This is a genomic window from Hyphomonas atlantica corrig., assembly GCF_017795365.1.
GTDB lineage: Bacteria > Pseudomonadota > Alphaproteobacteria > Caulobacterales > Hyphomonadaceae > Hyphomonas > Hyphomonas atlantica.
The window spans coordinates 2045705-2103375 of record NZ_CP051254.1 but is presented as its reverse complement, the minus strand read 5'-3'; the positions used below and the strand labels follow the sequence as shown (position 1 = coordinate 2103375).

Here is a 57671-nt window from a genome sequence, read left to right as displayed (position 1 = left end):
GATCAAAGTTGATGGCGCGGATCACGGGCTGTCCGATCAGCAGCGTCTCGCGCGCCGCTGCATCCACCGCCTTCCCGTCCAGCGTGGCCATGCTCTTGTCCATTGTGTCGATTGCGTGCGCATAGGAGCGCGACAGCGCATCCGGCGACCACAGGCTCGCCCAATCCTGCGGCCCGGCCATCGCCATGTCGGACGCGCGCATGAGGATAATGTCCTCGTCCGCGCCGATCTCTGTCAGGCCCGCCCGGTGACTTTCCAGATCGCCTGCCAGATTTGCGGGCCGCACCCAGAAGCCTTCCTCCGTCTGCTGATAGCCGAACAGGGCCAATGCCCGCTCCCGCGCACGCAGCTGCTTGCGATCGCTGCGGCCGAGATGCCTGGTCAGCGCGACGAGCCAGTCACCATTCCAGTCGACCATGCGCCCGGCCACATGCTCCCACTGTTTAACCCGCCGCATCAACGCCTGCGCCTTCGGGCCGGGGGAATAGATGCCCCGCTCAGGGCTTTCCAGCAATTCATCCTTGATCAGCCGCGTAACGGCCACGCGCAAGGTCGACGCCTCGATCCCGAACAGGGCCGCGGCGTGGATCAACCGCCCGATCGCCTGCGGCGACGCATCCGTGCTGCTCATCAGGGACAGGACCAGCGCGCGGGCCGAAACGTCTTCGGGGGTCAGGGGCTCATAATAATACACAAATTGACTCATACTGCCTTTTTATGTAATAAACGATTAAAGCACAGGATGGGAGGCCTGCCATGTCCGCCAAGATGAAGCTGTCGGAAGCCGTTACCAAGGAAGAATTGCGCGAGCTGCGCAAGAAATCCGATATTCGTGCGCTGGCCACGCTTAGCTGGAACTGGAGCCTGATCATTGCGGCATTCGCGGTGGCGATCATCTGGCCGAACCCTCTGACCATTCTGGGCGGCGTGCTGATCCTTGGCGGGCGGCAGCTCGGCCTTGGTATTATCAATCATGACTGCGCGCATCACGCCTTCTTCAAGAGCCCGAAAATGGATGAGTTCGTCGGGCACTGGATTGCTGGCGCACCGATGAACATCTCCCTGCCCGCCTATCGCGCCTACCATTTGAAGCACCACAAATATGCCGGCACGCCAGACGATCCGGACATCATCTTCGTGAAGAATTATCCGGTTCCGAAAGAGAGCCTGCGCCGCAAATTCGTGCGCGACCTGACCGGGCAGACCGGGTTTCGCGACACAATGCGCAAGATCCGGAGTTTCAAACTGTCTCGCCACTGGCCCTGGCTGACTTTCCATGTCGGCCTGCTTGGCGTGCTGACAGCGGTCGGCGCCCCATGGGCCTATTTGATGTGGTGGGCGGCTGAATTGTTCGTCTACCCCGCAATCGTCCGCCTGCGCCAGATTGGTGAACATGGCACGGCACTGGATCGCACCAGCCTGGACCCACGCCTGAACACCGGCACGACAGTGGCGCCCTTCTGGCAACGTGTCCTGATCGCGCCGAATGATGTGAACTATCACCTTGAGCATCACATGTTCGCGTCGATCCCGCCCTACCGGCTGAAGCGGCTGCACACGCTATTGTCCTCACGCGGATACTATGATGAGTTCGATTGCATCTCGCACGGCTATGGCGATGTCATCCGCCGCGCCATCCGCCGCGACGCGCCCGACATGGTGCCGGCCGAATAAGTCGCCTCAGTCGATCTGCATCCAGAACGGGCCTGCCGGCAGGCCATTGCCGTCAAACAGATTGCACAGCGGCGAGTCGCCTTGGCAGTAGCGGATTTCCGAAACCTGTGCGCCATCGGTTTCAATGATCATGACATCCCCGTCCAGCGTCGCCGGGGCAAACCGGCAAGCCGCGCCATCGCAAAGCTCGACGCCGGTCACATTGCTGGAGCTGATCGTGACCAGCCCCTGATCAATTCCCTGAAATGAGACGCGAATCTCGTCCGCCAGAATTTCGGCGTCTGTCGCGACCGGCCCGCTCGGCCCGTCAATCGCCTCGCCGTAGATCAGTGCCTTCGCGACACGGATGACCCGATTGGAGGCTGAAATCTTGTCGGCGGGGTGAATGTCATACGGGTCACCAAGGTCTATGGTGACGGCCAGCCCGACCCGGTCATCCTGCGCAGCGACCCGGCGCATGGATTCCCGAACCATGCCCCAGCCAGGCTCCCCGGCCACTGTCGGCAACGCGCCAAAGCGCGGCAGCTGAACCACCACCACAGGCAGGTCCGCGCCGAACTTTGCGCGCCAGTCCTGAACAAGCAGAGTCAGCAATTCCTCATAAGCCGCACCGGCCCCGGCATTGGACTCGCCCTGATACCAAATCGCGCCTTTCAGCCCGACGCCTTCCAATGGCGCGATCATCGCATTGTGCAGCATCGAATATCCCTGAATGGTTTGCCAGGGAGCAGGCTTGGGCCGCGTCACATCCGTCGGCACCTTGCGATAGGTCCAGCCCTCCGCGAGCGAAACCGAACTGCCATCGGCAAGCTCAAGCCGTAGCTCCGCATCCGGACCATTCATGCCGCCTTCGCCATAATCATTATGCGCATTGACGAGCAGGACATTGCGCCCAGCCCTCAACAGGTCCGCCGGCACGTCATAGACCCGCAATCCGCCCCAATCGAACGTGGTGCCAATCGCCACACCATTCATCCAGGTTACGTCCGTATCGTCGATTGACCCGATGTGCACACTGGCCGTCTGGCTGGCCTGCGCCTCTGTCAGATCGAAGCTCACCTTGTGCCACACCATCCCCTTGTGATCGGCCAGTTCAGGGTCTCCCCATGTGCGCCAGTCGCGCAGCTGGCCGGGCACCGCTACCCAGTCGCCTTCGTCCGGCGCGTCCCAAACGGCGTCTCCACCCGTTGCCGGATCGGCCAGCCAGCTCGCCTGCCAACTTTCCGAATAATCCTTTGCCGCCCTGACCGGATCATCAACATGAGTGCGCAGCAACTCAACCTGTTCGGCATGCTCCGCCGCCGCGCCCGCAACCTCGGCATCAATCCAGGATTCGATACGAGAGCCGCCCCAGGCTGACTGGATCAAGCCGACCGGCACATCATAAGTCTCGGCAATGTCTCGCCCGGTGAAATAGCACATCGCAGAGAACCACTCCGCGGCTTCCGGCGTCGCCTTGCTCCATGCGGTCGGCTCGGGCAGTTTTGACTGCGGCTCCAGCGCTGCCTTTTGATAAATATTCAGCAGGCGTATATTTTCCTCGCTCGCCTCCTCAAGGATCTGCGGCGCGTAGGGCATGTTCCTCAGCGGATATTTCATGTTCGACTGGCCGGAGCACAGGAACACATCACCTGACAGAACATCGCCGACATGATCCAGCTTGCGACCGCCTTCATGGAGAGAGATTTCGTGAATGCCGCCCGCGGGCAGAGCGGCAAACTCCACCTGCCACGCGCCACTTTCGGCGACGGTCACCGTGCGTACGGCCGCATCGAGTTTCACCGACAGCTCGGTTCCGGGCTCGCCGGTGCCGAACACGCGCACCGGCTGGTCTCTCTGGATGACCATGTGGTCGCCAAACACATCCGCCAGTTCGGCGCTGTTCGGTTCAGCACATCCCGCCAGCATGGCAATCGCCAATGCGCTTAGCCCAAGCTTCTGAATCACGAATCCGCCTCCGCCCTCTTTGTTTGAAGGGACATTCCCCAAACCCGACAGCCTTGTCCAGTGTTAGCGGTAACTTTTCAGTCTTCGATTTCTGATCCGACGTTGTTCCCAGTCGGCGTCAGGACTCCTCATCCGAGCCGGACGAGGTGTCCTTGTCGTGAGAGACTTGTTGAGGTGTGTTCGACTTCATGCCCAGCACGTTTGGTGTTTCCGCCCCATGCTGCACGGCCTTGGCGTATTGGGTGTTGATCGATACGACATCCTGTACGGCGGCGGCATCCCGACGTTGTAGCTGAGGCATGAACTTCAAATCGTCCAGTGACTTCACCGCCGTGGCGACAATTTCCTTCAACTCGTCCGTGTCGCTGCCAAACTCCAGAATGGATCGCGGGCCCATCAGTCCATTCTTGTTTGGCCGGGCAAAGGCGCAAGAGTGCACCAATACTGCGCTCCCTTCGACCACGCCATTCGTGAAGGGGATATCGATTTCGGTCTTCATCGTGTCGAATGAGGCATTGCCGATGGCCTGCGTCACGCTTGTTTCTGTTCCGGTCATCTCTGCCCGGAAGAACAAGCTTCTGAAATTGGTTTCGCCAAGGAACACTTCGGAGAGTCCGATGAACCATTTCCCGAACCCGCCGAAAATGAGGAACACCAATATCCAGGGTCCTATGGCCCCCAGATCGCGCCATCCATTCACGATGGCTTCGTCGCTGGGTTCGTTCCCGGCCTGAAGAACGGCGGAAAGGCTTTCCAGACCCTCCACTTCCGGAATTCGAAACGCCAGCGCCAATGCAGCCACCAGCAAAAGAATGTTGCCGCACCCTTCCGCCAGAAATGGCACATATTTCGCGATTGGGGCTTTCTGAAGCTGAGGCTGCGTCTCAGCATACACGCGCGGCCCCGTATTGTAGATCCGGATGGCCTGATTTGGGTACAGGTCCTGGGTTGCCGTGATCATGGCTTCGGCAAACTGGCGAGAATTGCCCACGCCATCCCGTTGGAAGCGGATTTGCGTAACGCCCTCATCCAGTTCACCTGACAGCGACCTCAATCGCGCCATCCTGACGAACCAGAAGAAAACAGCTACGCCCGACAACGCCGCGGCCAACACCAGGATCAGCATGACCAGCCCCTGTGGTACGCTTGCATCCGACGTTCTCATCAATGCGTTGGCACTGGCCGGGTCAACTCCCAGCGCCGCATAGTCGAGGCTGGACACCAGCACGCCCCCGATTGCAAGCAGCGCCAGGAAGAAGATCAGCCCCCTGAGGGTGCCGGGCGACGCATTTCTCATCTGCGCCAATTGCATGGTCAGCGTGGAGGAGCGGACAAACATGCGCCACCGCGCCAGCAAGACGGTCGCAAGCACCCACCAGAACATGCTCTTCGTATTTCCCGTCATTTCCAGGCCGACTGTATTCGAGGCCGCCACGAAGAACAGCGCCAAACCCAGCACAATCAATGTGCCGATCAGGCAGGCAAAAATGTACTCAATCAGAAGGCGAATCTCGGGGGGCGAAAATCGAAGTCCGGGCAAGAACAGTTCTGCCAACCGGCCCAGTAAGCCAGCCTGTATACTTCCCTCTGGCGGTGAGCCCACATCCAGCAATTCCGACAATTCCCCGGGGGAATAACGTTGCGCCTTTCCGATGGATGCGACAGCTTTGCCACCTTGCGAGCGCACAGCAAGGTCGGCTGGAGAGCGTGGATCAGGCTCGAACCCGGTCAGCCTGTCCACAGCCTGCTTCAGTCCCGTCAAGCCTGACAGGATCAGCACCGACGCAGCAAAACCTGACAGCATCATCAAAGGCATGTTGTCATTACTGAATGCGCCAAGCGCCTGGAACAGCACAAACAATCCCACCAGAAAAACGATCACCGCGCGAGCAAGGCGCAACAGCCCTGACACGACGAACGGATTTCGGAAATTGTCTGAACGCCTTCTGGTTTTCATGTTTGCCCCCAAACTCATCAAACCCAAAACAGAATTCTACCTTCCGCAATCGATCGGCTTAGTCAATCGCGCGTTGATGACGTTTTCTGGTTGCGCGCCCCGATGAGCGCTCCCTACTTCAAAGCGAGTTTGTAGGCTTTTTCGAAGACGCTGGGCAGGCCTTTGACGGCGTTGGCATTGGTCCAGATCGCGCCGGGGATCTTCGGTTTGCGTGCGGCTTCGGCCCGCATCACGCGAAAGCGCAGCGCGAAATGCGTGAAGACGTGGCGCACTTCGCCAATGTCTTCCCACTCTGCAGTTGCCGGGGGTGGGGTTTCGGCAAAGCCACCTTCCACCCAGTCTTCTGTCGGCAGGGCGAGCATGCCGCCCAGCAGGCCCTTATCCGGGCGCCGGACCAGCAGGACCTGATCCTTCACACGCAGCACATAGGCCGTTCCGTAGCGCACAGGCTTGGCCACTTTGGCAGGCTTGATGGGATAGCGCTCCGGTTCCCCTTCGGCCCGAGCGGCGCAAAGGTCTGAGACGGGGCAGATCAGGCAGTTCGGCTTGGTCGGCGTGCAGACGGTCGCGCCAAGGTCCATCAGAGCTTCGACGAACTCTCCGGGCCGATCTTCCGGCACCAGCGCGCGGACGGTTTCCGCGATCACTTTCTTTTCTGCCGCCCATTCGCCCTTCAGGGCCAGCAGGCGCGCGAACACACGGTCGACATTGCCATCCACCGCTGCGGCTTTCTGATCGAAGGCAATCGCCGCAATCGCGCCCGCCGTATATGGCCCGATGCCCGGCAACTTGCGCAGCTCTGCCTCGGTTTCCGGAAATCCGCCGCGCGCCGTTACTTCACGCGCGCATTTCAGGAGGTTCCGCGCCCGCGCATAATAGCCAAGCCCGGCCCATGCGCTCATCACGTCTTCATCCTTCGCCGCCGCCAGCGCCTCGACACTTGGCCAGCGCTCCGTGAAGGCGTGGAAGTATGGCGTGCCGTGCGGGATGGTGGTCTGCTGCATCATGATCTCGCATAGCCAGACGCGGTAAGGGTCGGGCCGCTCTCCCACGGCGCGGTCAGCCGGCAGCGTCCGCCACGGCAAATCGCGCGCATGCCGCTCGAACCAGGGCAGCAATTTGCCCGGCAGGCTGTTCAAATCTCTGTGCTTTGCCGGCGCCATGCCTTTTCCTCGCCCGAAAGCCGTGCAATCTCGTGCGAATGGTCACGAGATCAAGTCTTGATCCCATTGAGGAAGCCCGCGCGCGGATCCGCCTTCGCTACCAGCGGGCGACGCGCGCCCATCCGGGCATGCGCCAGATCGGCCTGTCGGCAGAGCGGATCGGGCGCAAGTCCGGCGCCAAGAAACTTCCCCCCATCCAGATCCTCCGCCAGCGCTGGCGCGAGATTGCCGGGGAGCAACTCTACAAATACTGCCGCCCGGAACGACTCAGTGGCGGCAAGGATGGCCGCGTGCTCACCCTGCTCGTCGTGCCCCAGGCCGCGCCGATGGTGCAGCACCAGTCCGAAACGCTGCGCCAGCGTGTCTCGGTCTCTGCCGGGGGTGACATCACCGCGATCAAGATCAAGCAGGGCGCACTCGGAAACGAGCCTGCCAAGCCGATGCGCCGCAAGACACGCCCCCTGACCCGCGCCGAGCGTGAGGCGCTGCAGGAATCCGCCGCCCGCATCCAGGACGACAAGCTGCGCGCCGCAATTGTTGCGCTTGGAGAGGCCATGCTAACCGCAGAAGACACGCCGCCCGCCGACACGTCCGGTACAGGCGGTGACCTGCCCTTTTAGACATCCGCGCTGCCCGCAAGGAGCCCCGACATGCTGAAACCCCTTCTGACCGCCCTCATTTCTGCCGCCGCGCTTGCCCTGCCCGCGCTCGCGGATGATCTGTCGATCGGGCACTCAAAGGGATCGGAAGACGCGCCCATCACGCTGATCGAATATGGCTCAGTCACCTGCGGCGGATGCAAATTCTTCCACGACAAGATCATGCCGCGCGTCGAGCAGGATTATATCGAAACCGGTAAGGTCCGTTTCATCTTCCGCGAGGCATTGCGCAACGATGTGGATACGGCCCTCATCGCCATGGCGCGCTGCAAGGGGCCTGACAAATTCTTCGCGATCACTGATGCGATTTTCGAGAAACAGCCGGAGATCATCAAATCCGCGCAGGCCGGCAAAGTGCTCGACACTTTCCTGGATATCGGCGCGGAGTTCGACATCAACACACCGGCCCAGTTCGATGCCTGCTACGAGGACATGGATATCCGCCTCGACATGATCGAAGTGCAGGAAACCAGCGAACTCTACGAATTGCGCGGCACGCCCACCCTGATCGTGAATGGCGAGGAGAAATATGTCGATGAGGATTTCAAATCCGCCGACGCTTTTGCCGCCTATCTGGATGAGCAGCTGACCGCACTTTCCGAAACGCCTGCCGAACAGGCAGAATAGTTAACAAACACCGGGGTTGCAGTTAACCAATTGGCAACCTAACCGACTCAATTCTTAATGCGAAGGTTATGACCATGAACATCTTCTCACGACGCACTGCGCTTGCCGCACTCTCCGCGCTGGCCCTGGCTGCCTGCGGTGACTCCGGCGCGGCCAACACGCCGGCAGGCGGCACGGTAAGCGCCGGTAGCGAACTGGGCCATGTGAAGGGCAATGCCGATGCGCCGGTCACGCTGATCGAATACGCGTCCCCGACCTGCCCGGCCTGTAAATACTGGCATGATGACATCAGCCCGGTCGTTCAGTCAGACTATGTCGACACCGGCAAGGTGAAGTTCGTATTCCGCGAATACCCGATCCACGGGCCTGACGTGCCTGCCTACCTCGTGGCGATGTGCGCTGGCGAAGACAAGTATTTCGACGTTCTGGACGAGCTTTTCGAATACCAGTCCGGCATCGTTGAATCCGCCCAGAATGGCGTTCTGAAAGCCATGCTGCAAACCATCGGACAGCGCCACGGCATTGAATCCGAAGCTGATTTTGATGCCTGCATGAACAATCGCGAGCTGCGCGAGCAGATGGCGGATGTGTACCAGACCGCAGAGGCCTATGGCGTGACCGGCACCCCGACCTTCATCATCAATGGTGAAGTGCACCAGTTCGCCAACATGAACTCTGCCGAGAAGGTCACTGCCGCACTGGACGCCGCACTCGAGGCTGCAGGCGAATAAGGATATGGGGGAGCCAGCATGCAGATAACCGAACTCCGTATCGCTGGCTTCAAGTCCTTCGTGGACCCTCAGGATGTTCCGATCGAACCCGGCCTGACCGGGATCGTCGGCCCGAATGGCTGCGGCAAGTCCAATCTACTCGAAGCCCTGCGCTGGGCGATGGGCGCCAGCTCTGCCCGCGCCATGCGCGGCGGGGAGATGGATGACCTGATCTTCTCAGGTGCAGACGGGCGCCCGGCCCGCGAAACGGCGGAAGTCACGCTGGTGCTGGACAATTCCAAGCGCACCGCGCCGCCGGAATTCAACGCCTCTGACACGCTGGAGATCATCCGCCGCCTGAAGCGCGGTGCGGGCTCCACCTACAAGCTCAATGGGCGCACCGTGCGCGGCAAGGACATCCAGCTCCTGTTCGCGGATGCCTCCACCGGGGCGAACTCCCCGGCGCTGGTGCGTCAGGGCCAGATCTCCGAACTCATCGGCTCCAAGCCCCAGAACCGCCGCCGCATCCTCGAAGAAGCCGCCGGCATTGCGGGTCTCAACTCCCGCCGTCATGAGGCTGAGCTGAAGCTGAATGGCGCAGAGACCAATCTGGAGCGCCTGTCCGAAGTTTCCGCCGAGGTCGAACGCCAACTGGCAAGCCTGAAGCGGCAGGCCGCAAAGGCGCGCCGCTACAAGCGCCTGTCCGAAGAAATCCATGCCCTCGACGCGCTGATCGCACACTTGCGCTGGCACGAGGCCAAGCTCGCCTGCGACACCGCCCGCACCCAGCTGGAAGACGCACGCCGCGCCGTTGAAGAGAAAACCCGCGAAGATGCCGTGCGCGAGCGTGAGCGCATCGAGGCCAGCGAGGGCCTGAACCCATTGCGCGAAGCCGAGAGCATCGCCGCCGCCAAGCTGGGCCAGGCCCGGATCACGCTGGCGAAACTGGAAACCGAGCGCAAAATCGCCGCCGAAACGCATGAGCGCCTCGACGCCGAAGCGACCCGTCTGATGGAAGACATCGAGCGCGAACAGGACCAGAAGCTGGAAGCTGAAGACGCGCTGGCCCATGCCAAGTTCGAACTCTCTTCTCTGCCTGTGCTGGACGAAGCCCGCAATGAAGAGATTGAGGCCGAAACGCGCCGTGCGCTGGAAAATGCCCGCATGCGCCTCGCCGAAGCTGAAAAGACTGCCGACGAAGCGCAGGAACGTTTGGCACAGGTCCGCGCCCAGCGCCGCGCGTCTGAAGAGAATGCCGCCGCCCAGCGTCGTCGCCAGTCGCAACTGACCGCAGAGATCGACCGCCTCAAGGGCGAGATGTCCCGCATCGAAGACGTGGTGACCCTCACCTCCCGTCTGAGAGACGCCAAGACGGCTGAGCAATCTGCCGAAACGGCGCTGCACGAGGCGGAACGCGCCGTAGAGGCCGCAGAAGCGAAGCTGGCCGAAACCCGTGAAGCAGAGACTGCCGCCCAACCCCCACGGGACTCAGCGCAACAGGAAGTTCGCGCGCTGGAAGCCGAAATTGCCGGCTTGCGCAAATTGCTCCGCAAGGCGGAAGGCCCCAAGGCCCCGCCGGTCGTGGAGCGCATCCGCACGCAGGATGGATACGAAAAGGCTATCGCCGCCGCCCTTGGGGATGACATTGAAGCGCCGACAGACCGGTCCGCGGCCATGTTCTGGGGCGGTGCCTCTCTCGCCGGACAAACCCTGCCAGATGGCGCACGCCCGCTGACGGACGTGACCGAAGCCCCCGGCGAACTGGCTGCGCGCCTTGCCCAGTGTGGCGTGGTGGATGTAGCGGATGGTGAGCGCCTGATGGCTGAGCTGAAGCCGGGCCAGCGCCTTGTTTCGGTCGAAGGCCATCTCTGGCGCTGGGATGGCTATATCCGCACGCCGGATGCCCCCGTCAGCGCCGCAGCCCGTCTGGAGCAGCAGGCCCGACTGGAAGCTGCCGAGGCCGAGCTTGGCCCGCTGACCGAAACCTATGAAGCGCGCGAAGCCGAATGGGTCGCGGCGCGCGAGGCCCGTCAGGCCGCCGAAACGAATCTGCGCGATCTGCGTCAGGCAATCGCCCCGGCCCAGCGGGCGCTGAGCGAAGCCCGCAATCGCGTCTCGCAGGAGGCGCAGGCCTCTGAACGCGCGGCGATGAAACGCGACACCAGCGGCGAAGCACTGACCCGCGCCGAATCAGACCTTGCCATCGTCAATGAAACGCTGGCCATGATCTCTCCCGAAGGCCCGGCAGAGGATGAAAGCGCGCTGGAGGCCCGCCTCGCCGAAGCGCGGACAATGGTGGCCGAGGCCCGCACTGAAGAGGTCGAAGCGCGTGGCCGCCTGACCGACATCACCCGTGGCCGGGAACAGGCCGCTGCCCGGCGCGAGGGATTGGAGCGGGACATCAAGACCTGGTCTGGCCGCATCGCCTCAGCCGAGGAACGCGTTGGCCGCCTGATCGAGCGCCGCAAATCCGCAGCCTCCGAAGCGCTCGCCGCCAAGGCGCGGCCGGAAGAACTCGCCAGCGAGATCGAGACCCGCAGCAATGAGGTCGAAACGCTGGAAACAGAGCGCAAGCGCGTCGCTGACCAGCTGGCCCAAAAAGAAACCGCGATCCGCGAAGCCGAACAGGCCGCCCGCCGCGCCGCCAATGAAGCCTCTGAAGCGCGCGAGAATCTGGCTGGCTGGAAAGTGAAGCTCGAAAACGCCGAAGGCCGTCTCGAAGAATCGGTCGAGATCGCGCGCAACAATTTCCAGCGCACGCCCGAAGGCCTGCTGGCGATTGCCGAAGCGGGCCTCGACGAAGAAGAGATGGGCGAATTCTCCCCGCGCGACGCAGAGCGCAAGGCCGACGAACTGCGCCGCACGCGAGACCAACTCGGCGGCGTGAACATGAATGCCGAGGAAGAGGCCGCAGAGCTGGAAGAACGCCTCGGCTCACAGGTTACCGAGAAGGAAGACCTGATCGCCGCCATCGCCAAGCTGCGCCAGGGCGTCGACAAGCTGAACGCCGAGGGCCGCGAACGCCTACTGACCGCGTTCGAGACCGTGAATGAGCACTTCAAGGCACTGTTCACGGCACTGTTCCGCGGCGGGCAGGCCGAGCTGCGCCTCGTCGATGCGGACGACCCCCTTCAGGCGGGACTCGAAATCATGGCCCAGCCGCCCGGCAAGAAGCTCGGCACGCTGAACCTGATGTCGGGCGGAGAGCAGGCCCTGACAGCGGCAGCGCTGATCTTTGCGGTCTTCCTGTCCCGCCCTGCCCCGATCTGCGTGCTGGACGAGGTGGACGCTCCGCTGGACGACGCCAATGTCGACCGCTTCTGCAACATGCTGAACGAGATGCGCCAGCGTACCGATACGCGCTTTGTGGTGATCACGCACAATCCGGTCACGATGAGCCGGATGGACCGTCTTTTCGGCGTCACGATGCGCGAAAAAGGCGTTTCCAAGCTGGTTTCCGTGGACCTTCAGGCAGCCGAAGAGCTTGTTGCGGCGGAGTAGCGCACACCTGCACAATAGAAACTCAATAAAATCAGGCGTCTAGCTTTCTGCAATCGCGGTTGACTTGCCCGCCCCGTATACATAGTTTGCGCCGAAATCCGGGGGGCACCCCATCAGAAGGGATTCGCACGCGCGAAGCTTGTCATATCATGTCCAGTGAAGGCCCGAACGACCTCGGTGAACGCATCGCCAAGGCTCAGGCGGCCCGAGCGGCAAAAGAGGCAGCCAAGCGCAAGCTTGAACCAGATGATGGAAGTCTTTCGGCCGGGGCCTATGCCCTGCGATATGGCGCGGAGTTTGTCGCCTGCATCTTTGTCGGAGGCCTGATTGGTTTCTGGATTGACGCATTCGCAGGAACAAAGCCCTGGGGCCTGTTGATTGTCGGGACTTTCGGCTTCGCAGCAGGTATTCGAGCGATGATGCGCGCTTATCGGGAACTGAATGCCCGGGCGCAAGGACACTTAAAGGAGCCGGAGGCTCCAACAGACGGGACCGGGAACGAATGAACTTCGCTCTGCAAAACACCGCGATTGATCCGATCCACCAGTTCCAGGTCACGAAGTGGCTGGACCTGAGCATTGGCGGCGTGGACATTTCCTTCACCAACGCGTCCGGCTTCATGCTGCTCGGCGTGGTTCTGTGCATTGCCTTCTTCGGCTATGCCGCCTCCAAGAAAGCGCTCGTACCGGGCCGCACCCAGTCCATGGCCGAGATCGGCTACGGCTTCGTGGCGGACATGGTCCGCTCCACGGCTGGCGAAGAAGGCCTGCGCTTCTTCCCGTTCGTCTTCACGCTCTTCTTCTTCGTCTTCTTCGCGAACATGATCGGCATGGTGCCATACGCCTTCACAACGACCAGCCACCTGGTTGTCACCGGCGCCTTGGCCATGCTCGTCATTTCCATCGTCATCGGTTTCGGCATCTGGAAGAACGGCCTCAGCTTCTTCAAGCTGTTTGCCCCGTCCGGCGCACCGTTCCTGATCTATCTCATCCTCGTCCCGATCGAGATCATTTCCTTCCTGGCCCGTCCGGTCACGCTGGCGCTGCGTCTGTTCGCCAACATGCTGGCCGGTCACATCATGCTGAAACTGTTTGCAACCTTTGCAGCCCAGCTCATCGGCGCGGCCCTGTCCGGCGCGGTGTTCATGGGTGTTGTGGGTCTGCTGGCCTTCGGCATGGGGGTTGCGCTCAACGCGCTCGAGCTTCTTGTGGCAGGTCTTCAGGCCTATGTTTTCGCAATCCTGACCTGCGTTTACCTGAACGACGCACTGCACCCGTCACACTAAGGACCTCTTCGCCAGTGTGGGCCCCGGCGCACACTAAAAACCTTGACGCAGCCTAACGAACACGCTTCACGGGCCGCAAAATACTGAAACCCTTGCATTCCAAACAGGAGACTACCCATGGAAGGCGATATCGCTCTCGGTCTGAAATACGTAGGCGCTGGCCTCGCAACGCTCGGCATGATCGGTGCCGCAATCGGTGTGGGCAACATCTTCAGCTCGTTCCTCGACGCTGCCATGCGCAACCCGTCCGCTGCTCCACAGCAGACTGGTAACCTCTTCATCGGTATGGCTCTCGCAGAGGCACTCGGCATCCTGTCGTTCCTCGTGGCCGTCCTGATCCTGTTCGTGGTCTAAGACCAACTCGAACACGCCAAGAACGGGCCGGGGGATGTAAACGTCTCCGGCCCGATCCAGCCTGATGCTGCACCAGAGGTATTGAAATGCTGCTCGACCTGCTAGCGGAAACTGCCCATCACCTGCCGGATGACGCCCCGCCGCCATTCCCGCCTTTCGAGGCATGGCACATGCCGGGCCAGTTGTTCTGGCTCGCGATCCTATTCGCGGTCCTGTACTTCTCCCTCTCGCGCTTCATCCTGCCGAAGATGTCGGACACGATCGAAAAACGGTCTGACCGGATCGCATCTGACCTCGACCAGGCTGCAAAACTGAACGAGCAGGCCGAAGAGGCCCAGCAGGCGCTCGAACTGCGCATCGCTCAGGCGAAGGCCAAGGCTCGCGAAACCGCGAACAAGGCCACCGCCAAGGTCGAAGCCGAAATGACGGCTGAAACCGCTCGCGTCGATGCCGAGATCGAAAAGAAGCTGGACGCTGCCGAAGAGCGGATCTCCGCCCTGCGCGCAAACGCCATGCAGAACGTCGAACAGATTGCCGTGGATGCCGCGGACGCCATGACCAGCCGTTTCGGGCTGAAAGCGTCGGCAGCAGACCTCAAGAAAGCCGTTTCGGCGGCGCTGAACTAAGAGACACGCAGATGACCCTTCGTCTTGTCCCTGCCCTGACCCTGGCCGCGCTGGCCGCATCGCCCGCCTTTGCGGCGTCCGATTCGCATGGCGGCGGGTTCGTTGGCGGCCTGATGTATTCGCTGACCGATCCGGTCACGCATACCGCATTCCTGGCGCTTGCCGTCTTCCTGCTGATTGCCTGGCGCATGGGCGCCTTGAAGGCCATCACCAGCGGTCTCGACAAGCGGGCGGATGACATCCGCAAAGAGCTGGATGAAGCCCAGAACCTTCGTGAGCAGGCTGCTGAAACCCTCGCTCTGGCTGAGCGTCGCCAGCAGGATGCCGACAAGGAAGCCGAAGCGATGATCGCCCAGGCCAAGGAAGACGCCAAGCGCATCATGGAAGAGGCCCGCAAGGACATTGCAGAACGCCTCGCCCGCCGTGAAGCGCAGGCCGAAGCCCGCATCGCCCGCGCTGAAGCCGAGGCAACCGAGCAAGTTCGCCGCGCCGCTGCCGACGCTGCGACAGAGGCGGCCCGCCGCCTGCTCGCCGAAGACACTGCGGTCGACCAGTTCGAATCTGCAGCGCGCGAAATCGAGAAAGCGCTCGGCTGATCCGGGGACACCATCCGGCCTCTCCCCAGCCCTGAACTCTGAAAACCCCTGATCTGCCCGGCAGGTCAGGGGTTTTTCTTTGGCTCCTATCCGACAGGCCCTCGCACTGTGGCAGGCTAAGCGGCATGGACTCGCTGTTTCGCCCCCTTGCAACACCGCTGCCGGCGCATCTGGAACCCTACCAGTTCTGGATCTGGCTGCAGATCGTGATGATCCGCGCCTATGTGCGCGCGGTCCGCGGCAAGGGAATCCTGTTCAGCACGCTGATTGACCGGCGCGGCAATGTCTATCTCAACTGGATCGAGAAGGACCCGGAGGACCTGACGCCTGACCCGTTCAGCTTCACTCCCTCCAAAGCCTATCAAGCCGCCCTCTCCGGCCCCGAGCCCGCTCATCCCGGCGAACGCCGGGACCTCGTGCCCCTTGCCGCGCCCTCTCCGCGCCGCATCGCGTACATCCCGCGTGTCTTCACGCAAAGCCCCCTGCCCTTGCCGGACACCTGACCGCGCATTTCTCTGTGAAAAATTCAGCCCACGACCGAAGCGCCCTCACAGGCGTCGCACGTGCGGGTGGGGTATCGGATCAGCTCAGCTGCAGTTCCACGAGGCGCTTGTACGCGCCGCTGGAGGCCATCAGCGTGTCGTGCGTGCCCTCCTCGACCGCACAGCCGTCTTCCATCACGATGATGCGGTCTGCCGCCCGGACTGTGGACAGGCGGTGCGCAATGATCAGCGTGGTGCGCCCGCGCGAGAACTCTGCCAGCGCCGCCTGAACCTTGGCCTCGCTTTCAGCGTCCAGCGCCGAGGTCGCTTCATCCAGCAACAGGATCGGTGCGCCGCGCAGGATGGCCCTGGCGAGGGCCACGCGCTGGCGCTGGCCACCGGAGAGGTTGCGGCCCATTTCGCCCGCTGGCGACTGATAGCCCTCCGGCATGGCGGAGATGAACTCATGCGCATTGGCCGCCTTGGCGGCTGCCTCGATCTCGGCATTGGTCGCGCCCAGCCGGCCCAGTGCGATATTGTTCTGGATCGTGTCATCGAACAGCGCAGAATCCTGCGCCACGAGGCCGATATTGGCGCGTAGCGTATCGCCAATGACGCGGCGCACATCATGCCCATCGACACGCACGCTGCCGGTCTCGGCATCATAGAGGCGCATCAACAGGTTGAAGACGGTGGACTTGCCCGCGCCGGACGGGCCGACAATCGCCACGGTCTCTCCCGGTGCGGCCTTGAAGGACAGCCCGTTCAGGGCGCGCGTCCCGTCCGGATAGGCAAAGGTGACGGCGTCGAACTCGATCTGGCCACTTGCCCGGGTCAGCCGCTCGGCGTCCGGCGCGTCGGCAATGTGGGTTGTCGCATCGACAATCTCGAACACGCGATCTGCGGCGGCCCCACCTTCCTGTGCCACGGCGTTCAGCGTGCCGAGCGCTCGCAATTCCGGAGAGACAATGCCCAGCGCTGCGATGAAGCCCAGCAGATCGCCCAGCGTCATTGCCCCTTCGGACATGCGCCAGGCGGCAAAGCCCAATATGCCCGCCAGCGCCGCGCCGCCCGCAACTTCCAGGATCGGGTCCACGGCGGCCCGGTCGGTCAGCACTTTCAGGAACAGTTTCGACCGCTCCTTGAAGCCCTGACGCGCGCGGGATTTCTGGTAAGGTTCCAGGCCATAGGCCTTCACCACGCGGGCGGACTGAAAACCTTCAGACAAGAGCGATGTCACCTGCCCCACCTGTTTCTGCGCCTGCTTGGAGCGTTTGCGAATCCGGTTGCCCAGCCCGATGACAGGCCCGAAGGCGATGGGATAGGCCACCAGCAGCAGCAGGGTCAGCTGCCAGTCGATCACGATCATCACCCCGAACATCCCGATCACAGTGATCGTGCTCTTGGTGAAATTGTTGGCAAAGCGCAGTGCCGCATCGCGGATGGCATTCACATCATTGATGAAGCGCGAGACGAAATCACCCGAGGCATCCGCCGCCACGCGGGCATAGTCCCCATCGGTGAGAGAGTCGAACTGGCTGGACTGCACCGACACGAGCCCGCGCTGGACACCGGTATTGTTGAACACCGTCATCAGGTAGAGCGTCAGCGCCCGCGCGCAGGACAGGGCCACGATGGCCCCGCCGATCCACCAGATCCAGTCCGGGCCAGCGATGGGCGCTGCGGCCTCGTCTCCAAAGGTGGCCTGAAGCCGGTCGCCCAGCTCTTTCAGCACAAGCGAATAGCCCATGGCGCTGAGCGAGGTCAGCAGGGCCATGAGCGTACCGACCGCAAACCAGCCGAGGTGCGGTCGGAAATAGGCTGCAAACAGGCGCCTCAGGCTCCCCGTCTGTTTGGGGGCCTCAGCTGTCACCACCTCAGACGTGATGATGATCCCCCGTCTCCGGGTCCAGCAGCTTGTGGGCATGGAGGATGAAGTAGCGGGTCTCGGCACTGTCGACCGTGCGCTGCGCGGCATTCTTCCACGCGTCGTAGGCGGCCTTGTAGTTCGGGAAAGCACCGACAAAGTCGACCTTGGACAGGTCTTCGAATTCCACTTCGGTCACATCCTTCAGCTCGCCGCCGAACACGATGTGAAGAAGCTGTTTGGTCTGAACGTTCGTATCGCCCATTTTGACTGGCTCCGTAGTCTCTGCAGGCGCGGGTTTGGGCGCCCTTTCCTGTGGGTCAGGTATAGTCACAAATTCTGACCTGCGCACTAACAGAGGATGCAGGGCGTTTCCAGAAGCAATGACGCTACGTTGTGCAGGTACTGCCCGGTTGAATATGAGTTTTTCACCGCGATGTGTCGTCGCGACACCGCCTGCCTCTTCGATGAGCACAGTCCCGGCGGCAAGGTCCCAGTCCGACTTCTCGCCCAGGACGAGCGTGGCATCCCATTTTCCCGCCGCCACGAAGGCCATACGCAACAGGGTGGAGTTCGGCTTGGGCCGGGCAATGGTCAGCGGCGGCCACGGCTCCGGCCAGCCGGGATGCTCCAGCATCTGCTCGGCGGCGATCAGGCGGCAGCCCTCTTCGCTGGTGCACTCGCTGACCCGGATTGCCGCGCCGTTCAGGAACGCGCCCTGCCCGCGATGGGCCTCATAGAACTCGTCCAGCTCAGGCGCGTAGAGCACGCCGCCCACCGCTTCGCCTTCCTCGACAATGGCCAGGCCGATGCACCAATACGGGTCGCCGCGAATATAGGCGCGCGTACCATCAATCGGGTCGACCACCCAGCAACGGTCCCGGCGCCGAGCGTCCGGATTGTCGAGCGTCTCTTCCGACAGCCATCCATATTCCGGGCGGAACTGCGTCAGCCGGTCTGCGCACAGCTGGTTCACCGCCATGTCGGCTTCAGTGACCGGGCTGCCTCCCGTCTTTTGCCAGGTCTCGGCCTGATTGTCCCCCTGCATGAAGGACTGGGCGAGCTTGCCAGCTTCCTGCGCCAGTTCGCGCAGGATTTTCATGTCTTCAAACAGGGTGCGGTCAGCTGCCCGCAAGGCTCATATCCTCGATCATGATGCTTGGCGCATCCCGTGTGCCCCGGAATTCCAGGTCAGAGGCCGGGATCAGGCGGGCAAACATGGAGGGCAGATCGCCCGCAATCGTCACTTCCGACACCGGATAGGCAATCTCGCCATCCTCGAACCAGAAACCCGACACGCCGACAGAATAATCGCCCGTGTTCGGGTTGATCGACGGGCCGAACATGTCAGTGACCAGCAGGCCCTTGCCGACGGCCTTGACCAGTTCGCCCGGCGTCTTGTCGCCGGCCTTCAGGTACAAATTCGATGTCGTTACGCCCGGTGGGTCGCCAAAGCCCAGCGCGGAGAAGCCATTCGGCTCCAGCCCCAGCTGGCGGGCAGACGGTCCGTTCAGCAGCCAGGTCGTCAGGCGGCCATTGTCGATCAGATGCGTCTCCCGCACCGGCAGGCCCTCACCATCATGGCTGCGCGATCCCATGCCCATCGGGCGGAATGGATCGTCGATGATGTGTATACCATCGGCAAACACCTGCTCGCCCATCCGGTCCTTCAGGAAGCTGACGCCCCGCGCCACGGACGGGCCGGAGATTGCGCTGAGGAACGCGCCGAGCAAGCCCGCCGACACCCGGCGATCGTACAGGACGGCCGCTTTCTGGGTCTTCAGCTTGCGTGAGCCGAGGCGGGAAATGGTGCGCTCACCCGCCGTGATTCCGATCTCTGCAGCGGTCGGGCGGTCCTTGGTGAAACGAACAGACCAGCTGTCATAGTCCCGCTCCATCTGGCCATCGCGTTCCGCCACAGCCGCCAGGCCAAGGCTGGTAGATGTGCCGGTCTTGAAGGCGGAGAAGCCATTGCTCGCCGCAACCCAGCGGGTCGAGCGGTTCCAGGACGCGCCGCACCCGGCCACGGTCTTGATGCCGGAAATGCCCAGCGCCGCCGCCTCAGCGGCCAGCGCTTCCGCCTCCAGCGTCTCGGCGGGGATTTCCGGCTCGCCGGTCAAATCCATGTCCAGATCGCCAGTGGCCAGAATGCTCGCATCCGGCAGGCCGCAATACTTGTCTTCCGGCACAGCCTTCGCCATCGCCACACAGCGCTCGGCCAGCGCCTTCAGCCCTTCCGGGGACAAGTCTGCGCCGGAGACATGCGCCTGACGTTTGCCATACAGGCAGCGCAGCGCGACCGAGCGGCCTTCTTCGCGTTCGATGCTTTCCAGTGCGCCATCCCGCACGGAGACGCTGACGCCTTCAGTCACGCCTATGCGGGCGTCTGCGGCGTCTGCACCTTCCTTGCGGCAATGGTCCAGTAGTCCGGCGAGCAAATCGGCCGGCGGTGTCGTAAAATCAGCCATTCCGGCTAGATGGACTTTGCGCAGGTTTCGCGCAACTGCTCAGTTCAGGCGAAAGCGTGGAACAGCAGCGCCCCGGCAACGAGGATCATGGTAATCCAGCTGAGCAGGATGCCCCCCGCACGCAGCGGCAGGATGTTTCCGCCCATACCGATCATGTGCATCACCCGGCCCAGCGTGAACAGTCCGCCGCCAACATGAATGGCCCAGGCTGGCAGTCCCATCAGCGCAGCCACGACGAGGCCAACCAGCATGGCCGGAATGTATTCCGTCGCATTGCCGTGGACCCGCGTGCGCAGTTCCAGGGTCTCATTGCCACCGGTCCCGACGGAGACTCGCGCGGACTGGCGCACGGAAACCACGCGGAGCGCGAGGTAGATCAGCAGCAGCATGTTTACGGCCACGTAGATGGCGGCCACTTCGAGTGATGTCATGTTTATTTCCTCCCTATTGAAAAGGGCCATCGAATGATTCGATGGCCCTTGAATATTCCTGGCGGTTCACCGGCCCCGATCAGTCGTCGCGACGGGCGTCTGGCAGGCGGTCGTTGATGTCGTCCCGGATGTCCAGCAGCGTCACGATCAAGCCGCACACGAGGCTGGCAGCAATCCATCCCCCGACGGTGAAGACAGCAAAGTCTGCCACCTGAGCCAGCGTACCGGTCAGGCCGAGCAATTCGCCCGTGAACTCCCCGCGATTGTACAGTCCCAGCGCGATGCCCGCGACAATGATCGCGATATAGGCGACGTAAACCATCGTGCGGAAGCTGTTGATGATAAAGAACTTCATGAGATCCCCTTCCTTAACTCCAAGCTATTTCTATGCGGATTGCTTCCGCGCGTCACCCGATTACACGTGACAAACGAATATCCCATGACTGGCGGGAAACTGTTTTGCGACAGGCCGGGTTCATTCCCCCTCCTGCCCTGACAATTCACAACTGATCATGGCCGAAAGCGTACCAGCGAATTCGAGCTGTTCGCTCATCGACAGTGATTCCACGAAATCGCCCACATCCCGGCGCTCGCGCCCTATGGCAGCAGCCGTGCGACGGTAAAGGTCCGGGCTCAGCTTCTCTTCCATGACGCCACTGATGCAGGCGCAGGTTTCTGGCGCTTCGCCATCGGCAATACAGGCTTCGGTGAGCAGCTCGCGGTCCGATTTCTGGCTGCAGGCAGCCAGCATCGCCAAGCATAGGCAGGACAGGGTCAGGACGCGCATTCTGGCAGCTCCGGAAACTTCAATGCCCAGCCAAGCATGAAATTAACCAACAGGAAAGCGCCTATTCCCGTCGCAGGATCTTGTCGACCTGAACGCCCTTGCCGAACTCGCGCAGGAAATCCTCCTTCACCTGCAACCGGTCATAATCCTCTTCCACCCAGTCCAGGAAGGGTTTCCAATCCGCCGGATCGCGGCCTGCATTATAGTCGGCATAGGTCTGGAAAAAGGCATCCAGCATGCCGGTCTTGCCGTGTTTCACATGCAGGTATTTCAGCGACAATTGCTCGATTGCCTCTTCATAAGGCACTTGTTCACGCAGCAATTTGTAGAGAACAGACATCAGTCCCGCGCGATCTGCGCCGGATTTGCAATGCATCAGTGCCGGATACTCGATTGTGTCGAACAATTCCTTCGCCGCGAACAAGGCTTCCTTCGTTGGCGTGTCGCGGGAGAAGACCTGAAAATCGACCAGCGTGATTCCCGCTTTTTCGCAGGCTTCCTTCTCCAGAAGGTAATAGCCCTTGGTGCTGGTGCCGCGAAGATTCAGGATCGTGCGAATGCCCAGCGTTTCGGCATATTCAACCACCTTCTTCGGCGATGGCTGGTTTGCACGCCACATCTCCGGAGAGATCTGGTGCAGGTTCGAGAACATCTTGCGCAGGAATCCGTGATCGCCCCAGACAAGTTCACGCCGGGCACGGGCGCGCCCCTGCGGCGTCGACAGGTCCGGCGCGACATGCGGTTTGCGATTCTTCTTGGATCTCAGCTTTACCATTGCCCCGCGATTAGCCGCCGGGCCTGCCTGGGGCAAGCGGAGGCGGCAGAAAGAAAAATGTCTGCCCCCTGCATCCAAACACGATCCTGCCTGCATCTACTCAGCAAAGGCGCAGAAATCCGCCGCCACATTTTGCTTGAAGGAGCCCTCTAATGAGTGAAGACATCATCGTCCCTATCGCGTTTTTCGGATCGATTGCCGGCATCGTCTGGCTGGTCAGTCACTACAATTTCAAGAAGCGCCTGACCCTGCACGAAACTGTGCGCCATGCCGTCGACAAGGGCCAGGACCTGACCGGAGAGGCGATGGAGAAACTCGCCCTGATTACCGATCCCGTCCGCGCGGACCTGCGCCGCGGCGTGCTGTTCATGGCTGTCGGCATCGCCTTCGGCTTCCTGGGCCTCATGGTCGGCATGGAAGAAGGTGAAGCCGTCAAGCCGATGATCGGCGTTGCGTCCTTCCCTGTCTTCATCGGTCTGGCCTATCTTGGCCTCTGGGCAGCGGGTCGCCGTGAGCAAAGGGGCTGAGCTGAGACTGGTTGCCGAGGGAGGGCGCGACATGCGCAGCGATCCGGACCTGGCCGCAAGTGCTGCGCGAGGGCATGAGGCAGACTTTGCCGAACTCGTGCGGCGCCATCAGGCTCGCGTGCGCGGCATGGCCCGCCGCCTGACCGGCTCGGTTAGCGACGGAGACGACATTGCACAGGCGACCTTCCTGAAGGCCTGGCAGAAAATCGGCTCATACGCGGGCGGCACCTTTTCTGCCTGGGTCTGCACGATCTGCTGGCGGGAATACCTGCAAGCCCGCCGCAAGCAGAAGATCGAGATCGAGTTTGACGAAACGGCCGAGATCATCCCGTTTGAACGCACGCAATCCGATGAGGTCGGAGACCAGATGGATCTCAACCGGGCTCTGGAGAAACTGTCAGAGGCCCAGAGGGTTTGCGTGGTGCTGTGTGTGGCCTCGGGCCTGTCCCACCGCGAAGCAGCCGAAGCGACCGGCTGGCCGCTTGGCACCATAAAATCCCATGTGACGCGCGGCGTGGCGGCGCTTCGCAAACACCTTGAAAGCAGCCATGTGGCGTGATGGAGTAATCTGATGCGAGACCAGGAAACTTATTCAGACCTGACCGATCTCTTCGCGGCAGAAGACCGCAAGATGGATCCCGCCCCCTTTGTGGATGAGGTCATGACCGGCATCCGACGTAGATCCCTGTTCCGCCGCCTTCTGCTGGGTGCAGTCGGCATTGCGGGCGCAGGGGTTGCCGCCATGCAATTGCCGGGCCTGCTGGCCAACTGGACGGGACTGGACCAGATCGTCACCCGAACCGTGACCGATGCACGCCAGGACGCGAGCCTCGTGACCAGTGCGGACCCGATTTGGCTGATGGTGGGCGGGGTTGTGGCGCTGAGCCTGCTGGCCATCACCAGCTGGGAACGGGCCTAACAGGCGCGGGTCTCAGGCCGGTCGCCACCCCATGCCTTCGAGCAGGGATTTGGTCTCATACAGCGGCAGGCCGACAATGGTGGTATAGCTGCCGCTGATATGGGTGATGAAGGCTCCGGCCATGCCCTGAATGCCATAGCCGCCTGCCTTGCCGCGCCATTCCTCGCTGGCGATGTAGGCGGCAATCTCCTGATCAGTCAGCCGCTTCACCTTCACACGGGCCATCACGGTGCGGCTGTTCACCCGGCCATCCGGCGCTTTCACGGCTACGCCGGTAATGCACTGATGCGCCCGGCCCGACAGCAGCCGCAGGAAGGCTTCGGCCTCTTCGGCGTCGGCCGCTTTTTCAAGGTTCCTCTGGCCCAGCGAAACCACGGTGTCCGCGGCCAATACAAAGCCTGCTTCCGGGCAAGCCTCAGCCTTCTCTCGCGCCAGCCGTTCGGCCAGCGCGCGGGGAGACTCGTCCTTGCGACGGGTTTCGTCGATATCAGTGGGGCAGATCGCGTCCGGCACTATCCCGATCTGGGCGAGCAGGTCTCGCCGCCGGGGACTCGCACTGGCGAGGATCAGGGGAACAGGCCCTGAGGACGCCATATCTCTTATTTGAAGCGGTAGGTGATACGACCCTTGGTCAGGTCATATGGGGTCATCTCGACCATCACCTTGTCACCCGTCAGCACGCGGATGCGGTTCTTGCGCATCTTGCCAGCCGTGTGGGCAATGATCTCGTGGTCGTTCTCGAGTTTCACGCGGAACGTCGCGTTCGGCAGCAGTTCCACAACTGTGCCTTCGAATTCAATCAGTTCTTCCTTCGACATGCAGTCTCCAAATCAGGGCGGTCCGTTGCGCCGCCGAAACGCATATAGGGGGCGCATAAAGCCTTGCACAGATTCCGGCAAGATTTGAAGCTCAGCAAAAGCCCCGTAATACCGGCAGTTTCAGCTTTCAGAGACCGGTCAACTGCTGATCGGCCTCTGTTTTGCACTTTGTTGATGCATATATACGCATATTGGACAGAATTGGTTCTGAAATCTGAAGCGAGATTGAAAATAAATGGCTGCACACGCAAAACCCCAGACCAAGGACGCCTTTGACCTGATGTCAGAGCGCATCCATGAGGCGTCAGAGGTGATGAAGGCCATGTCGAGCGATACGCGGCTGAAGATCATGTGCGCCCTGAATGAAGGCGAACGACCGGTTCACCAACTGGCTGAAATGACTGGCCAGTCGCACTCTGCCGTTTCTCAGCACCTGGCAAAGCTGCGTGCGGCGAATCTGGTGGAAAGCCGCCGCGATGCGCAGACCATCTACTATCGCTGCGCCGGCGGTATCGGCCGCGAACTCGTCAACACGCTCTGCGCCTATTATCGCTAGACCTGTTGCGGGAAGGACATAATCGGAAACTTCCTCTGGAATCAGGATACGTTTTCGATACCGAAACCTGCTATAAGCGCTCCATGTCGACCACAACGGCCCGGGCCAGTTTTGAACTCCAGCAGATCGAACCGATCCTTTCATGGGCGGGCACGTCCGGCGTGGATGTGGACGGTTTGCTGCACCGACTGGGCATCGACCCAGGCAAGCGCCGTGATGCGCCGGGTACGCGGATTGACCTCGTCGACTATTACCGCATCCAGCGCGAAATCGCCCGATCCTTTGATGACCTGACCGCACAGCTGTCAGAGCGAAAGCTGCTCTACCAGACCGGCACATTCGTGGTCACACAGATACAGGCCGCCGCCACTTTGCAGGATGCCATTCGCAGCCTCGCATCGCATTTCAACATGATGCATGGCGGGCGCTACAATTATGTGCGCCAGACCGACCGCACCCTGACGCTGGTCGTTGATGATTCCACCTTCCCCTATCGCTTTCGGGATGATCGCGCGCTGACACATTTCGTGGGCGACGCGCTGCTCATCAAGACTCACGCCCTGCTCGACAGCCTGACCGGCGGCGCAGCCGGTCGCGGCCTGCAACGCGTGAGCCTGCTGCGAAACCGGCACGATGACGGGAATGGCCAGTTGGGTTTCTGGCAAGTCCCCATCGGCTACGGCCATGCGGCCTACGAGCTGATCTACGACATCGACATTGCCTGCGAGCCCATCACGCCCGCCCCGGAAGTGGACCTGACCGCTGATGGCATTTTTGCGCGCGTCATCCGACATCTCGACGGCCTCGCCCCATCCGCCGATGTGCGGGCCTTCGCCGTACGGACCTCTGATCTGATTTCGGATGGATATGAAACCCAAGCTGCTGTGGCCCAGCGTCTCGACGTGAGCGTCGCCACCCTGCGCCGGCGCCTGAGCGAAGAAGGCACCAGCTTCCGAGATATTCTTCAGGAGAGCCGCGCCGAACGGGCCGGCCTGATGCTCAGCCAGGGTATCAGCGTCAGTCAGGTTTCCGATTCCCTCGGCTATTCTGACGTGCGGGCCTTCAATCGCGCCTTCAAGAAAATGCGCGGCGTGTCACCCGCAGCCTATGCAAAGTCTGGCGTCGAAACCGCTCAAGCCTGATTTGCGCGAGCGAATATGTTCACTCGCGCTGAACCCATATGTCATCGCCGTCATGTGCGGTTTCTGGAAAACTCCCGTCAAATAGAAGAATGCCCTTGGGAGGAAAAATTGGGACATCACAAATTCACTACGCTGAGATTCGGTCTCGTTTCGGCGCTCGCGCTGACCGCAGGCCAATACGCTGCGCATGCGCAGGACGCTGAAGAAGACACGGCTGAAGAGGCCCGCACCCTTGGCCGCGTCACCGTCACCGCGCAACGCCGCGAGGAAGACCTGATCGACGTTCCGCTTTCCGTCTCTGCTTTCAGCGGTGAACAGCTGGAAGCCACCGGCGCGGTCGACATCACCTCCATCCAGCGCTCGACGCCGAACGCCACGATCGAAGTTGCCCGGGGCTCGAACTCCACACTGATCGCCTTCATTCGCGGTGTTGGTCAGCAAGATCCGCTCTGGGGCTTTGAGCCAGGCGTTGGCCTCTACGTGGACGATGTCTATATCGCTCGTCCACAAGGCGCGATCCTCGACATTTTCGACATTGAACGGATCGAAGTCCTGCGTGGCCCTCAGGGCACATTGTATGGTCGCAACACCATTGGCGGCGCAATCAAATACGTCACCGCAAAAATGGAAGATGAGCCGGACCTGAAAGCCAAGGTCAATTTCGGTTCCTATGGCCAGATGGACGCCATCCTCTCCGGCTCCGTCCCGCTCAGCGATACGTTCACAGTCGGCGGCGCGGTCGCAAGCTATCAGCGCGACGGTTATGGCGAGAACCTCTTCACCGGCGCCGATCATTACGACAAGGACGTATTGGCCTATCGCCTGAGCGCGGAATGGGCCCCGACAGACTCCCTGTTCTTCCGGCTCGCCTATGACAAGTCAGAAGACGATTCCAACGCCAAACACGGCCACCGCCTGATCCCGAGTGGAGATGGCACCCTGCCAGTCACAGACAATGTCTATGATACGCGCGCAGGGATCGGCGATGACAACTCGGTGGAAACCGAGGGCTTCTCTCTGACTGGCCAGTGGGACGTGAACAATGAATTCACGCTGAAATCCATCACGGCGTTCCGCGAAGGCTCGACCGTCACACCGATTGACTTCGACGCCCTGCCAAACCCGGATTTTGACGTCCCCGCCTTCTACAGCGACGAACAGTTCAGCCAGGAATTCCAGTTGCTTTACAATGGCGACCGTCTCTCGGGTGTCGCCGGTGTCTACTATCTGGACGGTACGGCAGATGGCGCATTCGACCTGCTGCTCAGCGCCCTTGGCGTGACAGTCTACCAGGCCGGTGTGCAGGACAAGGAGAACTTCTCCCTGTACGGTGATTTCACCTACGATCTGACCGACCAGTGGAGTGTTTCCCTCGGCGGCCGCTTTACGAAAGACGAAACAACGGCAGACGTAACTCGCGAGCTTTGGCTCGGTCTTGGATCGGCCTCTTTTGATCCGACCAATTCCACATCCATCTTCCTTGCGACCCAGACCGGCTATACTGGCCTGAACCGGGAAGATGAGGAATTCACCCCGCGGATTTCGGTATCCTATCAGCCTACCGACGACTTGAATATCTACGCAACCTTCGCGCAGGGCTTCAAGGCCGGCGGCTTTGACCCCCGCGCCCGGGCAGACCTCGATCCGCTCGGCCTGTCGGAAGAAGGCTTCGGTCCTGAAAAGGTCGACAGCTATGAAATCGGTGTGAAGGGCAGCTTCTTTGATGACCGCCTGCAGCTGAACACCGCCGTCTTCTTTGCCGAATACACCGACCAGCAGATCACTGTGCAAAGCGGCGCAGACTCTGACAATGACGGCGTGAACGACACATTCGTGTCTTCCGTCTTCAATGCCGGTTCATCTGAATACACCGGCCTCGAGATCGAAGGCAGCTGGTTCATCAATGACGAGTTCACGCTGATGGGCAATCTCGGCTACATTGACGCAGAGATTCAGGAGATCATCTCCGCCGGAACCAACATCGCCGACCAGTTCGTGACGCAGAATACGCCGGAACTGCAGGGCCAATTGTCCCTGAACTATATGCGCGATTTCGGACCGGAGTTCGGGGCAATTTCCATCACCGGTTCGGCCTCCTATCGAGACGAATACAATCTCTTCAACATCGACAATGAAGGTTTTGCGCCGGGTACGAACGTGCTGTTCCCGAATGGCGGCCCAGCGCTCGACCCCGATGCCTACACGCTGCTGGATCTCAGCTTCGTCTGGACGTCTCCCTCTGAACGCCTGCGCTTTGGCATTCACGGACGCAACCTGACCGACGAAGAGTATCGCGTCGCAGGCTATAACTTCGTTACGCCAAGCCAGCTTGGTTTCGACAGTGCGTACTCCGCCTTCTACGGCCCGCCACGCACGCTGACTGCCTCAATCTCGGTTGATTTCTAATCAGCTGAGCGGGTCGGCAATCTGAACACATCGGATTGCCGACCCGTCCCTCCCAGGACCTTGCATATTGTTGCGTGCGGATCGCCGCGCCCTGAAGGATGCTCATGACACAGACTGCGGCTGCCCCCTCCCAGACCTCCCGGAACAACTCGCGTGCCTATGTCCTGGCGCTGCTGACGCTGGTCTACACTTTCAATCATATTGATCGTCAGATCCTGTTGATCCTGATCGAGCCGATCAAGGCGGAACTCCAGATTTCGGACGGCCAGATCGGCTTGCTGACCGGCTTTGTCTTCGCCGCATTCTACGCAACCTTTGGAATCCCGATCGCCATGTGGGCGGACCGGGGCAACCGCCGGAACATTCTGGCCATCTCGCTGGCGCTCTGGTCGGGCATGACTGCGCTCTCCGGCTTTGCCCAAACCTATTGGCAGCTTCTGCTCGCGCGCGTCGGTGTCGGCGTCGGAGAAGCAGGCGGAACACCTCCCGCAACATCGATCATCTCAGACCTGTATGCGCCAAAAGAAAGAGCCTTCGCGCTTGGTATCTACACGGCCGGCATCGGGCTTGGCGTATTGGCCGGATTTGTCATCGGCGGGTATGTCTACAAGTATTTTGGCTGGCGCACCGCATTCCTCGTCGCGGGTATTCCTGGCCTGATACTGGCCGCCATTGTCCGCTTCACGATCCGCGAACCAAAGCGCGGCGCCATCGAGCAACGCAGCGATGACGGCGAGGCCTCCACCCTCGGCGAGACTCTCAAATTCATTGGGGGACAAACCTCTTTCCTGCTGATGCTGGCTGGCTGCTGCCTCATCTGTATCTCCGCCAATGCCTTCCTCGCCTGGACGCCAAGCCATCTGCAGCGGACCTATGATGTTGGCCCAAGCGACATTGCGATCCCTCTCGGTCTATTGATTGGCGGAGTTGGCAGCGTGGGCGCGATCCTCCTGGGCCGCGTTTGTGACCGGCTGTCCGCGCGCAACCTGGCATGGCGTCCGTGGATGATCGCCGTATGTGCAGCCATCGCCCTGCCGTTCGCGTGGATGTTCCTGCAGGCTGACACGATCAATATGGCATACGCCTGGAACGTGGTGCCGGCATTCATTGGCCTGATCTATGCCAGCATTGCCTATACGGCCTCACAGGAACTGGTCGGGCTTCGCATGCGGGCGTTCGCTTCGGCATTCATGCTGTTCTGCCTCACCCTGATCGGCATCGGCGGAGGCCCCAGCATCGTCGGGTACCTGAGCGAGTATTTTGCGGCTCAGGGCAATGAGGCTCCACTGAAGTCGGCGCTTGAACTCATGCTTGGCCTAAACGCGCTGAGCGTCGTGTTCCTCGCTCTGGCGGGTCGCACATACGCACGCGACGCCAAACGTGCTGCGGAGATCGTATGAGCGAAGCAGCGTCCCTCCCGGCAAACACAACCCTGACCAAACGCGACCTCTTCTACACGTCGCATGACGGGCTGACCCTGTATGCCGCTGACTACGGCCCGATCGACAGCGACACCGTCATCCTGTGCATGCACGGGCTGACGCGGAACCACAAGGATTTCGAGCCCATGATCGAGGGGCTCGGCCTGGAAGCACGCTTCATTTCGGTGGACGTGCGCGGGCGCGGGAAATCAGACCGCGACCCGAACGGCACCACGTACCAACCGCCCTTTTACGCACAGGACATGGCCACGCTGATGGCGCACCTGAATCTGGACAAGGTGATCCTGATCGGTACGTCGATGGGCGGACTGATGGCCATGCTGATGGCCAAGGCGTTTCCGGAAAAGATACGCGGTATTGTGATGAATGATGTCGGCCCGGAAGTGAACCCGGCTGGCCTGAAGCGCATCGCGGGCTATGCCGGAGGCAATGAGATTTTCGACAGCTGGGGGGACGCCGCAGCGGCGATTGGAAAGACGCAGGCAGGCGTCTATCCGGATTATGGAGCCGATGACTGGATGGTATTTGCCAGACGAACCTGCGTTGAGCAGGCCGATGGCAAGATCGTATTCGACTATGACCCGGTGATTGTGAAAGGGATGGGCAGCACAACGCCCGGATGGCGCGTGAATTTCGCCATGTGGCGCGTGTTCGCCGCGATGAAATCCATCCCGCTGCTGATCATCCGGGGCGAGTGGTCTGACATTCTGGCAAAGAAAACCGCGAACCGGATGCTTCGTCGCCACAAGAACAGCACGCTGTTGACCGTTCCCAATCGTGGCCACACGCCGTTTCTGGATGAACCGCACTCACTGGATGCGATCCGCGATTTCATCGGATCACTCGGCTCAGCCTAGTTCCCGCTTCAGGTCTTTCATCACGCCGGAAAAGTCGAGCCCGCCATGCCCGCGGGCGTCCAGGTCAGCATAGATCTTCTCGGCCATCTCGCCCAGCGTTACCTGTGCCCCTGCCGTCTTCGCTGCGCCAGCTGCCAAGTGCAGATCCTTGAGCATCATCGCAACCGCGAAGCCGGGCTGGTAGTCGCGGTTTGACGGAGCGGTCGGCACAGGCCCCGGCGCAGGGCAATAGCTCGTCATGCTCCAGCACTGGCCGGAGGCGGTGGAGGAAATGTCATAAAAAGTCTGCGCGTCGAGGCCCAGTTTTTCCGCCAGATTGAATGCCTCGCACGTGCCGATCATGGAAATGCCCAACAGCATGTTGTTGGCGATCTTCGCGACCTGCCCATTCCCGCTGGCGCCTGCATGGAAGATGTTCTTGCCCATTGCATCCAGGATCGGCTTTGCCTTCGCGAAGGCCTCGACCGGACCGCCGACCATGAAGGTCAATGTGCCGGCATCTGCCGCCGCCGTGCCGCCTGACACGGGCGCGTCCGCCATCAGGAAACCTGCTGCTTCAGCCTTTGACGCGGCTTCGCGCGCGTCTTCCACCGCAATGGTGGAGCAGTCGAGGAACAGCGCGCCCGGAGTGGCATGCGCAGCGACGCCATCCTCTCCGAAATAGACCGACAGGACATGCTTGCCCGCGGGTAACATGGATACGATCACGTCGGCGTCGCTCACGGCCTCTGCGATCGTCGCCGCTGCCTGTGCGCCATTGGATTCCGCGACCTTCACAGCGTCCGCATTCAGGTCGAAGGCGCGAACCTCATGCCCCGCCTTGCACAAATTGGCGCACATGCCCGAGCCCATATTCCCCAGGCCAATGAATGCGATCTTCGTCATAGTTTCCTCCCGTCGCGCTTCTCAGGAGCGCTCATGCTGAGCGAAGTCGAAGCATGTGCGCGGGCTCGTCCGAATCCGCCACACGAACCGGAACCCACCCTTCGACTTCGCTCAGGATGAGTTCCTCTGACGTCATTTGTCCTTGAAATCAGCCGCGCGCTTTTCGACGAAGGCGCTCATGCCTTCCTTCTGGTCGGCGGTGCCGAACAGGCCCTGGAACAGGCGGCGTTCGAACTTCACGCCCTCAGCGGTGGAGACTTCCAGTGCGCGTCCGACCATCTCCTTGGCCGCCATGATCGACGGAATGGAAAAGCCCGCGATTTCCTTCGCAGCGCCCATCGCCGTATCCATCAGCGCATCATGCTCGACAACGCGGGAGACGAGGCCAATCCTGTCGGCCTCTGCCGCGTCGATCATGCGGCCAGTCAGCACCATGTCCATGGCCTTCGCCTTGCCGACAGCTTTGGTCAGGCGGATGGAGCCACCCATGCCCGGCGTCACGCCCAGCTTGATTTCCGGCTGGCCGAACTTTGCCTTGTCGGACGCGATGATCATGTCGCACATCATGGCGAGTTCACAGCCGCCGCCGAGGGCGAAGCCGTTCACTGCGGCAATCACCGGCTTGCGGCAGGCCGCGAACCGGTCCCACAGGCCGAAGAAATCGTCGACATACATGTCGGAAAAGCTCTGCGGCTGCATCTCCTTGATGTCGGCCCCGGCGGCGAAGGCCCGGCCCTCGCCGGTCAGCACGCTGACGGCGATATCCTTGTCCCTGTCGATGCGGGCGAACACGTCTGCGACCTCCGCCATGACTTCCTGGTTCAGCGCATTCAGGCTCTCCGGCCGGTTGATCGTGACAAGCGCGACGCGGTCGGAATGTTCGAAAGTGATTGTGTTGTAAGTGCTCATCTCGCTTACCCCATTGTTGGAATGATAAAGGCCTGATCGCCGATATCACCTTCGGGCCATCTTTGGGTAATTGTTTTGATCTTCGTCCAGAACCGCACACCTTCCGGGCCGTGCTGGTTCGTATCGCCGAAGGCCGAGCGCTTCCAGCCACCGAACGTGTGATAGGAGACCGGCACCGGGATCGGCACGTTCACGCCGACCATGCCGACATTCACCTGCGCCGCAAACTCACGCGCCGCGTGGCCGTTCGAGGTGAAGATCGCGCAGCCATTGCCATACTGGTGATTGGAGGGAAGCGCCGCGGCTTCTTCCAGAGACTCCGCGCGGACCACCTGCAGCACCGGCCCGAAGATCTCTTCCTTGTAGGACTGCATGTGCGGCTTCACATTGTCGAACAGGTTCGGCCCGATGAAGTATCCGCCCTCGGCGCCCTGCATGGTGAGACCGCGGCCGTCCAGCTTGAGGTCTGCGCCCTCGTCCACCCCCATCTGGATGTAGCTTTCCACCTTCGCCTTGTGCGCAGCGGAGACGACCGGGCCGTAATGCGCGTCAGGGTCCGTCGAGACGCCGACCTTCAGGTCGCGCGCCGCATCCAGCATGCGCTCGACGAATTCGTCGCCCGTCTTCTTGCCGACGGTCACGGCAACGGGAAGCGCCATGCAGCGTTCGCCCGCCGAACCATAGGCCGCGCCGACGATGTCTTTCACGGCCTGTTCCATGTTCGCGTCCGGCATGATGATGCCGTGGTTCTTCGCGCCGCCCATCGCCTGCACGCGTTTGCCGTGCGCCGTGCCGGTAGCGTAAACATATTGTGCGATGTCGGACGATCCGACGAAACTGACGGCCTTGATTTCCGGATGCTTCAGGATGGCATCGACGGCCACCTTGTCACCGTTCACCACGTTCAGCACGCCTTCGGGCGCGCCGGCTTCCAGCAGCAGCTCGGCGAGGCGCATCGGCACCGACGGGTCTTTCTCCGATGGCTTCAGGATGAAGGTGTTACCGCAGGCGATCGCCACGGCCGCCATCCAGCACGGGATCATGGCGGGAAAGTTGAACGGCGTGATGCCAGCGACAACACCCAGTGGCTGACGCATGGAATAGACATCAATGCCGGGCCCTGCGCCCTCTGTGTATTCACCCTTCTGCAGATGTGGAATGCCGCAGGCGAACTCGACCACGTCGATGCCGCGCTGCACGTCGCCGCGTGAATCCGCTACGACCTTGCCATGCTCCGAAGAGAGTAGCTCAGCCAGCTCGTCCATGTTCGCTTCCAGCAGGCGCTTGAATTCGAACATGACCCGCGCACGGCGCTGGGGGTTGGTGGCGGCCCAGGCCGGAAACGCCTCTGACGCGTTTGCCACAGCGGCGGCGAGTTCGGCTTCGGTGGCGAGGGCGACGCGCGCCTGCACCTCGCCTGTATTCGGATTGTAAATGTCGCCGAACCTACCGGATGTGCCCGTGACGGTTTTGCCGCCAATAAAGTGATGCACGTCGCGCATGTGGAACTCCCTTTGATTTTGACGCGACCCTAACTTGCGTATATTTCCCGGTAAATGGACAATATCGCAGCCATCAGCTGCAATTTCGCAGGTAAAATTGGATGAACTGGGATGATCTTCGATTGCTGCTCGATGTTAGTCGCCATCCGCGACTTGCGGATGTTTCAAAGCGAACCGGCCAAGATCCAACAACGATCAGCCGACGACTGCGGCGACTGGAAACAGACCTTGGGCTGGAACTGTTCGAACGCACACCAAAGGGCCATGTGCTGACACCGGTGGGCCAGAGTGTTGCAGACAAGGTGGAGAGTCTGGAGCATACGGCGTCCGAAATCGCTGCACTATCGGATCGCGACGGCCCCCTCGCAGCCGGCCGTGTTCGCCTCGGCGTCACCGAAGGGCTCGGCAGCCTGCTCATCGCACCGGCCATGTCTGACTTTGCAGCGCGCCACCCCCATATCGGGCTCGACATCATTGCCGTGTCCGGTTTCGTCAGCGTGCCGAAGCGCGAAGCGGACATGTCGATCATGTTGACCCGCCCGAAAGCCGGTCGCGTGAAAGTTCGCAAACTCTCGGACTATGTCCTGCAGGTGTACGCGCATCCGGATTACCTGTCGCGCACACGCCCGGTTGAGCAGGTCAGCGACCTCGCCGAGCATGACTTGATTGGCTATGTCGACGATCTGATCTATTCCAGCCAGCTACGCTATCACGAAGACATCGCCCCGGGCCTGACGCCGCGCTTCTGCAGTCCGTCCATTGTGGCCCAATGGCAGATGGCACGGGAGGGTGCGGGGCTGGCCGTGCTGCCGCATTTCATCGCTGCGGGCGATCCAAACCTGGTTCATGTCCTGCCAGATCAGGTGCGCATCGAGCGTGCCTTCTGGCTGGCCGTCCATGAAGATGTCCACGGAACAACGCGCGTGCGAGCCGTCAGCGACTTTCTGGATGAATTGTTCGCAGCATCGGCCCAGCGTTTGACCGGAAATATCTGACCTACTCGCCTTGCCCCGGCGCGTTTGGAAAGCTCAGGCTCTTATAATAATCGAGATCACGTGCAGGTGCCGCCACATCCTCAGGCAGCGGCAGGCCGTTTACACTCTGCCAATAGGCGATGGAGGCGTCGCGCCACCAGATAGCTTCCTGATGCTGGATCGCAAGGAAAGCCGAGACCTGTTCGAACCGTTCGGCATCGACCTCATGTTCCAGAGAGTGCCAGACGGTCTGCATATCCTCGACTTGTGACACGCCCAGATCATACCGACGCACCAGTTCTTCCCACACCGTGTTGCCGTTATCCAGCTCATGGTCCCAACCAACGCGATGGAACCAGAGCAGCAATTCGTCCGGCACAGTGTCCTGGCCTGCCCATTTCTGCGCGACAGGCCCGGCATATTGATCGACAGCGTTTGAACCAGTTTCGGTCCGGTCGAAACCCACCGCATCCTTCATTGCCTTGTGGTAGTAATACGGCGTCCAGTCAGCGCGTCCCAGATCGTCTACCCAAGGGGCTGGGCCATAGTGATGGCCCGTCCCCATAAGGTGGGTCAGCCCGAGCGGTGTCATATAGTTCACCACGGCCTCACGAGAGCCCATCATCAAGCCGGTGATGATATCAGCGACTTCGGGCGCACGGCTGAAGGTCAGCTCCGCCCAGTCGCGCGCGATGGCCTCGGCGGACGCGTCAGGATCCCAGGCCATACGTCCAAAGGCGTACCAGTTCGCCTGGTCAAAAATCGACCCCGACCAGTTTCGGTCGCTGCCTATATTCGCGACCCCGGCCATGCCGGTAATCTCGTAGTCATGCGCAGTGCCATCAATGACAGAGGCAACCGGCGCGCGCTGATCCGTTGCGTGAGTCTCCGCTGACAGCACCTCTTCCCACAGCGTGCCGAGATACGCGAGATGAGTTGAGAACCCCAGATATTCCTTGGTGATCTGGAGCTCCATCATGAGTGGGGTTTCCGGCATCGCGCCGAACAGCGGGTGAAACGGCTCACGCGGCTGGAAATCCAGCGGTCCATTCTTCACCTGAACCAGAACATTGTCGGCAAACTGACCGTCCAGCGGCACAAATTCCGTATAGGCTTGTTTCACGCGGTCTTCTGGTTCTTCTGCCGAATAGACAAAGGCGCGCCACATGACATTTCCCCCGTGCGGCTCCAAGGCCGCCGCGAGCATATTCGCGCCCTCGGCATGGCTGCGGCCGTAATCCTGCGGGCCAGGCTGTCCTTCTGAATTGGCTTTCACGAGAAAGCCGCCAAAGTCCGGCACATAAGTGTAGATCTCGTTGGCCTTGTCTTGCCACCAAGCCTGAACGGCCGGGTCACGCGGGTCTGCCGTTGGCAGTCCATCCAGCTCCATCGGCGCCGAGAACCGCGCAGTCAGATAGACCTTGATGCCATATGGCCGAAACACGTCCGCCAGCGCAGCAACCTTCTCCAGATAGTGCGGCGTTAGCACCGTCGCGTCCGCGTTCACATTCGTCAGGGAGACGCCATTGATGCCGATTGACGCGTTGGCGCGGGCATAATCCGTATACTTCGGGTCCAGATATCCTGGTAGCCGGTGCCAGTCCCAAATGGATTGCCCCGAATAGCCTCGCTCGACATGGCGGTCGAGATTGTCCCAATGGTTCAGAAGACGCAATTGGGTCTTCGGGCGGGAGACAATGTTGACGCCAGTAAAGTTCTGGCCGCGTGCCATGCGCTGAAGGTAGTCGAACGTGCCGTAGAGCACACCGATGTCGGACTGAGCGGAGATCAAGGTAATTTGGCGACCCGAGTGACGGATTTCCTTGATGGCGTACCCGTCCACGCCAACCTCGTAGGAAGACGGTAGAGGCAAGTTTTCCAGCATGCCGGAACATTCCGGGCTGGCCAGAACAAGCGTGCCACCCTGCAGCGTGTCAGCGCGTGGTAGCGCTTCCCCCAGCATGGACTGAGTTGCGCGGTCTATCTCGTCCAGTGCAGCATCGATCGTCGCGGAAGGATCTGAACAGGCGGCCATCACATGACGCGGGGTCGCGTATGACGCTTCTTCCAGTGGCGCATACCGCAGCCACAAATCGTACCCGTCTTCTGCCAACGCAGGCGACAAAGCGCCTGCGGTCGCGATTGCAGTAAAAAGAATGGCGGCGCGCCTGACGATGTTTCTCACGACCCTGGACCCGTTTCCTGATTTCGGGGTCGTCAGCCTGACGGTCTCCGCCCCAAATGTTTGCGTTATCATTTCATAACGCCTGTGACGGGATGTGTCACCGCCCCTCTGTTACCGAGGGGCGGCTGAAGATCAGGATTCCTGAGTCATTGTGTCGGACATGACATCAAATCCGTCTGCCACTTTCGGCTTAACAGAGCGGCCAATCGTGCTGACCAGCCAGGCCGAAAGACCCGACAGGAAGAAGCCGGGAATCATCGCGTACACGAGTGACTCCAGCGGCACAGGACCATTCTCCGAAGGCAGCAACGGCACGTAGAGCCAGACAAGGACTGTGACTGCGCCGACAATCATGCCGGCCAATGCACCATCACGCGTCAGGCCCCGCCAAAACAGGCTGAGCAGGATGATCGGGCCAAAGGCTGAACCAAAGCCAGCCCATGCATTCGAGACCAGATCCAGAATGTTGCTGTTCGGATTAAAGGCCAGACCAATGGCAACGAGGCAGACAGCGACCGTCGCAATGCGTCCGATCAGAACAAGTTCTGATTGCGATGCCTCGCGCCGGAAGAAAGTCTTGTAAACGTCTTCGGTGATTGAGCTGGACGACACCAGAAGCTGGGAGGAAATTGTACTCATGATCGCCGCCAGAATGGCCGCCAGCAAGAAGCCCGCGACGAGCGGATGGAAGATGATCTGCGACAGCAGAATGAAAATTGCCTCAGCGTCTGTCAGCTGTCCGCCAAGGTCGTGCTGGTTCACATAAGCCACGCCGACCGCCCCTACAAAGACAGCGCCGATCACGGTCACAATCATCCAGCTCATGCCGATCGCACGCGCGGTGGCCACGTCTTTCAGGGAGCGAATGGCCATGAAGCGAACAATGATGTGCGGCTGACCGAAATAGCCGAGCCCCCAGGCAAGCAATGATATGAGCCCGAGCACAGTCATGCTTTCTGGCCACATGTCGAAGAATTGCTCGCGCGAAGGCCCAACGCCTCCGGTGTCCGGGTTGACGTGCGCGGGCGCAGACATGATCGCGCTCTCCATGCCGCTCCAGCCGCCAACCACGAAGAAGGCGATCACTGGCACGAGGATCAAGGCGATGAACATGATGCAGCCCTGCACAAAGTCGGTCAGGCTGACCGCTAGGAAGCCGCCGATCACGGTATAGGCCAACACAACGCCAGCAGTAACGAACAGGCCGAGTTGGTAGTTCAGGCCGAAGGCCGACTCAAACAACTTGCCGCCTGCGACGATGCCGGAAGACGTATAAACCGTGAAGAACACGATGATGACCAGCGCAGAGATCGTGCGCAACGCATGGCTTTTATCGTGGAAGCGGTTCTCGAAAAAGTCGGGGATCGTGATCGAGTCGTCGGCAAGCTCAGTGTAGATTCGCAGGCGCGGTGCGACGAACCGGTAATTTAGATAGGCACCGATGGTCAGGCCAACCGCGATCCAGGCCGCCGAAAATCCGCTGACGTATATGGCGCCCGGCAGACCCATGAGCATCCAGCCACTCATATCCGAGGCGCCCGCAGATAGCGCGCCGACAGCTGGGTGAAGGTTGCGTCCCCCCAGCATGTACTCGGAAACATCGCTTGTGGATTCCCTGTATGCATAAAGGCCGATAGCCATCATCAGGACGAAATAGGCCCCAAGCGAAATCATTTCGGGAACGCTGATTGTCATATGTCTCTCGCTGTTCTCGTGAATACGGAAAAGCGCGCCCCCCGTGGCCGCGCATCATTGCAGGTTCATTATGGGCGCGTTTGGCCGTTGCCGTGAACCAGATACTTGAAGCTCGTCAATTGCTCCAGGCCGACCGGCCCGCGCGCATGCATCTTGCCGGTGGCAATGCCGATCTCCGCCCCCATGCCGAACTCTCCGCCATCGGAGAACTGGGTCGAGGCGTTATGCATGACGACTGCGCTGTCGATGCTGGTCATGAAACGCCGGGCAGCCTCTTTGTCTTCGGTCAGGATCGCGTCCGTGTGACCTGACGAGTGCTTGCTGACGAACCGTATGGCTTCATCAAGACCGTCAACCACTTTCACCGACGCAATTGGATCGAGATATTCGGTCGACCAGTCTTCGTCAGTTGCCTCTGCCAGACCGGGCGCGATCTTGCGGGCCTCGGCATCGCCGCGCAGCTCACACCCCTGCATCACATCTGCAAGACGCGGGATCACTGCCTCAGCAATGGCGCGATCCACGACGATGCTTTCCGTCGCGCCGCATACACCGGTGCGCCGCAGTTTGGCATTGCGGACGACTTCCAGCGACTTCTCTATATCAGCGTCTGCATGGATGTAGCTGTGGCAGTTGCCATCCAGGTGAAGCAGCGTCGGCACCTTGGCCTCATCACGAACCAACTCAACCAGCCCGCGTCCGCCGCGCGGAATGACGAGATCAACATACTCAACGGCGTGCAGCAGAGCGGTCACAGCGTTGCGATCTGTCGTCTCGACAGTCTGCACCGCCGCCCTGGGCAGACCTGCGGCTTCAAGCCCCTTCTGCATGCAGGCCACGATCTCTTTCGTGGAATGCTTGCTTTCCGATCCGCCGCGCAGAATGACCGCGTTGCCGGATTTCAGACAAAGCGCACTAGCATCCGCGCCAACGTTCGGACGTGACTCATAGATCATGCCGATCACGCCAATCGGCACGGCTACGCGCTCAATGGTCAGGCCGTTTGGGCGCTCGGTTGTCGACAGAAGTCGCCCAACAGGATCCGGAAGGTCTGCAATCTGCTCCAACGCAGAAGCCATCGCCTCCACGCGCTCATCATTCAGGCGCAGGCGGTCAATAAAAGACTCCGGGCGACTATCCGCGACACTGTCAACGTCTGCCTTGTTGGCGGCCAGAAGTGCGTCCTTCGACTCGCGCAGCGCCGCGGCAGACGCGCGCAAGGCTTCATTCTTCTGCTCGGTCGTCGCAGTCAGCAAATCCTTGGCCGCGTCCTTCGCGTTTTGGCCGAGGCCGGAAATGTAGGCGTTCAATTTGGAATCAAGTGTGGTCACTTTGTATCCTTCGATCTTGTGTTCAGGTGCCTAGCGCAGCTCGATTGCGCGCTTGTAGGCAGCCTCAGTTGTAGCCTTCAGCAGGTCTGACAGTTTGCCGTCACCATTCAAGGCCTTGAGCCCCGCTTCCGTCGTACCGTTCTTACTGGTCACGGAATTGCGGAGGTTTTCCGGCTTGTCGCCGGTCTGCAGGATCATGCGGATGGACCCATCAAGTGTCCCGAGTACCAGGTCTGTCGCCTGATCCTCGCTGAAGCCGAGATCCTTTGCGGCCTCGATGTATGCGCGCGCCAACTCGAATACATAGCCAGGCCCGCTGCCTGCCACCGCCGTCACCCGATCAATCTGGTCTTCATCATCAACCCAGACAGCGGTCCCGGCGGACTTCATCAACGTCTCGACGGCGGATTTGTGTTCATCCTTGGCATCGCCGCTGGCGTAGAGGCCGGCAACACCGGCTCCGATCGCAGATGGCAAATTGGGCATGATGCGAATGACCGGATAGCCCGGTAGTGCGGATTGCAGGCGTGCAACCGAACATCCCGCCGCGATGGAGGCCACCGCGCCGGTATCGGCGAGCACATCTTTGTAGGCAGGCAAAATCTCGTCGATCATCTGCGGTTTGATCGCGACAATCAGCAAATCGAACTTTTCCGCTCCAAGCGCGTTAATGTCCTTGAAGAGCCGGGCCCCATCTACTGGTTGGTCAAGGAACGGATCGACGATGGTGTATTCATCCTCTGTCGCGCGCATCCATTGGGTAAGCAACGCGCCGCCCATTTTCCCGCATCCGACCAATAGTGTTTTCATGCCCTAGTATTCCTTTGTCCGCTTGGTGCGCCAGATAATGATATTTGTTTAGAATTCAAACAATCCATTACAGAAGCACAAGGTTCCACCTCGTGCCTCAGTATCGTCAAATTTCCAATTATGCCGTGTCTTTACCCTTGGTATCGACCCTATGAAGAAACTCTCAAGGTCTTTTGTAAGCTAATTATTTGCATCGTAACCCAAACCTACTTATGTCCGCCCCTAAGCAACTACCGGAGCCAAATTTGTCTTCCAATAAACGCATCGTCGTGAAAATCGGATCAAGCCTTCTAGCCAATCCAGACCTTCTCACACCGCGCTGGGCATTCATGCAACGGCTATTAGAAGACGTCACTAAATTACGGAACGACGGATATGAAGTCGTTCTTTGTTCTTCTGGCGCGGTTGCGCTGGGCCTGAACATGCTGAACGAGACTCCCGAGACCGCGGGTCTGCGCGACAAGCAGGCCGCCGCCGCATGCGGGATGCCGCTTTTGTTGAACGCGTACAAGCAGGTCGCCCATGAATTTGGATTCGATATCGCGCAGGTTCTTGTAACTCTGCAGGATATGGAAGAACGCAAGCGCTTCCTGAACACCAAGAATACGGTTCACCGCCTTCTACAGGGTGAAATCTTGCCGATCGTGAACGAGAACGACTCGATCACGACCGAGGAAATTCGCGTCGGAGACAATGACCGCCTCGCGGCGAAAGTTGCACAGATGATCCAGGCCGACCATCTGGTGATCCTGACCTGCATCGACGGCCTCTATGACCGCAACCCGGAAGAACCCGGCGCAAAGCTGGTCGAGGAAGTCCACGATGTGAGCGAATACATCGCAGTCACTGAAGGCACGAGCAGCCTCGGGAGCGGTGGCATGCTCACGAAAATGCAAGCGGCCAACATGGCCCAGAATGCAGGCTGCACGACCCTGATCGCCAATGGAGAACACGAAGCGCCGGTATCGTCGGTGTTGTTCAACGAACGCCCGCATACGAAATGCCTCGCCCACACAAAGCCCGCATCTGCCTGGGCAACCTGGCTGACAGATCGGCTTCAGATCGCGGGCAGTATCGTTATCCGCGATGAACTCGCCAACAGCCTGTCGCACAGCCCGGAGCATATCCTGCATGAGGACATCATCTCGATTCAGGGCCAATATCTAAAAGGCGACGTCATCCACGTATATGATGAAAAGGGCGATGAGATCGCACGCGGAATGACCAATTTCTCTTCAGAGGAAACCATGGTCCTCGCCCGACACCCGGAAATTTCTCCGAAGGAACTGCTCGGCTACCAAACCGGTGGCACGGTTATCAGCCGCGAGAATTTGATCGTTCTGGAAGATCGCCACCTGCTCTGGGACAAGCCGGATCAGGAGACGATGGTTGAAGTTGCTGAGACCTGATTAGTCTTCGCGGCGCAGATCGCCCACATCCAAAATCGGTGCTGCATCGAGACTTCCGGCATTCATCATCGCCGCCAGTCTCTGAACTGATGAGATGAGCAGGCTCTGCTCCCACAGCTCCAGTGAATCGAAGCGCTTGAGGAACCCTTCCTGAAGCGCTTCCGGCGCATCTTCGAGACTGTCTCGCCCTGCGTCAGTGATGACGATATCGACTGTCCGTCGGTCGGTATCGTTCTTTTGGCGCGCCACCAGTCCCGCAGCCTCAAGACGATCCACAATGGTTGTGATCGTTGCCTGGGAGAGATGAACCTGCCGGGCAATCTCCGACGGCTTGACCGACCCGGCTGCCGACAGAGTTTGAAGTACAAGCAATTGCGGCGCCGTGAGACCGGTGGTCTTCGCCAATCGCTTGGAGTTCAGATCGATCGCCCGCGTGATCTGGCGAATTGCTGTGAGAAGGTCTCTGTGTTGGGCCATGAACTGTTCCTAAAGAGACAGTCCACACGTCGTCAATTGCACGCACTGCGGAGGAAAGTCAGCGCTTCCTCAGGCGTGTGCAGTCTCAACGGTCTCTTCGGCCTCGGTCAGCGCTTCGCCTAAATCACCTTCCTCGGAATATCGATACCGCCCCAGAAACAGAAGTGGAACGGTCGAGCCGAACAAGATGATCCCAGCCGTAGTGAGGGTAAATTGCCAGTCCTTGCCAAGAAGCAGACCGGTCTCCCACTCCACCAGCTTGATACCGTTGCCGGTGGCCAAATTTGTCATGATGCCAGGGCCAAGGCTGGACCACCAGAGCCAAGCACTTCAGTCGGAGCCGGCACTAACTCAAATAACGGACCACTTTGCTGGAGGCAGACCATTTCCAGATACTTGTCCCAGACATCGAAAGGAGAAGGCGAAAACATCGAGATGAGTCGCCGGTATCTCAGTACGAGTTCGCCAAATGGCGAGAAGATGATACATCCCTGAAAATACAAATCCGGGAACCTCGGATCGGTCTCATAATGGTTCCCTGCGAGGTAAATGCCATTGTCTGCGGCCGCTTTGGCAAGCGCCTCGTATTCTGGTCCATCAGGTGCCAAGGCCGCTTTCGCGATTCACTCCGGTGCAGTCTCGCCCCACGGAAACCCGGTTAGACTGTACTCCGGCAAAACGACAAGTTTGGTATCTGCCCCAAGAAACCATTTTGAGTTGGCAATCTTGGCAGAAATTTCATCAATTTTTCCGAGTATTGACTTGCGTGCATCACTTGCTGTCAGACTGTTGACGGCGTGACATGCGATCTGGAGCGCTAAAGCAGAATAAGCCATTCGATTGGTATACCTTTTAGGGTTTGCCGTTCGATGTCTGATATGAGGTGCAATGAGTCAACCTCGGTACGATGGAAAAGTGGACGGGATAAAATGAGAGAAGACGCGCAATTGGCTCTATCGGCGAAAGACCTGGATGAGAACTCCAGCGTACCGCTTTACCAGCAGATCTACTCCAAGATCCGACACGCAATCGTATCGGGTGAAGTCGCACCGCAGTCTCGCCTGCCCGCTGAACAAGAGCTTGTTCAACGCCTTGGAGTTTCACGCATCACCGTAAAGCGCGCCTTCAATGAGCTTGCTATTGCGGGCCTGGTGCGCCGCTATCGAGGCCGCGGCACCGTGGTCACGTATGACTCGTCCACGCCTACCGTCAAAGGCAGTTTTGAGAACTTGATCGATGGCCTGAAACGCATGGGTCTCGAAACAGAGGTTCAATTGCTGGACACCGAAATCGTCAGCCCGAGCCCGGCCATAGCAGAAGCCTTGAAGCTGGGGCGCGGCGCCAGCGTTCAGCGAATTGTGCGACTGCGCCGGCTTGCTGAAGAGCCATTCTCTTATCTGGTAACCTACGTTCCAGAAGACATTGCCGAGACCTACACCGAGGACGATTTGGCAACAGCGAGCTTGATCGCACTCCTGGAGAAGGCTGGGCACCGCCCCTGTGAAGCCACACAAACAATCACGGCAGTCCCCGCTGAGCCTGCGGTTGCGGCAGTTCTTGGTGTCACAACTGGATCTCCGCTGTTGAGAATTCACCGCATCATGCAGGATGAGACCGGCCGCCCCATTCAGGACATTACCGCCACCTATCGGGCGGACCGTTTCCAATACGAAATGCGCCTCACGCGTGAGAAGAATGCAGACTGGACCGCTGAGTAAGTCACGCCTTCCCTGCCGAAGATGACGCACATTTGTCCGGTCAAATCCACTTGACCAGGATTGGCCTGCCCCAAAATTTATCTATTCGGAAACCACACCGGCTCTAAAGTGATCTCGGCGATGACGATGGCGCAGCCAGAGCGTGTCGGAAGCCTTGTCATGATCTCAGCGACTATTCTGACCCCAGATGAACACAAAATGTTCAACGACTATTTCCAGCCCGTTCCGCTGGATGATGCAGGCACCCGTTTCAGCACCATGTGGGAACGCATCGTAGAGCGCCGTGGTCCTGGCGCGACTATGGAAATGATGGCGCGCTCATTCGCCATGAATCTCTTGGGCGGGGAAGCATACGAATGGGGCCATCACGCTGCATTCGCCTGGTGGAAAGAGGAAGAGCACGCCCTTCAGACTCTCCCGCACAGAATTACCATTCTAAATCCCAACGACGATTTGACTGAATGCACACGCAGAGCCGCCCCAATGCTGAGGAACGGGAAGATAATTGAATTGCCTGAATGGGGCTATAATTTCATGGATGTGTGGCCGGAAGAGTCAGCACAATTGGTGCTCTCCAATCTATAGACTCACTCCACCTAGTAGCTCCCACCAAGCGCCACGTACAAATCGATAGAAGCTGCCAGACGATCTCGACGCGCTTCCAGCGCATCTTGAGTTGAGGCGTAGTAAGATTGCTGCGCAGACAAGAGACTGGTCAGGTCGTCCGCTCCCACACGGTACCTGAGCTCGGCAGAATCAAGCGCATTGCGACTAGCGGACAATGCGATTTGTACCTCCTCTTCTCGAAGCGCACTCGTGTTGATCGAGGACAAGGCCACATCGACCTCTCGTAGTGAAGTTAGGATTGCCTGCTCATAATTGGCCAGAAGTGCTGCGCGACGTGCTTTCGCGCTTTCAAGCTGCGCCTTCAGCGAGCCGCCTGAGAAAATCGTCTGAGACAGGGCAGCGGACAAGCTTGCCGTTGGATCTGACAAGGACGTCAGCACCGTACTGACCCCCGCCCCCAGGTCGATGCTGGGCAACATGGCTGCTCTCGCCGCAACAACATCAGCCTGCCCTGCTCTCAAGTTTGCTTCAGCCTGAAGCAAGTCTGGACGGCGCGTAAGCAGGTCAGAGGGCAACCCGGCATCTGCCACGGGTAGCCTCGTCTCATACAGGTCGACACTATCGATCTCGAAACCCTGAGGCGTTTCGCCCACCAGGATAGCAATAGCGGTTTCAATCGAAAGGATTTGCTGTTCAATTTGTGGGATTTGCGACCTCGCATTAGCCAACGTCGCCTTCTGACTGGCCAGATCAAAACCGGAGATCTCGCCTGCCTCGTAGCGGACTTCAACAATATCAAATATGCGTTCCGCAATATTGAGGTTCTCTTTCGCTACCTCAAGCTGCTTACGTGCGACTTGCAAGTCAAAATAGTTCGTAGCCAGATCGGCCAGAATACTCAGTTCCAGCGCGCGCTGGGAGTATTCAGCAGACTCGAGACTGGCGCGAGCCGCATCCTGCGAAGCTTTGACTTCCCCAAACAAATCCAGCTCATAGCTCGCCGAGAGACGGGCGCTTCTCGAAATTTCGTCAAGACCGGCGTCTGAGCTCACAGAGGTGCTGGCACTACCCGAAATCGACGGCAGAGACTTCGCATCAGCGACTGTGACAGCGGCGCGAGCGGACACAACATTCGCAATTCCCGCTTCGAGAGATCGGTTCTGATCCAGCGCTGCCGTAACCAGTGCATTGAGTGCCTCGTCCCCAAAATTGGTCCACCAAGGACCGAGTTCCGGCAAATTCTCGCTTGTTTGAACATTTGTATCATACGCACCCGGCAAGATGACTTCCGACGAAGATGTCGTGGACTCGTGGACGCTCGCACACCCCGCTATTGCGAGCGCAAGGCTGAGGGAAACGCTGGAAATCTTGGTCATAGTTACTCCGCCGAAAGAGCCCGCACCGGGTCAAGGCGCGAAGCATTGCGCGCCGGCAAGAAGCCGAAAACAAACCCAGTCAGGAAAGCTGTAGAAAAGGCGAGAATTGCCGGAAGCGGCGTGATCGCAATAGACGTACCGAGGTTCACCAGTATCGCACAAATACCAAATCCAGAGAGGATGCCAATCATCCCACCAAGGGCACAGACAACGACCGCCTCAACAATAAACTGCACCAGGATGTCAGACCGCCGCGCACCTGTAGCCATACGCACACCAATTTCCCGCGTGCGTTCAGATACACTGACCAACATGATATTCATCACACCGATCCCCCCGACGAGGAGAGATATTGACGCTACCGCACCGAGAAGCATGGAGAAGGAGTTTTGTGTTTGCTGAACCGATTCCAGAATTGAGGCCGTGTTCCGTATTCGAAAATCCTCAGTTCCATGCCGATCCAGCAATAGTGTGTTGGCTTCGCTCTCTGTCGTAGAGATAACATCAGTATCCTCGACTGCAATGGTAATGCTTGAAAGGTACGAACTACCAAAGACCCGCATCATGCCAGTCGTAATTGGGATAAGCGCAATATCGTCCTGATCGCTTCCAAACGAACTCGCGCCTTTTTCTTCCAGAACGCCGGCTATCTCAAAGGGGGCACCAGACAAGAAGACGTATTCGCCTACCGCGTCAGATACATTGTCGAAAAGTTCGCCGGCGGTTGTCGTTCCGAGTACGACAACACCGACTCTCCGATCTACATCCTCCGCCGTGAAGAATGTGCCATACTCAACCCTACGATTATTTGCGAGAAGCCAATCTTCGGAAACGCCTTCAACGGAACCACGATGATCCGCGTTGCCCCTACGCAATGTTGCCGATCCAGATCGCGAAGGAACTGCTGCGATCACATTGTCGAGCTCACCCAAGGCATCCGCATCCTCCAATGTCAGGGTGGCAATCGCATCCCCTCGCATGCGCGCGCCGCGATCACCGCCTGGACGAACAAACAGCAGGTTCGCCCCCATGTCTTCAAACCGCGCCATGACGTCTCTTTGGCTGCCTTGCCCCACAGCCAGCATGGCAACGACGGCAGCCACACCAATCACAACACCCAATAGAGTCAACGCGGTTCGGAAAAGGTTCGCGCGCAAGGACCTGAAGGCCGTCTTGATAGACTCTGTCAGCTGCAGGATAAAGGAAGGGGACGTCCTTGCAGTGCGATGCTCAAAACATGGTTTCGATCTCGGAACTGCTCCCGAGTCTGCAATGATTTTTCCATCCCGAATTTCGATGGTTCGATCAGCGCGCGCCGCCACCTTCTGATCGTGTGTAATCAGAATGACCGTGCGACCGGATTGATGGAGGCCCTCCAGCAGTTCCAGCAGCTCTCTACTTGTACCAGAATCAAGCGCCCCTGTAGGTTCATCTGCAAGGATCACTTCAGCATCATTCATGAGGGCGCGTGCAACTGCTACACGTTGTTGCTGACCGCCCGACAATTGACCAGGCCTGCTTTTCTCTCGTCCGTTCAGCCCAAGGCGCGCAAGCAGTTCTCGCGCCCGTGTCTTTCGTTCCGACTGGCGCACCCCGGCATACACAGCCGGAATCTCCACATTTTCCAGTGCACTGACATTTGCGAGTAGATTATAGCGCTGGAAGACAAAACCAAACGTCCGACGGCGCAGTGATGCCAAGCCATCCGCGTCCATTTTGGATACATCCTGACCGTGGATGCGATAGGTACCAGCGGTCGGGCGATCCAGGCACCCCAGCAGATTCATCAATGTCGACTTGCCCGAACCGGACTGTCCGACAATTGCAACGAATTCACCTTCGGTAATGGTAAGGTCCACACCATCCAAAGCCCGGACTTCTGCACTGTCCTTGCCGTAGACGCGCGTAATGCTCTGCAGCTGCAGTAAAGGTTCTGACATCTCGATTGTTCCTTACGCCGGAGGCGGAGGGCCCATTGGTGGACGACGGTCATTGTCTCGCCGTTCAGAGGTTTGTCCTGGACGCAATTCCACCTGCCCCGTAACGACTTCGTCCCCCTCGGAAAGGCCAAAGAGAATTTCCGCTCTACTCCGCGTCTGAAGTCCGACAAGAACAGGCTGAGGCACTGCTTCGCCATCAGCGTTCAGCTTCAGCACCATTCCCATTGTGGCGTCAGGGTATTGTGCACGCGCCTCACGTAGGGCCTCACTACGCCCACCTCTTTCACTTCGATCTGGCGAGATCGCTCCAACGGGACGCTCTTGCCGGGAGCGGCTGCCCCCTTCCGGACGCTCGGGACGGCTCTGCAAGGCAGCGACCGGGATCAGCACAGCATCGTCAGCACGGCCCTGCACGAAGAAAACCTGCGTGGTCATGCTGCTTCGCAAAATCCCGTCCGGATTCCGCACATCAAGCAGTGCCTTGTATAGAACTACGTCGTTGACGACTTCTGGCGTCGGCAGGATCTGCCTGACTTCAGTCTCCCATTTTCGATCCGTATCGCCCAATGTGGTGAACCAAGCCGCCTGTCCCTTTTGAACACTCAGCACGTCGGCTTCTGAAACATCAGCCTCGATCGTCATGATCGAAAGGTCTGCAATGGTCATGACAACGGGAGCTGTCTGATTTGCATTCAGCGTCTGCCCTTCGGACGCACTTAGCGATACGACCGTGCCAGCAATGGGAGCATAGATCTTCGTGTAATTAAGATTCGCCTCGTCTGCCTTCAGACTGGAAGTCTGTTGCGCAATTTGAGCGTCAATTGAATCCAGCTTGCCTTCGGCGATTTCCAGTTCAGATTGCGTGGCTTCGTAATCAGCTTTCGCGATCGCATCCGCCTCCCAAAGCATGGCCGCGCGCTCTGCCTCGGCACGAGCAAGGTTTAGCGACGCGACCTGTTGGCGGCGCGATGCTTTCAAGGAGTCCAGCTGGGAGCGCTGGGCTTCTACCGTATTCTCCGCAATGGTTGCATCAATCTGGGCCAGTAATTGCCCGGCTTCAACTTCGTCACCGACATCGACAAATAATTCCTGGAGCTGTCCCGACACCTGAGCGCCCACCTCTACGGTTTCCTTTGGAGTGAGAGTTCCGGCGGCCGAAATCGTTACCTCAAGATCGCCCAAAGTCGCCACAGACGTTTCATAAGTCGGCGCTGTCGAACTGGCGATGTTAGATTTGGCAAACCAAATACCCCCCGCCGCAACCAACAAAATCGCTACGGTTATTGTCCAGCGGGCTCGTTTCCCGAATAATTTCATTCTAGTCTCTTTTCAGCAATTCTGGCTGCGAATGTCACTCACGGTGTTAAACGGACCAGTTTGAAGAATCCGTCGCGACTGTCTGACATTTTTGCGCAACCTGATTCACACGCCTGTTGTCGTGGATCACCACACCCATGTTGCAGGAATGTTGCCGAGCCATGACAACGGCGCAACTGCACGCCGTGCGACACCAGGCGCCCAGACTTTGTGTCAGGCTGACATACTCTCGCTGACACGCGGCACAATTTGGCAAAGTTCAGACAAAACGCTCCCGTAACGCACATGGATCGGTCGACGTGGAGCGCGCATACATGAACTATTTTTCATTAAATAACAATTGTTTAAGTTTGTTCGCGCCACGCCATCGCGCAAATCTTTCGAAAGATATGACACGTGGGCTGATTATCACACTTCTCATGTCGACAGCCCTCCCTGCCTGGGCTGTCGAAATCGACGATAGCACGACCACGCCTGTACAGACTTCCACGGCCAATAATGGCTCAGCCGATGATGTGGAAGTCACCGAAGATGGTGAAATTGACCTTACTGAACAGCCTGGCACGACCGCTATCACAGTAGATTCTAACAACTCCGTCACCAATGAGGGAGAAATTGTCGCCGAAGACACTGACAATGTAACAGCCATTGCCGTGCAAGCCGACGTTACCGCAGACATCACTCATATCGGTTCGATAGATCTCTACGAAGATTATGATCGTGAAGACGAAGATGACGACGACGATGATGATGGTCCGCTGGCGGTAGGCTCCAATCGTATCGGGATCAACGTCGCATCCGGCGGGACAGTCACCGGAGACATTCTGCTTGATTACGGATCAATTCTCTACATTGAAGGAAATGACTCCGCAGGTGTGATTGTAGGCTCTTCACTTGCTGGCGATTATACGCAGCAAGGAACCATCTCTGTGTTTGGCGACAATGCGCGCGGATTGGCATTTGAGGACGATGTCGATGGCGACGTTCTGATCAGCGGAACCATCACCGCTCAGGGACAGAACGCCTCGGCTCTGGAGTTTGAAGGAGACGTCAGCGGGAACGTCACTATCGAAAGCACGATCAGCTCTACAGGATTCACCAGCACGAGTGCTACAAACTATGTCGCCCCTATCTACGTCGACGACGACACGGAGGCCGTGGAAGACCGGCTTGACGAAGATGACCTGTATGACAACGCCACTGCCGTGCGGATCACCGGAAGCCTCGGTCATGGATTGCTGATAAATGGGGCTGTGGACGACTTCACCTCCGAAGAGGACGAAGACGACGAGACAAAGGACACAATCGACGATTTCGATGAAAATCGAACTGCAGGCCGCATATACAGCTACGGCTCTGCACCAGCGCTGAGTATTCAGGCCGACTCTGATGAGGCACTCGTCTTGTCGGGCGTTGTAGAAACTGTTCGCGACACGACCGATGACGACGACGATGACGACTTGGATGAAATCCTCGTAACATTTTCATATGACCAGGGACTGATAAATCGCGGAACAATTTATGCGACCGGCCAGAACATCGGCTTCGATGCGACCGCTCTATCCATCGACGGGTCGAACGATGAGACCGGCACTGTCTCCATCGAAGGAGGCATTCTTAACACCGGGTCGATTCAGGCAACGGCCTATGAGGCATCCTCGACCGCCCTTTTACTAGGCAGCGGCACGTCAATTGGATCGCTGGAAAACTCCGGATCCATCAGCTCCACAATCTACACGCTCACGAACGATGTGGCCAATGGGCTGGTCATCTCGGACGGAAGCGAGCTCGAAACCATCGTGAACTCCGGCACGATTTCTGCTTCCTCCAATGGATATGGTGGACAGGTCACAGCCATTCTGGATGAAAGCGACACTCTGCGTTCCATCACCAATACGGGCGTAATATCAGGGATATTGATCTCTGATGGGCGGGAAGATGATGAGACCGGCTCACAAATTGCGATTGACCTGTCTTCCCCAAATGGTGGCGCCACAATCCGGCAGTATCAGGAAACGCCGACTGAAGATGTGAACGGCGACGACGAGATCGATGAAGACGATGTAACAGAGCCAACCATTTACGGCGATGTGCTCTTCGGTAGCGGCGACGATGTTCTCGAAATTCTGGACGGTGGTGTCGCAGGAGACATTTACTTTGGTGAAGGCTCTGCAAACTTTGTTCTGTCAAACTCCGAATTTGTTGGGGACACCTATTTCGATGGCACAACGCTGAGCCTCAGTATTGAAAATTCCGAAGTTGAAGGTGACGTCGATTTTGGCACCGCATCCGGAACATTGAATTTTCTGTCGTCCACACTGTTTAGCGGAAATCTGACTACCCGTGCTTATGGCCTCAACGCCTCAATCTCCGAGTCTGAAATTATACTCTTGGAAGACACTTCCTTGAGCCTGGCAACACTCGCCGTGACTGGGTCTTCAATTCTTGATTTCGAGATTGATCCACAAAATCTCAAGACAACTCCCTTCATTTCTGTATCCGGCACCGCATCCATTGGCAGCGACACGACGATCCGTCCCACGCTAACGTCGTTCATTGATGATGACTTCCAAGTGGACTTGATTGAAGCTGGCTTTCTATCATTCGATGAAGAATCCGCTGAACTCGCGACAGACAATGTTCCGTGGATCTACAACGTCTCGCTTCAGACTGAGAGCTCTGAGACAGATATGCTCAGCCTCGATTTCAAACTAAAATCGGCTGAGGAACTGCAACTTGATAGCAATCAGTCGAACGCCTTAGGCGCCGTACTAGAAGTTGCGATGGATGATGATGATTTCGGCTCGGCCGTAACACAGTTGTATACGGAGCATAATTTCCAGGAAGCCTACAATCTGTTGCTTCCACAGCGGACTGACGCTGCAACACGATACCTGGAATCTCAGTCCAATGCAGCGTTCGGCGCCCTGAGTGACCATCTGGAGTTCGCCCGCGCATCCAGCGAATCTGGCAACGGCGCCTGGGTACAGGAGACCTATTCTCATGTGAGCTATGACGGATCAAACGATGGCCCTGGCTATGATGGTCGGGGCCTGGGCCTCGCGCTCGGTTATGACCACTCAATCTTCGGCATTGATGCAATCGGCATCATGGGCACCATGACGGACGGCAAATTCGAAGAAAAGACGGGCGGCTCCAATCCTGTCACGATGAAAAGTCTTGGTATAGGCCTCTACGCCACCGAACAGTTGGGTCCTATCAATCTGCAAGCGGTTGGGCAGATTGCGAAGGTCGATCACTCTAGCTATCGAGAAATCAACCTTGAAGACTACACCTCCGAAGTCAGCGGGACATGGGACGGTCAGACATTAGCTGCATCGGCTGTCGCCTCTACAGAGTTTGGGGCCGGACCCTTCCGAATATCGCCTTCCATCGGCCTGGACTATTTCAAACTGGATCAAGATAGTTATTCGGAAACAGCTTCCAATGGGCTAAACTTGTGGATCAGCGACGCGACCACTGACAAGGTTACAGCAGATGCTGGGCTGAGCTTCGTCTATGTATGGCGGGGCGGCGGCGATCCTAACCGCACCGGTCCGGCCTACTCCAGTTACACGAAATCAAACCGTGACCGCCCACTTGTTCGGGCGGGACTTGATATCGGGTATCGGTCAACACTCTCCACAACACCCTATGAAGTCGAAGCCGGCTTCGTTGGCTACGAACAATCCTTCGCCCTGAAAGCCACCGAGGAATTCAGTGACGCCGCAACACTGGGGCTCTCATTACTTGCGGGTTCGGATCTTCTGAAAATTAGATTTGGCATTGATGGCGAGCTTTCAACCGACGCAACCGCCGTGACAGCCAATGCTGCCGTCAAACTTCGCTTTTAGTCGCGCCGACTATCCAAATTCCTTGCTCAAGGACGCAAAATCATGAGCCGTAAAACCAAAACCCTAGCGATCTCATTGCTGCTTTCATCAGCAGCTGTCAGCCCGATCCAACTTCCTGCTCTGGCACAGGCAGAAATCTTTGAAAATACTGGCACGATCGAACGCATTATCGTTAATGGCAACCAACGGATCGAAGATCGAACTGTTCTGTCATACATTCTCGTCGAGCCCGGCTCCAGTTTTGATGCAAACCGTATCGATCTATCCTTGAAATCGCTCTTCGCGACCGGACTTTTCGCGGATGCGAAGTTCGACCGCGTTGGAAATCAGCTGGTTATCACCCTCGTCGAAAATCCAATCGTCAGCCGTGTGATGATTGAAGGAAACAAGGCAATGGCAGAAGACAAGATCCGTGAGGAGATACAGATCGCTCCCCGGGGGGTGTTCACTGCAGCCAGGATGCAGGCTGATGTTCAGCGCATAATGGAACTCTACCGGCAATCCGGCAGATTTGCCGCCAAGGTTACACCAGAGTATGTGCCTTTGGACCAAAACCGCGTGGATGTCATATTCTCGATCACCGAAGGGCCGGTATCGGGCGTGCGCGCGATCAACTTCCTTGGCAATGAGGAATACTCCGACAATAGACTTCGCAAGGAGATCGTAACGCGTCAATCGCGGTGGTGGCAGTTCTTTTCTTCCACCGACAATTACGACCCTGGACGGATGGAATACGATCGCGATCTCTTGCGACAGTTCTATCAGAACAAGGGATACTATGATTTCCGTGTAGAATCCGCCGTCGCGGAACTTACACCGGATCAGAAAGATTTCTACATCACCTATACGATTGATGAGGGTGAGATCTATCGTTTTGGAGAGGTCAGCGTAGAAACCGAATTGGAGAAGCTCAACACTGACGCCTTGCGCGCATCACTGTCTGCGAAATCGGGAGATCTGTTCAGAGGAGACACAATCGAGCAGTCAATCGACGGCCTCACCTATGTCGCAGGCATCGGAGGCTATGCTTTCATCGACGTACGGCCCGAGATCTCGGCAGATATGGAAACCAAAACAGTGAATGTCACGTTTCATGTCAATGAAGGACCACGTGTCTATATTAATCGGATCAACATCGTCGGAAACACACAAACACTGGATCGCGTCATTCGACGAGAGCTTCGCATCAATGAAGGCGACGCCTTCAACCGGGTTCTGCTCGACAGGTCTCGTAACCGGGTTCGAGCGCTTGGCTACTTCAAGGATGTCGAAGTTACCGAGCTTCCCACTGCAGACCCGGATCAGATTGATGTGGATCTAAAGGTGACAGAACAACCAACTGGCGAGATGAGCTTTTCTGCCGGCTTCTCTTCGTCAGAGTCTTTCCTCGTCGACGTCAGCGTAGCGCAACGCAACGTGCTCGGGCGTGGGCAGTCGGCATCTGCGCGAGTTTCAACGTCTGCGCTACAGCAAATCCTGGACCTGCAGTATACCGAGCCGCGCTTCCTGGATCGCAACATGTCAGCCGGACTTGGCGCATTTGCCACCCGTCTCGACTATTCAGACACTGATCTCGGGGGGTATACGACCGAGTCAATGGGGGTCAGCGCGCAATTGGGCTTTCCCTTGTCAGACCGGCTACAGCTCGGCCTGAAATATACGCTCCAGAATGACAAGATCGATGTCGTCGATCAGAGTATTGTTATTGACGAAGATAGCGGAGAACGACTGACATCAGAATACACAGTCGATGATGGCGGCACACCTGGAGACACTAGCGACGACATCACAGGGGTCACCTATGTGAGCGCCGATGACGTGCCTTTACCAGACGGTTCCCTGATCGTAGATGTTTGTGACGTCCGTTATCTCAATCGATATTCACTCTGCTCTAGTGAACGCTCGGAGATTTCTTCGATTGTTGGATACAACCTGCTGCTCGACATGAAGAACGATCCGCTTGAGCCAACAGGAGGCTTTGACCTTCTGTTCGGACAGGATGTGTCGGGCTTCGGTGGAGATGTGAATTTCATCCGCACCAACGCGTCGATGAATCTTTACCAGGGAATCACTAAAAGTGTCGTCGCCAGCCTGCGATTGTCTGGCGGATACATAGAACCCTATGGGACAAGCGAAGGTAACTCCGAATACGGTCAAACGACGCCGCAGGGCGTTCGCATCAACAATCGCTTTTTCAAAGGTGGAAACAGTTTCCGGGGATTTGACACCGCCGGTCTTGGGCCGCGCATCGTTCAGATCATACAGAACGATGACGGCACAGAAACCGTAAAACGCCTGAATGCACTTGGTGGCAACGCCTTCTACCAAGCCAGCCTTGACCTCTCAATTCCGAACTACCTTCCCGAGGAATATGGCATCAAGACAGGCTTGTTTCTCGAGGCAGGCTCTGTCGGATTGCTCAGTGACGTCGACAAGAGCGATCCAGTTGAGTTTACTGACACTTATGGACGCGACGCCGTCCAATTGATTGAAGACGAGTTATCCCTGCGCGCATCAACAGGATTGAGTGTGTACTGGACATCTCCATTCGGCCCCATTCGGTTCGACTTCAGCCATATCCTGAAAAGTGAAGAGTATGACCGAACTGAATCGTTCCGTTTCAGCACATCAACGCGGTTCTAGATGCAGAGTTCAGGCATCGGCTTTCAGCGGCAGGGCAATCGTCGCCAGCAAGCCCCCTTCTTCCAGGTTCTCAAGACTTATCCGGCCACCATGGGCTTCCACAAGGGTCTTGGCGATATGCAGGCCAAGACCATGCCCCCCGGTTTTCCGATTGCGGGACTCCTCCAGGCGAACAAGAGGCTCAAAGACGCGATCTATGGCGTCCACAGGAATACCGGGGCCAGAGTCTCGAACTTGAATCGTCGCCATGCCTTGACGTTCCGACAGCTCAACAGAAGCACGCTCGCCATAGCGAACGGCATTCTCGATCAGGTTTCTCAACGATCTGGTCAATTCATCTGACCGTCCCATCACAATCGGTCGATGGTCCGTCTCCACAAAAGAAACGGCCAACCCCAGATCGGCCAGATCCTCGACAAGACTGTCTACTAGCGAAAACAAATCCAAAGGCTGAAAAGGCTTACCCGATTGTCCAGCAGTCGCGGCGGCCAGTGCGGCTTCCGTGATACGTTCCAACTCAAACAAGGCCCGCCTCATTCGCTCACGTTCGTTCGCGTCGGCCAACATCTCTACTTTCAACTTCAATGAAGTAATCGGCGTTCGCAAATCATGGCCTATGGCTGCCAGCAATTGTCGTTGACCTGCAACTGTGCTCTCTAACCGGCGCCCCATGCGATTGAAGGCGCGCAAAGACTCTCGCACGTCGTAGGGGCCCTGTTCAGCAAGCGGTTGATGAGTGTAATCAGAGGCGAGTGTATTCGCGGCCTTCGCCATTTGCCGAAGTGGATTGATAGCATTCATGGCTGCCCAGACGCCGATCCCGATCATCAGAACGACCAATACAGCGACGGGCAACAAGCCCGGTCCGGGTCCCTCAAGCTTAATGGGCGTTGTCCGCAAATTGATCCACGTTCCCTCACTAACTTCGATAGACACCATAATGCGCTGCCCCAACCCGAAGTCTCGCTGAGGCTGGGGAGAAGCATCCGCATCTGGAGGACCAGCAGGCCGGCTACCATCTTCCGGAGGACCGAACTCCGTCAACTCGCGGAAATCGCCTGGTCGCCCCATCCTTGGCCCGAAAAAGCGCACTCCAACAGCAACGTTATCAGCCAGACCCAAATGCGCGCGAAGTTCCTCTTCCCTATAACTCGAACCAGGTCGCGCTATTGGATGGTCTCCGACGAAGTAATCATCCACTTTGAGGCGTTTCAATTCCTCAACCGGAAGACTTTGCGGCCAACCCTGTACTTGCAGCTCAGACAATGCCGACTGTGCAACTCGCATAGCTCTACCCGGCAGGTCATCGCGCGATGACATCTGGAACTGGACGATGACGAACACCAAAATGAAGGTTGACAGAACCGCCATGATGACCAGCATGACCATCCGAGCAAGGAGTGTATCAAAGCGATGTAGCATCACAGCTTTTTTACATCCGCTGCAAATACATATCCGCCTCCCCAAACCGTTTGAATAATATCCGGGTTCTTGGGATCTCGT

Annotated in this window: 53 protein-coding genes (2 of these 53 running past the window's edge); 25 read left to right on the top strand and 28 right to left on the bottom strand. The window is 58.9% G+C overall.

Annotated features, from left to right (window positions below):
• A protein-coding gene (locus HF931_RS10270; RefSeq protein ID WP_241764236.1) for a hypothetical protein crosses the window boundary here: on the bottom strand, nt 1-706 show its 5' portion. It extends 134 nt beyond the left edge of the window; 706 of the gene's 840 nt are visible here — the first part of the coding sequence; the start codon lies at nt 704-706; its stop codon lies off the left edge, out of view.
• Between the two features lie 50 nt (nt 707-756).
• Here HF931_RS10270 and HF931_RS10265 point away from each other — a divergent pair, with 50 nt between their 5' ends.
• Entirely contained in the window at nt 757-1674 is a 918-nt protein-coding gene (locus HF931_RS10265; protein ID WP_273239988.1) for a fatty acid desaturase family protein, read from the top strand.
• 6 nt (nt 1675-1680) lie between these two features.
• Here HF931_RS10265 and HF931_RS10260 read toward each other — a convergent pair whose 3' ends face one another.
• From HF931_RS10260 to mutY, 3 genes are all read right to left on the bottom strand, one after another.
• On the bottom strand, nt 1681-3621 hold the full coding sequence (locus HF931_RS10260; RefSeq protein ID WP_273239986.1) for a sialate O-acetylesterase: 1941 nt from the start codon (nt 3619-3621) through the stop codon (nt 1681-1683).
• Nucleotides 3622-3739: 118 nt separating this feature from the next.
• The gene (locus HF931_RS10255) at nt 3740-5578 is read right to left on the bottom strand and encodes a hypothetical protein (RefSeq protein WP_155841993.1); all 1839 of its coding nucleotides are present in this window, start codon (nt 5576-5578) and stop codon (nt 3740-3742) included.
• A gap of 113 nt (nt 5579-5691) precedes the next feature.
• A complete protein-coding gene (mutY, locus tag HF931_RS10250; protein WP_273239983.1) occupies nt 5692-6741 on the bottom strand; it encodes an A/G-specific adenine glycosylase in 1050 nt (349 codons plus the stop codon).
• Nucleotides 6742-6779: 38 nt separating this feature from the next.
• Between mutY and HF931_RS10245 the strand changes: the two genes are divergently transcribed.
• From HF931_RS10245 to HF931_RS10200, 10 genes are all read left to right on the top strand, one after another.
• Nucleotides 6780-7361, top strand: coding sequence for a DUF721 domain-containing protein (locus HF931_RS10245; protein WP_051602881.1), 582 nt, complete (start codon nt 6780-6782; stop codon nt 7359-7361).
• A 30-nt stretch (nt 7362-7391) separates the two neighbouring features.
• Nucleotides 7392-8027 (top strand): thioredoxin domain-containing protein, encoded by a 636-nt coding sequence (locus HF931_RS10240; RefSeq protein WP_273239980.1) that lies wholly within the window; start codon nt 7392-7394, stop codon nt 8025-8027.
• A gap of 68 nt (nt 8028-8095) precedes the next feature.
• A complete protein-coding gene (locus HF931_RS10235) occupies nt 8096-8758 on the top strand; it encodes a DsbA family protein (RefSeq protein ID WP_081806241.1) in 663 nt (220 codons plus the stop codon).
• An 18-nt stretch (nt 8759-8776) separates the two neighbouring features.
• Complete coding sequence (smc, locus tag HF931_RS10230; RefSeq protein WP_273239978.1) at nt 8777-12238, top strand: chromosome segregation protein SMC; 3462 nt, start codon at nt 8777-8779, stop codon at nt 12236-12238.
• A 149-nt stretch (nt 12239-12387) separates the two neighbouring features.
• On the top strand, nt 12388-12744 hold the full coding sequence (locus HF931_RS10225; RefSeq protein WP_051602879.1) for an AtpZ/AtpI family protein: 357 nt from the start codon (nt 12388-12390) through the stop codon (nt 12742-12744).
• Nucleotides 12741-13523: a F0F1 ATP synthase subunit A gene (locus tag HF931_RS10220; protein ID WP_035554782.1), complete on the top strand. Its 783-nt coding sequence runs from the start codon at nt 12741-12743 to the stop codon at nt 13521-13523. Before HF931_RS10225 ends, HF931_RS10220 begins: the two co-directional genes overlap by 4 nt.
• 117 nt (nt 13524-13640) lie before the next feature.
• Nucleotides 13641-13877, top strand: a complete 237-nt coding sequence (locus HF931_RS10215; protein WP_027838455.1) for a F0F1 ATP synthase subunit C — start codon at nt 13641-13643, stop codon at nt 13875-13877.
• A gap of 86 nt (nt 13878-13963) precedes the next feature.
• The gene (locus HF931_RS10210; RefSeq protein WP_273239976.1) at nt 13964-14503 is read left to right on the top strand and encodes a F0F1 ATP synthase subunit B family protein; all 540 of its coding nucleotides are present in this window, start codon (nt 13964-13966) and stop codon (nt 14501-14503) included.
• An 11-nt stretch (nt 14504-14514) separates the two neighbouring features.
• Nucleotides 14515-15099: a F0F1 ATP synthase subunit B family protein gene (locus HF931_RS10205; protein ID WP_081806240.1), complete on the top strand. Its 585-nt coding sequence runs from the start codon at nt 14515-14517 to the stop codon at nt 15097-15099.
• Between the two features lie 125 nt (nt 15100-15224).
• Complete coding sequence (locus HF931_RS10200) at nt 15225-15602, top strand: hypothetical protein (RefSeq protein WP_273239974.1); 378 nt, start codon at nt 15225-15227, stop codon at nt 15600-15602.
• A 79-nt stretch (nt 15603-15681) separates the two neighbouring features.
• Here HF931_RS10200 and HF931_RS10195 read toward each other — a convergent pair whose 3' ends face one another.
• The 7 genes from HF931_RS10195 to HF931_RS10165 form a co-directional block, all read right to left on the bottom strand.
• On the bottom strand, nt 15682-17508 hold the full coding sequence (locus HF931_RS10195; protein ID WP_273239972.1) for an ABC transporter ATP-binding protein: 1827 nt from the start codon (nt 17506-17508) through the stop codon (nt 15682-15684).
• The gene (locus tag HF931_RS10190; protein WP_241764234.1) at nt 17459-18583 is read right to left on the bottom strand and encodes an inositol monophosphatase family protein; all 1125 of its coding nucleotides are present in this window, start codon (nt 18581-18583) and stop codon (nt 17459-17461) included. The genes HF931_RS10195 and HF931_RS10190 overlap by 50 nt, the downstream gene beginning before the upstream one ends.
• A complete protein-coding gene (locus HF931_RS10185; protein WP_035554776.1) occupies nt 18570-19916 on the bottom strand; it encodes a TldD/PmbA family protein in 1347 nt (448 codons plus the stop codon). Before HF931_RS10185 ends, HF931_RS10190 begins: the two co-directional genes overlap by 14 nt.
• Before the next feature lie 44 nt (nt 19917-19960).
• Nucleotides 19961-20347 (bottom strand): MAPEG family protein, encoded by a 387-nt coding sequence (locus HF931_RS10180; protein ID WP_035554775.1) that lies wholly within the window; start codon nt 20345-20347, stop codon nt 19961-19963.
• 79 nt (nt 20348-20426) lie between these two features.
• Nucleotides 20427-20702, bottom strand: coding sequence for a hypothetical protein (locus tag HF931_RS10175; RefSeq protein ID WP_035554773.1), 276 nt, complete (start codon nt 20700-20702; stop codon nt 20427-20429).
• A gap of 120 nt (nt 20703-20822) precedes the next feature.
• Nucleotides 20823-21134 (bottom strand): hypothetical protein, encoded by a 312-nt coding sequence (locus tag HF931_RS10170; protein WP_035554771.1) that lies wholly within the window; start codon nt 21132-21134, stop codon nt 20823-20825.
• Nucleotides 21135-21195: 61 nt separating this feature from the next.
• A complete protein-coding gene (locus HF931_RS10165; protein WP_051602878.1) occupies nt 21196-21909 on the bottom strand; it encodes a fused DSP-PTPase phosphatase/NAD kinase-like protein in 714 nt (237 codons plus the stop codon).
• 152 nt (nt 21910-22061) lie between these two features.
• Here HF931_RS10165 and HF931_RS10160 point away from each other — a divergent pair, with 152 nt between their 5' ends.
• Genes HF931_RS10160 through HF931_RS10150 form a run of 3 tightly spaced genes read left to right on the top strand, consistent with a single transcriptional unit; the run spans nt 22062 to nt 23355 of the window.
• Nucleotides 22062-22436 (top strand): DUF6249 domain-containing protein, encoded by a 375-nt coding sequence (locus HF931_RS10160; RefSeq protein ID WP_051602877.1) that lies wholly within the window; start codon nt 22062-22064, stop codon nt 22434-22436.
• Nucleotides 22437-22467: 31 nt separating this feature from the next.
• Nucleotides 22468-22995, top strand: a complete 528-nt coding sequence (locus HF931_RS10155; RefSeq protein ID WP_035554770.1) for an RNA polymerase sigma factor — start codon at nt 22468-22470, stop codon at nt 22993-22995.
• Between the two features lie 12 nt (nt 22996-23007).
• Nucleotides 23008-23355: a hypothetical protein gene (locus HF931_RS10150; protein WP_035554767.1), complete on the top strand. Its 348-nt coding sequence runs from the start codon at nt 23008-23010 to the stop codon at nt 23353-23355.
• A 12-nt stretch (nt 23356-23367) separates the two neighbouring features.
• On the opposite strand, the gene HF931_RS10145 is transcribed toward HF931_RS10150, so the two are convergent.
• Nucleotides 23368-23949 carry a Maf family protein gene (locus HF931_RS10145; RefSeq protein WP_035554764.1) on the bottom strand — a complete coding sequence of 194 codons (582 nt, stop codon included), beginning with the start codon at nt 23947-23949 and terminating at the stop codon, nt 23368-23370.
• A 5-nt stretch (nt 23950-23954) separates the two neighbouring features.
• Nucleotides 23955-24173, bottom strand: coding sequence for a translation initiation factor IF-1 (infA, locus tag HF931_RS10140; RefSeq protein WP_011646371.1), 219 nt, complete (start codon nt 24171-24173; stop codon nt 23955-23957).
• A gap of 235 nt (nt 24174-24408) precedes the next feature.
• On the opposite strand from infA, the gene HF931_RS10135 reads away from it, so the two are divergent.
• The 5 genes from HF931_RS10135 to HF931_RS10115 all read left to right on the top strand — a co-directional run bounded on the left by HF931_RS10135 (nt 24409) and on the right by HF931_RS10115 (nt 30576).
• Nucleotides 24409-24729 (top strand): ArsR/SmtB family transcription factor, encoded by a 321-nt coding sequence (locus tag HF931_RS10135; protein WP_241764233.1) that lies wholly within the window; start codon nt 24409-24411, stop codon nt 24727-24729.
• An 83-nt stretch (nt 24730-24812) separates the two neighbouring features.
• Nucleotides 24813-25871 carry a helix-turn-helix domain-containing protein gene (locus tag HF931_RS10130; RefSeq protein WP_035554762.1) on the top strand — a complete coding sequence of 353 codons (1059 nt, stop codon included), beginning with the start codon at nt 24813-24815 and terminating at the stop codon, nt 25869-25871.
• A 108-nt stretch (nt 25872-25979) separates the two neighbouring features.
• Nucleotides 25980-28277: a TonB-dependent receptor gene (locus HF931_RS10125; protein ID WP_241764232.1), complete on the top strand. Its 2298-nt coding sequence runs from the start codon at nt 25980-25982 to the stop codon at nt 28275-28277.
• A 104-nt stretch (nt 28278-28381) separates the two neighbouring features.
• Complete coding sequence (locus HF931_RS10120) at nt 28382-29677, top strand: spinster family MFS transporter (RefSeq protein ID WP_272981651.1); 1296 nt, start codon at nt 28382-28384, stop codon at nt 29675-29677.
• A complete protein-coding gene (locus HF931_RS10115) occupies nt 29674-30576 on the top strand; it encodes an alpha/beta fold hydrolase (RefSeq protein ID WP_273239966.1) in 903 nt (300 codons plus the stop codon). Before HF931_RS10120 ends, HF931_RS10115 begins: the two co-directional genes overlap by 4 nt.
• Here HF931_RS10115 and mmsB read toward each other — a convergent pair.
• The 3 genes from mmsB to HF931_RS10100 form a co-directional block, all read right to left on the bottom strand.
• Nucleotides 30568-31461 carry a 3-hydroxyisobutyrate dehydrogenase gene (gene mmsB / locus HF931_RS10110; RefSeq protein ID WP_273239964.1) on the bottom strand — a complete coding sequence of 298 codons (894 nt, stop codon included), beginning with the start codon at nt 31459-31461 and terminating at the stop codon, nt 30568-30570. The two genes, HF931_RS10115 and mmsB, sit on opposite strands and share 9 nt — an antisense overlap.
• Nucleotides 31462-31593: 132 nt before the next feature.
• A complete protein-coding gene (locus HF931_RS10105; RefSeq protein WP_273239962.1) occupies nt 31594-32370 on the bottom strand; it encodes an enoyl-CoA hydratase-related protein in 777 nt (258 codons plus the stop codon).
• A gap of 5 nt (nt 32371-32375) precedes the next feature.
• Nucleotides 32376-33872 carry a CoA-acylating methylmalonate-semialdehyde dehydrogenase gene (locus HF931_RS10100; protein ID WP_035554757.1) on the bottom strand — a complete coding sequence of 499 codons (1497 nt, stop codon included), beginning with the start codon at nt 33870-33872 and terminating at the stop codon, nt 32376-32378.
• Nucleotides 33873-33973: 101 nt separating this feature from the next.
• Here HF931_RS10100 and HF931_RS10095 point away from each other — a divergent pair, with 101 nt between their 5' ends.
• Nucleotides 33974-34867 carry a LysR family transcriptional regulator gene (locus tag HF931_RS10095; protein ID WP_035554755.1) on the top strand — a complete coding sequence of 298 codons (894 nt, stop codon included), beginning with the start codon at nt 33974-33976 and terminating at the stop codon, nt 34865-34867.
• 1 nt (nt 34868) lies between these two features.
• Here HF931_RS10095 and HF931_RS10090 read toward each other — a convergent pair whose 3' ends face one another.
• The 4 genes from HF931_RS10090 to proC all read right to left on the bottom strand — a co-directional run bounded on the left by HF931_RS10090 (nt 34869) and on the right by proC (nt 40867).
• The gene (locus HF931_RS10090) at nt 34869-37103 is read right to left on the bottom strand and encodes an alpha-glucuronidase family glycosyl hydrolase (protein ID WP_420537713.1); all 2235 of its coding nucleotides are present in this window, start codon (nt 37101-37103) and stop codon (nt 34869-34871) included.
• A gap of 60 nt (nt 37104-37163) precedes the next feature.
• Nucleotides 37164-38726 (bottom strand): sodium/proline symporter PutP, encoded by a 1563-nt coding sequence (gene putP, locus HF931_RS10085; protein ID WP_035554752.1) that lies wholly within the window; start codon nt 38724-38726, stop codon nt 37164-37166.
• Between the two features lie 68 nt (nt 38727-38794).
• Complete coding sequence (locus HF931_RS10080) at nt 38795-40057, bottom strand: glutamate-5-semialdehyde dehydrogenase (protein ID WP_273239957.1); 1263 nt, start codon at nt 40055-40057, stop codon at nt 38795-38797.
• Between the two features lie 30 nt (nt 40058-40087).
• Nucleotides 40088-40867 carry a pyrroline-5-carboxylate reductase gene (gene proC / locus HF931_RS10075; RefSeq protein ID WP_272982237.1) on the bottom strand — a complete coding sequence of 260 codons (780 nt, stop codon included), beginning with the start codon at nt 40865-40867 and terminating at the stop codon, nt 40088-40090.
• A gap of 245 nt (nt 40868-41112) precedes the next feature.
• Between proC and proB the strand changes: the two genes are divergently transcribed.
• The gene (gene proB / locus HF931_RS10070; RefSeq protein ID WP_273239955.1) at nt 41113-42276 is read left to right on the top strand and encodes a glutamate 5-kinase; all 1164 of its coding nucleotides are present in this window, start codon (nt 41113-41115) and stop codon (nt 42274-42276) included.
• On the opposite strand, the gene HF931_RS10065 is transcribed toward proB, so the two are convergent.
• The 3 genes from HF931_RS10065 to HF931_RS10055 form a co-directional block, all read right to left on the bottom strand.
• Nucleotides 42277-42753, bottom strand: a complete 477-nt coding sequence (locus tag HF931_RS10065) for a MarR family winged helix-turn-helix transcriptional regulator (RefSeq protein ID WP_035554743.1) — start codon at nt 42751-42753, stop codon at nt 42277-42279. It lies immediately after the preceding gene.
• 69 nt (nt 42754-42822) lie between these two features.
• On the bottom strand, nt 42823-43044 hold the full coding sequence (locus HF931_RS10060) for a hypothetical protein (protein ID WP_035554742.1): 222 nt from the start codon (nt 43042-43044) through the stop codon (nt 42823-42825).
• A gap of 332 nt (nt 43045-43376) precedes the next feature.
• Nucleotides 43377-43589, bottom strand: coding sequence for a carbon-nitrogen hydrolase family protein (locus HF931_RS10055; RefSeq protein WP_155841991.1), 213 nt, complete (start codon nt 43587-43589; stop codon nt 43377-43379).
• 93 nt (nt 43590-43682) lie between these two features.
• On the opposite strand from HF931_RS10055, the gene HF931_RS10050 reads away from it, so the two are divergent.
• Together HF931_RS10050 and HF931_RS10045 are read left to right on the top strand one after the other, a co-directional pair.
• The gene (locus tag HF931_RS10050) at nt 43683-44471 is read left to right on the top strand and encodes a GntR family transcriptional regulator (RefSeq protein WP_035554740.1); all 789 of its coding nucleotides are present in this window, start codon (nt 43683-43685) and stop codon (nt 44469-44471) included.
• Nucleotides 44472-44630: 159 nt separating this feature from the next.
• Nucleotides 44631-45056, top strand: a complete 426-nt coding sequence (locus HF931_RS10045; RefSeq protein ID WP_155841989.1) for a hypothetical protein — start codon at nt 44631-44633, stop codon at nt 45054-45056.
• Between the two features lie 11 nt (nt 45057-45067).
• Here the strand turns inward: HF931_RS10045 and HF931_RS10040 are convergent, their stop codons facing one another.
• From HF931_RS10040 to HF931_RS10030, 3 genes are read right to left on the bottom strand one after another with little or no spacing between them, the layout of a single operon-like run.
• On the bottom strand, nt 45068-46414 hold the full coding sequence (locus HF931_RS10040; RefSeq protein WP_035554738.1) for an efflux transporter outer membrane subunit: 1347 nt from the start codon (nt 46412-46414) through the stop codon (nt 45068-45070).
• Nucleotides 46415-46416: 2 nt separating this feature from the next.
• Nucleotides 46417-48354, bottom strand: coding sequence for a MacB family efflux pump subunit (locus HF931_RS10035; RefSeq protein WP_272982235.1), 1938 nt, complete (start codon nt 48352-48354; stop codon nt 46417-46419).
• Nucleotides 48355-48366: 12 nt separating this feature from the next.
• Nucleotides 48367-49671 (bottom strand): efflux RND transporter periplasmic adaptor subunit, encoded by a 1305-nt coding sequence (locus tag HF931_RS10030; protein WP_035554734.1) that lies wholly within the window; start codon nt 49669-49671, stop codon nt 48367-48369.
• Between the two features lie 419 nt (nt 49672-50090).
• Between HF931_RS10030 and HF931_RS10025 the strand changes: the two genes are divergently transcribed.
• Nucleotides 50091-53525 carry an autotransporter outer membrane beta-barrel domain-containing protein gene (locus HF931_RS10025; RefSeq protein ID WP_273239951.1) on the top strand — a complete coding sequence of 1145 codons (3435 nt, stop codon included), beginning with the start codon at nt 50091-50093 and terminating at the stop codon, nt 53523-53525.
• Between the two features lie 42 nt (nt 53526-53567).
• Nucleotides 53568-56168, top strand: a complete 2601-nt coding sequence (gene bamA / locus HF931_RS10020; protein WP_035554730.1) for an outer membrane protein assembly factor BamA — start codon at nt 53568-53570, stop codon at nt 56166-56168.
• Nucleotides 56169-56177: 9 nt separating this feature from the next.
• Here bamA and HF931_RS10015 read toward each other — a convergent pair whose 3' ends face one another.
• On the bottom strand, nt 56178-57590 hold the full coding sequence (locus tag HF931_RS10015; RefSeq protein WP_051602872.1) for a HAMP domain-containing sensor histidine kinase: 1413 nt from the start codon (nt 57588-57590) through the stop codon (nt 56178-56180).
• On the bottom strand, nt 57590-57671 hold the end of the coding sequence (locus HF931_RS10010; RefSeq protein WP_206741217.1) for a response regulator. 866 nt of this gene lie beyond the right edge of the window; the window shows 82 of its 948 coding nt (coding positions 867-948); its start codon lies off the right edge, out of view — the gene reads right to left on this strand; its stop codon occupies nt 57590-57592. Before HF931_RS10010 ends, HF931_RS10015 begins: the two co-directional genes overlap by 1 nt.

Bases quoted from the DNA above. Each gene is read 5' to 3' on its own strand.
- HF931_RS10030 (WP_035554734.1), bottom strand. From the start codon at position 49,671: ATGAAATTATTCGGGAAACGAGCCCGCTGGACAATAACCGTAGCGATT.
- HF931_RS10255 (WP_155841993.1), bottom strand. From the start codon at position 5,578: ATGAAAACCAGAAGGCGTTCAGACAATTTCCGAAATCCGTTCGTCGTG.
- HF931_RS10055 (WP_155841991.1), bottom strand. From the start codon at position 43,589: ATGGCTTATTCTGCTTTAGCGCTCCAGATCGCATGTCACGCCGTCAAC.
- HF931_RS10240 (WP_273239980.1), top strand. From the start codon at position 7,392: ATGCTGAAACCCCTTCTGACCGCCCTCATTTCTGCCGCCGCGCTTGCC.
- HF931_RS10215 (WP_027838455.1), top strand. From the start codon at position 13,641: ATGGAAGGCGATATCGCTCTCGGTCTGAAATACGTAGGCGCTGGCCTC.
- HF931_RS10165 (WP_051602878.1), bottom strand. From the start codon at position 21,909: ATGGTAAAGCTGAGATCCAAGAAGAATCGCAAACCGCATGTCGCGCCG.
- mutY (WP_273239983.1), bottom strand. From the start codon at position 6,741: ATGGCGCCGGCAAAGCACAGAGATTTGAACAGCCTGCCGGGCAAATTG.
- HF931_RS10135 (WP_241764233.1), top strand. From the start codon at position 24,409: ATGGCTGCACACGCAAAACCCCAGACCAAGGACGCCTTTGACCTGATG.
- HF931_RS10170 (WP_035554771.1), bottom strand. From the start codon at position 21,134: ATGCGCGTCCTGACCCTGTCCTGCCTATGCTTGGCGATGCTGGCTGCC.
- HF931_RS10185 (WP_035554776.1), bottom strand. From the start codon at position 19,916: ATGGCTGATTTTACGACACCGCCGGCCGATTTGCTCGCCGGACTACTG.
- HF931_RS10130 (WP_035554762.1), top strand. From the start codon at position 24,813: ATGTCGACCACAACGGCCCGGGCCAGTTTTGAACTCCAGCAGATCGAA.
- HF931_RS10155 (WP_035554770.1), top strand. From the start codon at position 22,468: ATGCGCAGCGATCCGGACCTGGCCGCAAGTGCTGCGCGAGGGCATGAG.
- HF931_RS10115 (WP_273239966.1), top strand. From the start codon at position 29,674: ATGAGCGAAGCAGCGTCCCTCCCGGCAAACACAACCCTGACCAAACGC.
- putP (WP_035554752.1), bottom strand. From the start codon at position 38,726: ATGACAATCAGCGTTCCCGAAATGATTTCGCTTGGGGCCTATTTCGTC.
- infA (WP_011646371.1), bottom strand. From the start codon at position 24,173: ATGTCGAAGGAAGAACTGATTGAATTCGAAGGCACAGTTGTGGAACTG.
- HF931_RS10025 (WP_273239951.1), top strand. From the start codon at position 50,091: ATGTCGACAGCCCTCCCTGCCTGGGCTGTCGAAATCGACGATAGCACG.
- smc (WP_273239978.1), top strand. From the start codon at position 8,777: ATGCAGATAACCGAACTCCGTATCGCTGGCTTCAAGTCCTTCGTGGAC.
- HF931_RS10145 (WP_035554764.1), bottom strand. From the start codon at position 23,949: ATGGCGTCCTCAGGGCCTGTTCCCCTGATCCTCGCCAGTGCGAGTCCC.
- HF931_RS10205 (WP_081806240.1), top strand. From the start codon at position 14,515: ATGACCCTTCGTCTTGTCCCTGCCCTGACCCTGGCCGCGCTGGCCGCA.
- HF931_RS10065 (WP_035554743.1), bottom strand. From the start codon at position 42,753: ATGGCCCAACACAGAGACCTTCTCACAGCAATTCGCCAGATCACGCGG.
- HF931_RS10100 (WP_035554757.1), bottom strand. From the start codon at position 33,872: ATGCGCGACGTGCATCACTTTATTGGCGGCAAAACCGTCACGGGCACA.
- HF931_RS10265 (WP_273239988.1), top strand. From the start codon at position 757: ATGTCCGCCAAGATGAAGCTGTCGGAAGCCGTTACCAAGGAAGAATTG.
- bamA (WP_035554730.1), top strand. From the start codon at position 53,568: ATGAGCCGTAAAACCAAAACCCTAGCGATCTCATTGCTGCTTTCATCA.
- HF931_RS10035 (WP_272982235.1), bottom strand. From the start codon at position 48,354: ATGTCAGAACCTTTACTGCAGCTGCAGAGCATTACGCGCGTCTACGGC.
- HF931_RS10015 (WP_051602872.1), bottom strand. From the start codon at position 57,590: ATGCTACATCGCTTTGATACACTCCTTGCTCGGATGGTCATGCTGGTC.
- HF931_RS10150 (WP_035554767.1), top strand. From the start codon at position 23,008: ATGCGAGACCAGGAAACTTATTCAGACCTGACCGATCTCTTCGCGGCA.
- HF931_RS10210 (WP_273239976.1), top strand. From the start codon at position 13,964: ATGCTGCTCGACCTGCTAGCGGAAACTGCCCATCACCTGCCGGATGAC.
- HF931_RS10050 (WP_035554740.1), top strand. From the start codon at position 43,683: ATGAGAGAAGACGCGCAATTGGCTCTATCGGCGAAAGACCTGGATGAG.
- HF931_RS10235 (WP_081806241.1), top strand. From the start codon at position 8,096: ATGACCATGAACATCTTCTCACGACGCACTGCGCTTGCCGCACTCTCC.
- HF931_RS10225 (WP_051602879.1), top strand. From the start codon at position 12,388: ATGTCCAGTGAAGGCCCGAACGACCTCGGTGAACGCATCGCCAAGGCT.
- HF931_RS10045 (WP_155841989.1), top strand. From the start codon at position 44,631: ATGATCTCAGCGACTATTCTGACCCCAGATGAACACAAAATGTTCAAC.
- mmsB (WP_273239964.1), bottom strand. From the start codon at position 31,461: ATGACGAAGATCGCATTCATTGGCCTGGGGAATATGGGCTCGGGCATG.
- HF931_RS10090 (WP_420537713.1), bottom strand. From the start codon at position 37,103: ATGATAACGCAAACATTTGGGGCGGAGACCGTCAGGCTGACGACCCCG.
- HF931_RS10245 (WP_051602881.1), top strand. From the start codon at position 6,780: ATGGTCACGAGATCAAGTCTTGATCCCATTGAGGAAGCCCGCGCGCGG.
- HF931_RS10040 (WP_035554738.1), bottom strand. From the start codon at position 46,414: ATGACCAAGATTTCCAGCGTTTCCCTCAGCCTTGCGCTCGCAATAGCG.
- HF931_RS10195 (WP_273239972.1), bottom strand. From the start codon at position 17,508: ATGCCCACAAGCTGCTGGACCCGGAGACGGGGGATCATCATCACGTCT.
- HF931_RS10200 (WP_273239974.1), top strand. From the start codon at position 15,225: ATGGACTCGCTGTTTCGCCCCCTTGCAACACCGCTGCCGGCGCATCTG.
- HF931_RS10060 (WP_035554742.1), bottom strand. From the start codon at position 43,044: ATGACAAATTTGGCCACCGGCAACGGTATCAAGCTGGTGGAGTGGGAG.
- HF931_RS10220 (WP_035554782.1), top strand. From the start codon at position 12,741: ATGAACTTCGCTCTGCAAAACACCGCGATTGATCCGATCCACCAGTTC.
- HF931_RS10095 (WP_035554755.1), top strand. From the start codon at position 33,974: ATGAACTGGGATGATCTTCGATTGCTGCTCGATGTTAGTCGCCATCCG.
- proC (WP_272982237.1), bottom strand. From the start codon at position 40,867: ATGAAAACACTATTGGTCGGATGCGGGAAAATGGGCGGCGCGTTGCTT.
- HF931_RS10180 (WP_035554775.1), bottom strand. From the start codon at position 20,347: ATGACATCACTCGAAGTGGCCGCCATCTACGTGGCCGTAAACATGCTG.
- HF931_RS10175 (WP_035554773.1), bottom strand. From the start codon at position 20,702: ATGAAGTTCTTTATCATCAACAGCTTCCGCACGATGGTTTACGTCGCC.
- HF931_RS10120 (WP_272981651.1), top strand. From the start codon at position 28,382: ATGACACAGACTGCGGCTGCCCCCTCCCAGACCTCCCGGAACAACTCG.
- HF931_RS10105 (WP_273239962.1), bottom strand. From the start codon at position 32,370: ATGAGCACTTACAACACAATCACTTTCGAACATTCCGACCGCGTCGCG.
- HF931_RS10160 (WP_051602877.1), top strand. From the start codon at position 22,062: ATGAGTGAAGACATCATCGTCCCTATCGCGTTTTTCGGATCGATTGCC.